This is a genomic window from Sphingomonas glacialis (assembly GCF_006439055.1).
Taxonomy (GTDB): Bacteria; Pseudomonadota; Alphaproteobacteria; order Sphingomonadales; family Sphingomonadaceae; genus Sphingomonas; species Sphingomonas glacialis_A.
This window is the reverse complement of the sequence record NZ_RCZC01000009.1, coordinates 169,636-212,406: the sequence shown is the minus strand read 5'-3', so window position 1 is coordinate 212,406 and position 42,771 is coordinate 169,636. Positions and strand designations below refer to the sequence as shown.

41 protein-coding genes and 1 pseudogene (1 of these 42 only partly in view) are annotated in these 42,771 nt (G+C 67.0%); 17 read left to right on the top strand and 25 right to left on the bottom strand.

Going from position 1 to position 42,771, the window contains the following annotated elements:
- Window positions 1–32 precede the first annotated feature (32 nt).
- The 6 genes from lptB to EAH76_RS21415 all read right to left on the bottom strand — a co-directional run bounded on the left by lptB (window position 33) and on the right by EAH76_RS21415 (window position 4,376).
- Window positions 33–809, bottom strand: a complete 777-nt coding sequence (lptB, locus tag EAH76_RS21440; RefSeq protein ID WP_140852293.1) for an LPS export ABC transporter ATP-binding protein — start codon at window positions 807–809, stop codon at window positions 33–35.
- 128 nt (window positions 810–937) lie between these two features.
- On the bottom strand, window positions 938–1,468 hold the full coding sequence (locus tag EAH76_RS21435; RefSeq protein ID WP_140852292.1) for an LptA/OstA family protein: 531 nt from the start codon (window positions 1,466–1,468) through the stop codon (window positions 938–940).
- Window positions 1,469–1,473: 5 nt separating this feature from the next.
- The gene (gene lptC / locus EAH76_RS21430; protein WP_140852291.1) at window positions 1,474–2,109 is read right to left on the bottom strand and encodes an LPS export ABC transporter periplasmic protein LptC; all 636 of its coding nucleotides are present in this window, start codon (window positions 2,107–2,109) and stop codon (window positions 1,474–1,476) included.
- A 26-nt stretch (window positions 2,110–2,135) separates the two neighbouring features.
- On the bottom strand, window positions 2,136–2,756 hold the full coding sequence (locus tag EAH76_RS21425; protein WP_140852290.1) for a ribonuclease D: 621 nt from the start codon (window positions 2,754–2,756) through the stop codon (window positions 2,136–2,138).
- A 58-nt stretch (window positions 2,757–2,814) separates the two neighbouring features.
- Window positions 2,815–3,387 carry a manganese efflux pump MntP gene (locus tag EAH76_RS21420; protein WP_140852289.1) on the bottom strand — a complete coding sequence of 191 codons (573 nt, stop codon included), beginning with the start codon at window positions 3,385–3,387 and terminating at the stop codon, window positions 2,815–2,817.
- Between the two features lie 218 nt (window positions 3,388–3,605).
- Complete coding sequence (locus EAH76_RS21415) at window positions 3,606–4,376, bottom strand: TerC family protein (protein WP_140852288.1); 771 nt, start codon at window positions 4,374–4,376, stop codon at window positions 3,606–3,608.
- A 203-nt stretch (window positions 4,377–4,579) separates the two neighbouring features.
- Here EAH76_RS21415 and EAH76_RS24750 point away from each other — a divergent pair, with 203 nt between their 5' ends.
- Both EAH76_RS24750 and EAH76_RS21405 read left to right on the top strand, forming a co-directional pair.
- Entirely contained in the window at window positions 4,580–5,392 is an 813-nt protein-coding gene (locus tag EAH76_RS24750) for a cold-shock protein (protein WP_140852287.1), read from the top strand.
- A 221-nt stretch (window positions 5,393–5,613) separates the two neighbouring features.
- A complete protein-coding gene (locus EAH76_RS21405) occupies window positions 5,614–6,120 on the top strand; it encodes a thioredoxin family protein (protein WP_140852286.1) in 507 nt (168 codons plus the stop codon).
- Window positions 6,121–6,239: 119 nt separating this feature from the next.
- Here EAH76_RS21405 and pip read toward each other — a convergent pair whose 3' ends face one another.
- Window positions 6,240–7,193, bottom strand: a complete 954-nt coding sequence (gene pip / locus EAH76_RS21400; RefSeq protein WP_140852285.1) for a prolyl aminopeptidase — start codon at window positions 7,191–7,193, stop codon at window positions 6,240–6,242.
- Between the two features lie 43 nt (window positions 7,194–7,236).
- Window positions 7,237–8,826 (bottom strand): cisplatin damage response ATP-dependent DNA ligase, encoded by a 1,590-nt coding sequence (locus tag EAH76_RS21395; protein ID WP_140852284.1) that lies wholly within the window; start codon window positions 8,824–8,826, stop codon window positions 7,237–7,239.
- Window positions 8,827–8,939: 113 nt separating this feature from the next.
- On the opposite strand from EAH76_RS21395, the gene EAH76_RS21390 reads away from it, so the two are divergent.
- Window positions 8,940–10,136, top strand: coding sequence for an acetyl-CoA C-acyltransferase (locus tag EAH76_RS21390; protein ID WP_140852283.1), 1,197 nt, complete (start codon window positions 8,940–8,942; stop codon window positions 10,134–10,136).
- A 227-nt stretch (window positions 10,137–10,363) separates the two neighbouring features.
- The gene (locus tag EAH76_RS21385; RefSeq protein ID WP_140852282.1) at window positions 10,364–10,636 is read left to right on the top strand and encodes a hypothetical protein; all 273 of its coding nucleotides are present in this window, start codon (window positions 10,364–10,366) and stop codon (window positions 10,634–10,636) included.
- Here the strand turns inward: EAH76_RS21385 and EAH76_RS21380 are convergent.
- The 3 genes from EAH76_RS21380 to EAH76_RS21370 form a co-directional block, all read right to left on the bottom strand.
- Complete coding sequence (locus tag EAH76_RS21380; protein ID WP_140852281.1) at window positions 10,633–12,003, bottom strand: dihydrolipoamide acetyltransferase family protein; 1,371 nt, start codon at window positions 12,001–12,003, stop codon at window positions 10,633–10,635. The two genes, EAH76_RS21385 and EAH76_RS21380, sit on opposite strands and share 4 nt — an antisense overlap.
- Entirely contained in the window at window positions 12,003–13,010 is a 1,008-nt protein-coding gene (locus EAH76_RS21375; RefSeq protein WP_133192184.1) for an alpha-ketoacid dehydrogenase subunit beta, read from the bottom strand. The genes EAH76_RS21380 and EAH76_RS21375 overlap by 1 nt, the downstream gene beginning before the upstream one ends.
- Before the next feature lie 184 nt (window positions 13,011–13,194).
- Complete coding sequence (locus EAH76_RS21370; protein WP_140852280.1) at window positions 13,195–14,493, bottom strand: thiamine pyrophosphate-dependent enzyme; 1,299 nt, start codon at window positions 14,491–14,493, stop codon at window positions 13,195–13,197.
- A gap of 250 nt (window positions 14,494–14,743) precedes the next feature.
- On the opposite strand from EAH76_RS21370, the gene EAH76_RS21365 reads away from it, so the two are divergent.
- Window positions 14,744–15,463 (top strand): ImuA family protein, encoded by a 720-nt coding sequence (locus EAH76_RS21365; RefSeq protein WP_140852312.1) that lies wholly within the window; start codon window positions 14,744–14,746, stop codon window positions 15,461–15,463.
- On the top strand, window positions 15,381–17,555 hold the full coding sequence (locus tag EAH76_RS21355; protein ID WP_241659827.1) for a Y-family DNA polymerase: 2,175 nt from the start codon (window positions 15,381–15,383) through the stop codon (window positions 17,553–17,555). The genes EAH76_RS21365 and EAH76_RS21355 overlap by 83 nt, the downstream gene beginning before the upstream one ends.
- A gap of 8 nt (window positions 17,556–17,563) precedes the next feature.
- Here the strand turns inward: EAH76_RS21355 and EAH76_RS21350 are convergent, their stop codons facing one another.
- Together EAH76_RS21350 and EAH76_RS21345 are read right to left on the bottom strand one after the other, a co-directional pair.
- On the bottom strand, window positions 17,564–17,968 hold the full coding sequence (locus EAH76_RS21350) for a type II toxin-antitoxin system VapC family toxin (RefSeq protein ID WP_140852279.1): 405 nt from the start codon (window positions 17,966–17,968) through the stop codon (window positions 17,564–17,566).
- Window positions 17,968–18,249 carry a type II toxin-antitoxin system Phd/YefM family antitoxin gene (locus EAH76_RS21345; RefSeq protein ID WP_140852278.1) on the bottom strand — a complete coding sequence of 94 codons (282 nt, stop codon included), beginning with the start codon at window positions 18,247–18,249 and terminating at the stop codon, window positions 17,968–17,970. Before EAH76_RS21345 ends, EAH76_RS21350 begins: the two co-directional genes overlap by 1 nt.
- A 57-nt stretch (window positions 18,250–18,306) precedes the next feature.
- On the opposite strand from EAH76_RS21345, the gene EAH76_RS21340 reads away from it, so the two are divergent.
- Entirely contained in the window at window positions 18,307–21,711 is a 3,405-nt protein-coding gene (locus EAH76_RS21340; protein WP_140852277.1) for an error-prone DNA polymerase, read from the top strand.
- Window positions 21,712–21,924: 213 nt separating this feature from the next.
- Here the strand turns inward: EAH76_RS21340 and EAH76_RS21335 are convergent, their stop codons facing one another.
- Window positions 21,925–22,416, bottom strand: a complete 492-nt coding sequence (locus tag EAH76_RS21335) for a Dps family protein (RefSeq protein ID WP_140852276.1) — start codon at window positions 22,414–22,416, stop codon at window positions 21,925–21,927.
- A gap of 100 nt (window positions 22,417–22,516) precedes the next feature.
- Window positions 22,517–23,080: a TMEM165/GDT1 family protein gene (locus EAH76_RS21330; RefSeq protein WP_140852275.1), complete on the bottom strand. Its 564-nt coding sequence runs from the start codon at window positions 23,078–23,080 to the stop codon at window positions 22,517–22,519.
- A 260-nt stretch (window positions 23,081–23,340) separates the two neighbouring features.
- On the opposite strand from EAH76_RS21330, the gene rpmG reads away from it, so the two are divergent.
- Complete coding sequence (rpmG, locus tag EAH76_RS21325; RefSeq protein WP_010162189.1) at window positions 23,341–23,508, top strand: 50S ribosomal protein L33; 168 nt, start codon at window positions 23,341–23,343, stop codon at window positions 23,506–23,508.
- A gap of 189 nt (window positions 23,509–23,697) precedes the next feature.
- Here the strand turns inward: rpmG and EAH76_RS21320 are convergent, their stop codons facing one another.
- Window positions 23,698–24,060: a response regulator gene (locus tag EAH76_RS21320; protein WP_140852274.1), complete on the bottom strand. Its 363-nt coding sequence runs from the start codon at window positions 24,058–24,060 to the stop codon at window positions 23,698–23,700.
- Between the two features lie 36 nt (window positions 24,061–24,096).
- Between EAH76_RS21320 and EAH76_RS21315 the strand changes: the two genes are divergently transcribed.
- Genes EAH76_RS21315 through EAH76_RS21305 form a run of 3 tightly spaced genes read left to right on the top strand, consistent with a single transcriptional unit; the run spans window position 24,097 to window position 25,483 of the window.
- A complete protein-coding gene (locus tag EAH76_RS21315) occupies window positions 24,097–24,378 on the top strand; it encodes a DUF3572 domain-containing protein (RefSeq protein ID WP_140852273.1) in 282 nt (93 codons plus the stop codon).
- The gene (locus EAH76_RS21310; protein WP_140852272.1) at window positions 24,375–25,019 is read left to right on the top strand and encodes an HAD family hydrolase; all 645 of its coding nucleotides are present in this window, start codon (window positions 24,375–24,377) and stop codon (window positions 25,017–25,019) included. Before EAH76_RS21315 ends, EAH76_RS21310 begins: the two co-directional genes overlap by 4 nt.
- Complete coding sequence (locus tag EAH76_RS21305; RefSeq protein WP_140852271.1) at window positions 25,016–25,483, top strand: RidA family protein; 468 nt, start codon at window positions 25,016–25,018, stop codon at window positions 25,481–25,483. Before EAH76_RS21310 ends, EAH76_RS21305 begins: the two co-directional genes overlap by 4 nt.
- A 144-nt stretch (window positions 25,484–25,627) precedes the next feature.
- Here the strand turns inward: EAH76_RS21305 and EAH76_RS21300 are convergent, their stop codons facing one another.
- A complete protein-coding gene (locus EAH76_RS21300; RefSeq protein ID WP_140852270.1) occupies window positions 25,628–26,416 on the bottom strand; it encodes a glycoside hydrolase family 75 protein in 789 nt (262 codons plus the stop codon).
- Window positions 26,417–26,426: 10 nt separating this feature from the next.
- Window positions 26,427–27,434: a polysaccharide deacetylase family protein gene (locus EAH76_RS21295; RefSeq protein WP_140852269.1), complete on the bottom strand. Its 1,008-nt coding sequence runs from the start codon at window positions 27,432–27,434 to the stop codon at window positions 26,427–26,429.
- A gap of 141 nt (window positions 27,435–27,575) precedes the next feature.
- Between EAH76_RS21295 and EAH76_RS21290 the strand changes: the two genes are divergently transcribed.
- Window positions 27,576–29,069, top strand: coding sequence for a DUF4403 family protein (locus tag EAH76_RS21290; protein WP_140852268.1), 1,494 nt, complete (start codon window positions 27,576–27,578; stop codon window positions 29,067–29,069).
- Here the strand turns inward: EAH76_RS21290 and EAH76_RS24630 are convergent.
- The 3 genes and pseudogenes from EAH76_RS24630 to EAH76_RS24745 form a co-directional block, all read right to left on the bottom strand.
- Window positions 29,054–29,356 carry a hypothetical protein gene (locus EAH76_RS24630; RefSeq protein WP_241659826.1) on the bottom strand — a complete coding sequence of 101 codons (303 nt, stop codon included), beginning with the start codon at window positions 29,354–29,356 and terminating at the stop codon, window positions 29,054–29,056. The two genes, EAH76_RS21290 and EAH76_RS24630, sit on opposite strands and share 16 nt — an antisense overlap.
- Before the next feature lie 59 nt (window positions 29,357–29,415).
- Window positions 29,416–29,541 (bottom strand): annotated as a pseudogene (locus tag EAH76_RS24895) (hypothetical protein); the annotation flags it as partial.
- Between the two features lie 265 nt (window positions 29,542–29,806).
- Complete coding sequence (locus tag EAH76_RS24745; protein WP_277754309.1) at window positions 29,807–29,941, bottom strand: hypothetical protein; 135 nt, start codon at window positions 29,939–29,941, stop codon at window positions 29,807–29,809.
- Window positions 29,942–30,325: 384 nt separating this feature from the next.
- Between EAH76_RS24745 and EAH76_RS21280 the strand changes: the two genes are divergently transcribed.
- Together EAH76_RS21280 and EAH76_RS21275 are read left to right on the top strand one after the other, a co-directional pair.
- Window positions 30,326–30,652 (top strand): methyl-accepting chemotaxis protein, encoded by a 327-nt coding sequence (locus tag EAH76_RS21280; protein WP_140852267.1) that lies wholly within the window; start codon window positions 30,326–30,328, stop codon window positions 30,650–30,652.
- Window positions 30,653–30,658: 6 nt separating this feature from the next.
- Window positions 30,659–31,282: a methyl-accepting chemotaxis protein gene (locus EAH76_RS21275; RefSeq protein ID WP_277754311.1), complete on the top strand. Its 624-nt coding sequence runs from the start codon at window positions 30,659–30,661 to the stop codon at window positions 31,280–31,282.
- 35 nt (window positions 31,283–31,317) lie between these two features.
- Here the strand turns inward: EAH76_RS21275 and EAH76_RS21270 are convergent, their stop codons facing one another.
- Window positions 31,318–32,961: a hypothetical protein gene (locus EAH76_RS21270; RefSeq protein WP_140852265.1), complete on the bottom strand. Its 1,644-nt coding sequence runs from the start codon at window positions 32,959–32,961 to the stop codon at window positions 31,318–31,320.
- A gap of 116 nt (window positions 32,962–33,077) precedes the next feature.
- Complete coding sequence (locus EAH76_RS21265; protein ID WP_140852264.1) at window positions 33,078–34,583, bottom strand: NAD(P)/FAD-dependent oxidoreductase; 1,506 nt, start codon at window positions 34,581–34,583, stop codon at window positions 33,078–33,080.
- Window positions 34,584–34,855: 272 nt separating this feature from the next.
- Between EAH76_RS21265 and mgrA the strand changes: the two genes are divergently transcribed.
- The 3 genes from mgrA (at window position 34,856) to EAH76_RS21250 (ending at window position 39,863) form a co-directional block, all read left to right on the top strand.
- Window positions 34,856–35,902 carry an L-glyceraldehyde 3-phosphate reductase gene (mgrA, locus tag EAH76_RS21260; protein WP_140852263.1) on the top strand — a complete coding sequence of 349 codons (1,047 nt, stop codon included), beginning with the start codon at window positions 34,856–34,858 and terminating at the stop codon, window positions 35,900–35,902.
- Between the two features lie 467 nt (window positions 35,903–36,369).
- A complete protein-coding gene (locus EAH76_RS21255; protein ID WP_140852262.1) occupies window positions 36,370–38,424 on the top strand; it encodes a phosphocholine-specific phospholipase C in 2,055 nt (684 codons plus the stop codon).
- A 59-nt stretch (window positions 38,425–38,483) separates the two neighbouring features.
- Window positions 38,484–39,863 carry an MFS transporter gene (locus EAH76_RS21250; protein WP_241659825.1) on the top strand — a complete coding sequence of 460 codons (1,380 nt, stop codon included), beginning with the start codon at window positions 38,484–38,486 and terminating at the stop codon, window positions 39,861–39,863.
- Here the strand turns inward: EAH76_RS21250 and EAH76_RS21245 are convergent.
- The gene (locus EAH76_RS21245; RefSeq protein WP_431358004.1) at window positions 39,839–40,657 is read right to left on the bottom strand and encodes a DeoR/GlpR family DNA-binding transcription regulator; all 819 of its coding nucleotides are present in this window, start codon (window positions 40,655–40,657) and stop codon (window positions 39,839–39,841) included. The genes EAH76_RS21250 and EAH76_RS21245 overlap by 25 nt on opposite strands.
- A gap of 26 nt (window positions 40,658–40,683) precedes the next feature.
- Window positions 40,684–42,771 carry the 3' portion of a TonB-dependent receptor gene (locus EAH76_RS21240; protein ID WP_140852261.1) on the bottom strand. The gene runs 918 nt beyond the window's last position, so the window shows 2,088 of its 3,006 coding nt (coding positions 919–3,006); its start codon lies beyond the right edge, outside the window — the gene reads right to left on this strand; its stop codon occupies window positions 40,684–40,686.

Genomic DNA, 42,771 nt, shown 5'->3' with positions numbered 1-42,771 from the left:
CGGGGCGACGAGGCGGGTGGCGTCCAGCATGATCAGAGCGAGAAGCCCTCGCCGAGATACAGCCGCCGCACGTTCGCATCCGCCACCAGTTCGGCGGGCGAGCCGGTGAACAGCACGCGGCCGTCATAGATGATGTACGCGCGGTCGACGATCTCGAGCGTCTCGCGCACGTTGTGATCGGTGATCAGCACGCCGATCCCGCGATTCTTGAGCTCGCAGATCAGATCGCGAATGTCGGCGATCGACAGCGGATCGATGCCCGCGAAGGGCTCGTCGAGCAGCATGATCGACGGATCGGCGGCGAGGGCGCGCGCGATCTCGGCGCGGCGGCGCTCGCCGCCCGACAGTGCCATCGATGGGGAATCGCGCAGGCGCGTGAGGCCGAACTCGTCGAGCAGCGTATCGAGCCGGAGCGCGCGCTGCGCCTTGTCGGGCACGGCGAGCTCGAGCACGCTGAGGATGTTCTGCTCGACCGTCATCCCGCGGAAGATCGAGGTCTCCTGCGGCAGATAGCCGAGCCCCAGGATCGCGCGCCGGTACATCGGCAGGCCGGTGATGTCGTTGCCGTCGAGCATGATGCGGCCCGAATCGGGCTTCACCAGCCCCATCACCGAATAGAAGCACGTCGTCTTGCCGGCGCCGTTGGGCCCGAGCAGCCCGACCACTTCGCCCTTGGCGACCGACACCGACACATCGGTCAGCACGCTGCGCTTGTCATAGGATTTGGCGATCGACACGACCGACAGACCGTCATTGACCGGCAGCTCGGCGATCGGCGGCGCGGTGTCGAGGGTCATAGTGTCGCTCATCGGGGCGTGCTCGCAGTTTAGAGTTACCGAAGGGTTAACCGAACGGCATCTGGCAGGCTTCGTGCATGCCTATACGCCGATCGCGACATCCGCGAAAGACGCGGGCGCCGAAGAGCCCCGCTTTCGCGTCAGTTACGCTTGGGGACCGAGAAGGTCCCGCTGACGCGACCGCCGCTGCTCGTCGTGGTGCCGGCCTTGCCGCCGCCGACCGACGAGCCGTCGATCACCGCGCGACCGGTGTCGAGGTTGATCGTGAGGCGCCCGCCATTGACGGTGTTGCCCGCCTGGATCAGCGTCACCGCGCCGAGCATCGTCACGACGCGCTTGTTGAGATCATAGACCGCGAAATTGCTGCGCGCGGTCTGGTCGGGCCGCGTCACGACGACATTGCCCGCAGCATCGAGGCGCGAGACCTGCGGGCTGCCATCGACGACCTGCCCGGTATAGGCGACCGTCATCCGCGCCGAATTGAGCGTCATCTCGGCCTGCTTCACCACGACGTTGCCCGACAGCAGGGCGCGATTGGCCTTGTCCTGCAATTCGATATGATCGGCCCCGAAATTGATCGGCGCGGCCGAATTGTGCGCCGTCTGCGCGCTCGCGATGCCCGCCCCTGACAGAGCGAGCGAAACGGCGAGAAAGGCGGGAAGGCGCTGCATCGGGACTATCTCTTCTTTCGCGGGATGATCTGCAAGTGCGCATTGCCATCGAGCCGCACGATATGATTGACCAGATCGGCGTTGAGCTGGTTGCCGCTGAACGTGCCCTGCGGCACCGACCCGGTCACCGCGCCGCCGCTCTTCATCGTCCGGGTCTTGAGATCGACCGTCGAATCCTGCGTGATCAGCCGATAGCCGCCGCTGCCGTTCACCCGCACCGGGCCGTCGATCGTCACCTGCTGCTTGTCCATGTCGTAATGGCCATGCTCGCCGACGATGTTGGCGGGGCCGTCCTTGAGCCCGATCTGCGCGGTGAGTTGCTCGAGCTTGACGATCGGTTCGGCCGAACTCTTCTGCACCGCCGACCCGGCGGTCAGCGCGAAGGGCTGGCCCTTGTCGTCCTCGCCCTTGTAGCTGGCAGACTGAACGCGCAGCCGCTCCTTGGCGACGTCGACCTTCTTCTTGTCGAGCAGGAAGCTGACGTCTCCGCCCGAATAGAGCGGCAACACCACCACGAACGCGGCGAGCACGCCGATCAGGATCGGCAGCACTACGCGCAGCGTGCCGATGACGCGGTCATGGCTGCTGCCGGGCGCAGCCCAGATCTTGCGCGAGTCGCGGATTGCGCGCGCGTCAGACATCGGGCTGCTCCCCGCCGCGGCTGGCATCACATGTGCGCAAAGATGTCGACTTCCGGCCAGCCGGCGATGTCGAGCTCGGCGCGCCACGGCAGGAACTGGAAGCACGCCTGCGCCAGTTCGGTGCGGCCCTCGCGGGCGAGGCGACGATCGAGCTCTTCGCGCATCGCGTGCAGATAGCGCACGTCGGACGCGGCATAATCCTTCTGCGCCTCGCTCAGCACCGGACCGCCCCAATCGGATGATTGCTGCGCCTTGGAGATATCCTGGCCGAGCAATTCGCGCACCAGCTCCTTGAGGCCATGGCGGTCGGTATAGGTGCGCACCAGCTTCGACGCGATCTTGGTGCAATAGACCGGCGCCGCGGTCACTTCGAGATAATGGCTGATCGCCGCGAGATCGAACCGCCCGAAGTGGAACAGCTTGACGCGCGACGGGTCCGACAAGAGCGCGCGCAAATTGGGCGCGGCGTAATCGCTGTCGGGCGCGAAGCGCACGAGATGCTCGTCGGGGCCACCGTCGGACAGCTGCACCAGGCACAGCCGGTCGCGCGGCGTGATCAGCCCCATCGTTTCGGTATCGACCGCGATGTCGGCGCCGGGCGCGAACAGGTCGGCGGGAATGTCTTCTTCATAAAGATGTACAGTCATCGCCCGGCCCTAGCGGCGATTCGGGGCGCGCTCAATGGCGCCGTTATGCGGGCGGCGCTCATGCCGTGAGGTGCTGGTAGAGAATCATGCTGCCGATCGCGATCAGCGCGACCCCGCCGAGCATTTCGGCATAGCGGCCGAGATACGGTCCGGCATGCTTGCCGATCAGCACGCCGGCGGTCGCGACGACCGTCGTCACGCCGCCGATGATGAGGCAGGCGAGCAGGATATTGACGTGCAGGAACGCCAGGCTGACGCCGACCGCGGTCGCATCGATGCTGGTGGCGAGCGCGGTGAGCACCAGGCGGCCGATCCCGCCCTTCGCTGCCGGCGCTTCGTCCGCCGTCGCGTCCGAATGCTTGAAGGCTTGCCACAGCATGTTGAGCCCGACCCCGCCGAGCAGCCCGAAGGCGACCCAATGATCGACCTTTGCGATCCAGCTGGCGAGCGCGAGCCCGACCGCCCAGCCGATCGCCGGCGTCACCGCCTCGAACGCGCCGAACACCACGCCGACGCGCAGCGCGTCGCGGAAGCGGTTCGATTGGCCATCGGCACCCTTGCCGACAGCCGCCGCAAACGCATCGACCGAGAGGCTGAGCCCGAGCCCGCCAAGAGTTATAATACCCGTCATGTGAAACTATCCCGAGGCCGCGACCGAAACGACCGGATCCACCGCTGGCCCGAAATGCGGTGTCCTGTCGTTGGTCTGGCCGGGCTGGCACATCGTGCCGCTGCCATCGCCACGAACCGACCTCAACGGCGATTCGACTATGTTGACGAAGGCCCCGCTCGAAGCGGGTGGCTACTCCCCAAAAGAGGCTTGCTCCCTAGGGGTCGCGGCCGTGGCGGTCAATGCGCGGAGCGCCGCCGCGCCGCGATGTTGAGCGCCTCGACCACGCCCGAGAACGCCATCGCGGCATAGATATAGCCCTTGGGGACGTGGACGCCGAAGCCATCGGCGATCAGCACCGCGCCGATCATCAGCAGGAAGCCCAAAGCGAGCATCACCACGCTCGGATTGGCGGCGATGAAATTGGCGAGCGGCGTCGCGGCGAGCAGCATCACCCCGACCGCGACGATCACCGCGACGATCATCACCGGCAGATCGTCGGTCATCCCGATCGCGGTGAGGATCGAATCGATCGAGAACACCATGTCGAGCGCGAGGATCTGGACGATCGCCATCCCGAACGACAATGCCGCGCCGGTCTTGCCGCTCGTCTCTTCGGTCGCCGCGTCGCGGTCGATCGTATGGTGGATCTCGGTGGTCGCCTTCCACAGCAGGAACACGCCGCCTGCGATCAGGATCAGGTCGCGTACCGAAAACGCGGTTTCGAACGATGGCGCGCCGCGCGCATCGAGTGCGCCGGTCAGGCCGAGATCGAACACCGGCTGCACCAGCCCGGCAATCCAGGCGATGATCGACAGCAGCCCGAGTCGCAGCACCAGCGCCAGCCCGATGCCGACTCGGCGGACCTTCTCGCGCTGCTCGGGCGGCAATTTGTTCGAAAGCAGCGAAATGAAAACGAGATTGTCGATGCCGAGCACAATCTCCATCACGATCAGCGTGGCCAAAGCGGCCCAAGCGGCGGGATCGGCGAGCAGAGCGGGGATCGACATGCCCGAGTCTGTGCCGTGCTTGCCACATCCGCGCAAGAAGCGTGTGATTCGTGCCGTATTTTGGACGAATTCATTCGCAGCCTCTGCCAATTTGCGTTACACGATTCGATGGCACGATTGGTTTGGTGCCGAAACCCTGCGTCTTTCGTCCGACGCAACGGTTGCGATATCGATGTCGGACGAACCGGGAAGACGAACAGGGCATGAGTTTCGATAAAGGACGCCGCGGCGATCGTGGCGGGCGCGGGCGCGACAAGCGCGACGGTTTCGGCGATAGCGGCGGCTTCGACGGCGGCTTCGGCGGCGGTGGCGATCGTTTCGGCGGCGGCGGTGATCGCTTCGGTGGCGGTGGCGATCGCTTCGGCGGTGGCGGCGGCGATCGCTTCGGCGGCGGCGGCGGCGGCGGTGGTTTCCGCAGCGGCGGTGGCGGCGGCTTCGGCGGTGGTGGCGCAGGCGGCGGTGGCCGTGGCATGCCCCCGCAGGTTGTCGGTGAAGGCACTGGCGTCGTAAAATTCTTCAACGGCCAGAAGGGCTTCGGCTTCGTCGTTCGCGACGATGGCGGCGAGGACGTGTTCGTGCACATCTCGGCCGTCGAGCAGGCCGGCCTGACCGGTCTCGCAGAGGGCCAGCCGCTCGGCTTCACCCTCGTCGATCGTGGCGGCCGCATCTCGGCGACCGACCTCAAGATCGACGGCGAGCCGATGGCCGTCACCGACCGCGGTCCGCCGCGCGAGCGTGACGCTGCTCCGGGTGGCCCGCGTGGCGCCGCTCCTGGTGGTGCGCCGCAGCGTCAGCTGACCGGCGAGAAGGCAACCGGCACAGTCAAGTTCTTCAACGCGATGAAGGGCTTCGGCTTCATTCAGCGCGACGATGGCCAGCCCGATGCTTTCGTGCACATCTCGGCTGTCGAGCGTGGCGGCATGACCTCGCTCAACGAGGGCGACCGTCTCGAGTTCGAGTTGGAAGTCGATCGTCGCGGCAAGATGGCTGCTGTGAATCTGACGTCGATCGCCTAACCGCTTTCGTCTGATGCAAACGAGATAGACCCGGTGGGCCTTTAGGCCTGCCGGGTTTTTCTTTGTGTGCGGCACGGGGTGTGTGCCGTACTTTCGTAAGCTTCCCGGCGAAGGCCGGGGCCCAGTCGCGCTGCCAGGCGTTAGCTGGGTGTGACCTTTCACCTACCCACCCACGCCTGGGCCCCGGCCTTCGCCGGGGAACGGAAAAAGAAGGACTTCAGATGCGCTTAGCCCTTGCCGCGATCGCCCTCACCCTCGCCGGCCCCGCGCTCGCCGCGCCCGGCCCGAAGGTCGCCGCCGCGAGCTTCGCGCAGCTCAAGACCCCGTTGCCGCTGCCGTATAACGAGACCGCCGACGCGAAGGCACAGGTCGCCGCAGCGCGCGCCCGCGCCAAGGCGCAGCACAAGCTGCTGCTGATCGACCTTGGCGGGAACTGGTGCCTCGACTGCCGCCTGCTTGCAGGCACGATGGAATTGCCGGGCCTGCGCGAATTCCTCGCCAGGAAGTACGAGATCGTCACGGTCGATGTCGGCCGCTTCGACAAGAATCTCGATGTGGCGGCGAAATACGGCCTCAAGGACCATTTCGGCGGCGGCGTGCCGAGCGTGCTGATCGTCGATCCCAAGACCGACGCGCTCAAGAACCCCGGCCGCACCGCCGCGCTCGCCGATGCACGCTCGCTCAGCCCGCAGGCGCTGTCGGACTGGCTGGCGAGCTGGGTGGGATGAACATCTGACCGCTCCTCCTCCCGTCACCCCCGCGAAAGCGGGGGTCCCGCTTCTTCTGCTCGCCGCGGGCCAGACAGCGGGATCCCCGTTTTCGCTGGGATGACGGCGGAGAGCCCCGGTCAGCCTCGCGCAAACCGATCGGTCGCACGGATCAACTGGTCGAGGATGCCGGGCTCGCTATAGGCGTGCCCTGCCCCCTCAATCAGGTGAAAATCGGCTTCGGGCCAGGCCTTGTGCAACGCATAGGCATAGCGCGCGGGGCACGGCATGTCGTAGCGGCCGTGGACGATCGTCCCCGGAATCCCCGCCAGCCGCCCGGCATCGCGCAACAACTGCCCGTCCTCCAGCCAGGCATCGTCCGCGAAGAAGTGGTTCTCGATCCGCGCGAAGGCCAGCGCGAAATGCCCGTCCTGGAACGCGGCGCTCATCGCCGGGTCGGGCAGCAGCGTGATCGTCTCGCCCTCCCAGATCGTCCACGCCTTGGCGGCCTCGAGCTTGGCCGGCTCGTCGTCGCCGGTCAGCAGACGGCGATAGGCCTGGATCATGTCGCCGCGCTCTGCCGGCGGGATCGGTGCGACGAATCCCGCCCATTTGTCGGGGAACATCTCCGACACGCCGAACTGATAATACCAGGCGAGCTCGGCCGGCGTCGCGGTGTAGACGCCGCGGAGGATTAGCGCGCTGACGCGGATCGGATGCGTTTCGGTATAGGCCAATGCGAGCGTCGAACCCCAAGACCCGCCGAACACCAGCCAGCGCTCGACCCCGACCACCGCGCGTAACCGCTCGATATCATCGACCAGATGCCAGGTCGTGTTCGCCTCGAGCGAAGCGTGCGGCGTCGAACGCCCGCAGCCGCGCTGGTCGAACAGCAGCACGTCGTAGCGCGCCGGATCGAACAGTCGGCGATGGCTCGGCGAAATGCCGCCACCGGGGCCGCCATGGAGGAACACAGCGGGGGTCGCGCCGGGCGTGCCGCAACGCTCGTAATAGAGCGTGTGGCCGTCGCCGACGTCGAGCATGCCGGTCTCGTAAGGGTCGATTTCGGGGTACAGCGTGCGGAGTTCGGTCATGCGCGCAACCCTAGGCCGCACCACGCGCGCTGTCACCGCCGGGTCAGGTGATCAGCCGCTCGAGCGCCGCCACCGTATCGGCTTCCGCCGCAGGCTTGTCGGTACGGATGCGCGATATGCGCGGAAAACGCATCGCGACGCCCGATTTGTGGCGCTTGGACTGGTGGATCGAATCGAACGCGATTTCGAGCACGAGCGTCTTCTCGACCTCGCGCACCGGGCCGAACCGCCCGGTGGTATGGTTGCGGACGAACTGGTCGAGCCGCTTGAGCTCCTCGTCGGTGATCCCCGAATAGGCCTTCCCGACGGGCAACAAGGTGCCGTCCTCGGTCCAGCAGCCGAAGGTGTAATCGCTGTAGAAGGACGAGCGGCGCCCCGACCCGCGCTGCGCGTACATCATCACGCAATCGGCGGTGAGCGGGTCGCGCTTCCATTTGTACCACAGCCCGGTCTTGCGCCCGCCGACATACGGCGAATCGCGGCGCTTGAGCATCACGCCCTCGATCGCCGCGTCGCGCGCGCCGGCGCGGATGCCTTCGAGCGCGGTGAAGTCCTCGGCGGCGATTACGGTGCTGAGATCGAACCGATCCGGATCGAGCCGCGTGGCGAACGCCTCGAGCCGGACGCGGCGCTGCTCCCACGACAGCACGCGCAGATCCTCGTCGCCATCGAAGAGGATGTCGTAGAGCCGCACGAACGCCGGTGCCTCGGCGAGCATCTTGGCCGAGACGATCTTGCGCCCCAACCGCTGCTGCAACGCGTTGAAGCTGGCCGCGCCACCTTCCTCGGTCGCCGAGCCTTGCGCGTCGCCTTTGACCATCAGTTCGCCGTCGAGCACGCCGGGGGTGGTGAAATCGCGCGCGACTTCGGGGAAGCTCGCGGTGACGTCGTCGCCAGTGCGGCTGTAGAGCCGCGTCGTGCCAGCGACATGGACGATCTGGACGCGGATGCCGTCCCATTTCCACTCGGCGGCATAATCCTTGAGATCGACGCGCAGCTCCTCGAGCGGATGCGCGAGCATGAACGGGCGAAACACTGGCACGTCGGCCGCAGTCGGCTGGGCGCCGCGCCCCTCGGCCCAGTCGAACAGTGCCGTGTAAGGCGGCGCGATGCCGTGCCACACTTCCTCGACAGCCTCGACATCGAGATCGAAGCCGTTCGCAAGCGCGGTCTTGGCGAGCCGCGACGACACACCGATGCGCAGCGCCCCGGTCGCCATCTTGAGCAGCGCGAAACGCTCGTCCGAATCGAGCCGGTCGAGCATTCCTGCCAGCGCCGCCGGCGCATCCGAGCGCGACAAAGACGAGAGACGATCGACCGCCTGTGCGATGCTCAGCGGTTCGGGGTCGGGTGCGATCGGCGGGGTCGGCCACAGCAAGGCGACGGTCTCGGCGGTGTCGCCGACATAGTCGCGGCTCATGCGGAACAGCACGGGATCGACGCGCTGCTCGATCAGCGTGCGGATCAGCGCCGGCTTGACGCCGGGCAGGTCGAGTTCGCCGGTCAGCGCCGCCATCGCCCAGCCGCGATCGGGATCGGGCGTGACACGCAGATAATCGGTGATCAGCTTGAGCTTCGCATTGCGCGAGCGGGTGTAGATCAGCCGGTCGAGAAGGTCGGCGAAAGCGCGCATCGTCCCTCAACATGCGCGCGGCGCAGGGGTTCCGCAAGCGCCATCCCGGCCTTGCCCCGCGCGGCGCGCGATCCTAGGCTGGACGCCATACCCGATCCTCGAAAGGTCCTGTCATGCGTGAAGCTGCGATCGTCTCCACCGCCCGTACCCCGATCGGCAAGGCCTATCGCGGCGCGTTCAACGCGACCGAGGCGCCGGTGCTCGCGGCGCATGTGATGAACGCCGCGGTCGCGCGTGCGGGCATCGACCCCGCGCGAATCGACGAAATCTTCTGGGGGGTCGGCAATCAATGGGGCAGTCAGGGCGGCAATGCCGGGCGGATGGCGACCTTCGCCGCCGGCCTGCCCGAAACGGTGCCGGCCTTCACGCTCGACCGCAAATGCGGCTCGGGGCTTACCGCGATCGCGCTCGCCGCGCGGTCGATCCTCTGCGACGAGATCGACGTCGCGCTGGCCGGCGGGATGGAGTCGGTGAGCCTCACGGTGACCAAGGACGCGCCGCGCTTCGTCAACGAATCGGTGATCGCGCAGCAACCCGCCGCCTATATCCCGATGATCGAAACCGCCGAGATCGTTGCCGAGCGCTATGGCATCAGCCGCGAATTGCAGGACGCCTATGCCGCGATGAGCCAGCAACGCGCGGTGCGCGGGCTCGAAACGGGCGCATTCGTCGAGGAAATTGCGCCGATCACGGTCGAGAAGGCGCTGTTCGACAAGAGCGGCGCGCGTACCGGCAGCGAGACGGTCACGCTGTCGCAGGACGAGGGCATTCGCGCGGGCACGACCGCCGAAGCACTTGCCGGCCTCAAGACCGTCTGGCCGGGCGGCGATTTCTCGGGCCCCGGCGCGAACGTCACCGCGGGCAATGCCAGCCAATTGTCCGACGGCGCCTCGGCGCAGATCGTGATGGATCATGCCACCGCCAAGGCCGAGGGGCGCGACGTGCTCGGCCTCTATCGCGGCTTCCAGGCGGCGGGGTGCGCGCCCGACGAGATGGGGATCGGCCCGGTCTTCGCGATCCCCAAGCTGCTCGCGCGCGCCGGCCTGACGGTCGACGATATCGGGCTATGGGAATTGAACGAGGCGTTCGCGTCGCAATGTCTCTATTGCCGCGACACGCTCGGGATCGATCCCGAGCGCTATAATGTGAATGGCGGGGCGATCGCGATCGGACATCCCTTCGGCATGACCGGCAGCCGCCTCGTCGGGCACGCATTGATCGAAGGCCGCAAGCGCGGCGTGCGCTGGGTGGTGGTGTCAATGTGCACCGCGGGCGGAATGGGTGCGGCTGGGCTGTTCGAAATCGTCTAGGGGCGCTAGGGGCGCTTCGAACACGGCCGCTTTTCAATTCCTTGGGAAGATTAAGGCGGCACAGCGAGGTGGCATCGAAGACAATGTTACAGTTTTTCGCACGCCCTTATCTGTTTGATGTATGTTAGAATGGCTCGGATTGCGGAACAGCCCCTTGCGTGACCCGTTCTGAAGATATGTCCAACACCGCACGCTATGAGGTTATTCTGGTTCCTTCGGAAATGTCTTTGACGTCTTCCGAATGGACTTGGCGCCGGTTCGAGAGCGACTCGGATGTCTCGGCGCAGGGGTCGCGCCATCCGACGTTGCCCGCCTGCTTCGCCGAGGTCCGCGACCATGCCAAGCAGTTCGGCCCGGGCACGGTCGCGGTCAATCTGCGCGGCGACGACGCCCCGCCCGCGCCCACGGCGGAAGCGCTCGTGCCGAACCGGGAGGGCGCGCGTTCGAACCGGCTCGCTCCGAAGGCGCTGCTTCGGAGACGATCGGCACTCCGCGGTTAATCGGCGAAGAGCAATACCGGGGTTTCGAGATAGCGCTTGAGCGCCTGGACGAAGCTCGCCGCATCCCAGCCATCGACGACGCGGTGATCGCAGCTGATCGACAGGTTCATCAGCTTCGCGCGGACGATCTCGTCGCCGACGAAGACCGGGCGTTCCACGATCTTGTTGGGCCCGATGATCGCGACTTCGGGGCGATTGATGACCGGCGTCGTTGCGATCCCGCCGAGCGGGCCGAGCGAGGTCACGGTCAGCGTGCCGCCGCCCATTTCCTGCGGGGTGAGCTTGTTGGCGCGCGCGGCTTCGGCGAGGCGCAGGATTTCGCTGGCGAGCTGCCAGACGTTGCGGTCCTGCGCGTCGCGGATGACGGGGACGGTGAGGCCCGCATCGGTCTGCGTCGCCATGCCGAGATGGACCGCGCCGTGGCGCGTTACCACGCCCGCCTCATCGTCATAGCGCGCGTTGATCATCGGGAAGGCGGGGATCGTCTTGCAGATCGCGGCGATCAGCAGCGGGAGCATTGTCAGCTTGGGGCGGTTGCCGCGGGCGCCGTTGAGATCGGCGCGCATCGCTTCGAGCGCGGTGACGTCGATCTCGTCGACATAGGTGAAGTGCGGGATCGCGCGCTTCGACGCGGCCATGTTTTCGGCGATGCGGCGGCGCATGCCGATGACCTTGATGGCTTCGTCGGGACGGGCGTTGCTGGCGTGGGGGGCGTGATAGCCCTGGCCCTGGCCGTAGCGGAGGAAGGCGTCGAGATCGCTGTGGCGGACGCGGTCGGACTCGGTCTTTACCTGGGCGAGGTCGATCCCGAGATCGGCCGCACGGGCGCGGACCGCGGGGGATGCGAGCGCCTTTTCAGCCCCCCTCCCGCTTGCGGGAGGGGTTGGGGGAGGGGACGCAGCCACGGGCGGAGCGCTGGCGGGGGCGTCCTGCCCTCCCCCAGCCCCTCCCGCAAGCGGGAGGGGAGTCGGTTGCTCCTCGCTTGAGACCACCTCCTCGACGCCGGGGTTTTCCGCTTCATATTGCTGCGCGACCTCGACCTGCTCGGCCGAAGCGGGCGCCGCCTTCAGCTCCGCCGGCGTATCATCACGCAAAGCCAGCGCTTCCTCAGCCCCGAATTCCGCCGCATCGGTCTCGATTACCACCAGCGCCGCGCCGATCGACACCTGGTCGCCGACCTCGCCCGCGAGCTCGACCACCACGCCCGACACCGGCGACTCCATCTCGACCGTCGCCTTGTCGGTCATCATGTCGGCGACCTGCTGGTCTTCCTCGATCCGGTCCCCGACCGCGACGTGCCATGCCACGATCTCGGCTTCGGAAATGCCTTCGCCAATGTCGGGCAGCTTGAACGTAAAACGCGCCATTATGCGTCCTTCATGATCTTCTTGAGCGCCTCGCCGATGCGGACGGGGCCCGGGAAATAGGCCCATTCGAGGCTGTGCGGGTACGGCGTGTCGAAGCCCGTCACGCGTTCGATCGGGGCTTCGAGATGGTAGAAGCAGCGCTCCTGCACCAGCGCCGACAGTTCGGCGCCGAAGCCGCTCGTGCGCGTCGCTTCGTGGACGATCATGCAGCGCCCGGTCTTCTTGACCGACGCCTCGATCGTCTCGATGTCGAGCGGCACGAGCGTGCGCAGGTCGATCACCTCGGCATCGACGCCCGCCTCTTCCATCACCGCGAGCGCGACATGCACCATCGTGCCGTAGACGAGTACCGTCAGCGCCTCGCCGGGCCGCACGACCTTCGCCTTGCCGAGCTCGATCTTGTAATAGCCGGTCGGCACCTCGCCCGCGGGATGCTGCGACCAGTTCTGCGTCGGCTTGTCCCAATGGCCGTCGAACGGGCCGTTGTAGATGCGCTTGGGCTCGAAGAAGATCGTCGGATCATTGTCCTCGATCGCGGCGATCAGCAGGCCCTTGGCGTCGTACGGGGTCGAGGGGATCACCGTCTTGACGCCCGAGATGTGCGTGAAGATGCCCTCGGGGCTCTGGCTGTGCGTCTGCCCGCCGAAGATGCCGCCGCCGAAGGGCGAGCGCACCGTGATCGGCGCGGTGAACTCCCCCGCCGAGCGATAGCGCAGCCGCGCCGCCTCGGACACGAGCTGGTCGAGCGCGGGGTAGATGTAATCGGCGAACTGGATTTCGGGCACCGGGCGCAGGCCGTACGCGCCCATGCCGACCGCGACGCCGATGATGCCGCATTCGCTGATCGGCGTGTCGAACACGCGGGTCTTGCCGTATTTGGACTGGAGTCCCGCGGTCGCGCGGAAGACGCCGCCGAAATAGCCGACATCCTCGCCCATCACGATCACGTCGGGGTCGCGGCCCATCATCACGTCCATGGCGGAGTTGATCGCCTGGATCATGTTCATGCGGGTGGAGGGTTCGGATTCTGGATCTGACATGGGTTCGCTCAATGTCCCTCTCCCTGTGGGAGAGGGAGGGAGCCGCGAAGCGGCGGAAGGGTGAGGACAGAGTGAAGGCACAAGCTGCCCTCGCCCTCCCACTCGGCTGCGCCGAGCGGGCCCCTCCCTCTCCCGATGGGAGAGGGGATTTTCACTTGCGCGCCCATGGACGGCCGCTCGCGGTTTCCTCGGCGATCATCTGCGCCTGCTGCTCGCGCAAATGCCACGGCATTTCCTCGAACACGCCGTCGAACAGCGTATCTAGCGGCTGATGCAGCCCATGGCCGAGCACGCCGTTGGTTTCGGCCTGCTTCTGCGCGGCCTTGACCTGCTCGGCGAGCTCCTTGTCCTGCGCGGCATGGCGCTCGTCGTCCCATTCGCCGAGCGCGACGAGATGGTCCTTGAGGCGCTTGATCGGATCGCCGAGCGGCCAGGCGGTCGGCTCGCCCGCCGAGCGATACTGGCCCGGATCGTCGGAGGTCGAATGACCTTCGGCGCGATAGGTGAAATGCTCGATCAGCGTCGGCCCCTGGTTGGTCCGCGCGCGCTCGGCTGCCCACAAGGTCGCGGCATAGACAGCGAGCGCATCGTTACCGTCGACGCGCAGGCCGGCAATGCCATAGCCGACCGCGCGCGCCGCGAAGGTCGTCGATTCGGCGCCGGCGAAGCCCGAGAAGCTCGAGATCGCCCACTGATTGTTGACGACGTTGAAGATCACCGGCGCGCGGTAGACGCTGGCGAAGGTGCAGGCCGAGTGGAAATCGCCCTCGGCGGTCGATCCGTCGCCGCACCATGTCGCCGCGATCCGCGTGTCGCCCTTGGCCGCACTCGCCATCGCCCAGCCGACGGCCTGCGGATATTGCGTGGTGAGGTTGCCCGAGATCGAGAAGAAGCCGGCCTCTTTCACCGAATACATGATCGGCAGCTGCTTGCCCTGTAGCCGGTCGGCGGTGTTCGAATAGATCTGGTTCATCATGTCGACCATCGACCAGCCGCGCGCGATCAGCAGGCCCTGCTGGCGGTACGACGGGAAGCACATGTCTTCATAATCGAGCGCATGCGCGGCGGCGACCGAGACCGCCTCCTCGCCGGTGCACTTCATGTAGAAGCTCGTCTTGCCCTGGCGCTGCGCACGGAACATGCGCTCGTCGAACGCGCGCACCAGCGCCATGCTGCGCAGCATCGCGCGCAGCGTATCGGGCGACAGCCGCGGATTCCACGGGCCGACCGCCTGGCCTTCGTCGTCGAGCACGCGGACCAGATCGAACGCCAGATCGATGAAGCTGTCGGCCGCATCGGCGGGATCGGGGCGGCGCGCTTGCCCGGCGGGCGGGATCGGCACCTGCGTGAAATCGACCGCATCGCCCGGCCGGAACTTGGGTTCGGGGACGTAGAGCGACAGCGGCGCAAGATTGGGCTTCAGATGATCGGGGACTCGGTCGGTCGCCATATACTCTCCACAACGGCATGCCCGGCACGTGACCGACAGGCGGATTCGCTTCTTTTTTCCTTGTTATAAAATTTCAACGGACTTGGCGAGGGGGCGTTTCGCACCGAATGCGACGACCTGCCGTACGAGGATGACGGACCAGCTTGACTCAGCAGCGGCAAAGAGAACAAAATAGGAACGATGCTTCATGTGAGTCGTGCCCGTGTCCTGTCCTGCCATCATCGCCGAGCTTCGCGAAAGCCTCAAGAAGGTGGAAAGCGACGGGCTGCGCCGTCGACCGGTGCTGCCGTTCGGGATCGCGCCGATCGACGAGCGGCTCGCGCCGGGAGGATTGCGGCTCGATTCGCTCCACGAGATTTCCGCGGCGAGCCCTGCCCCGTCGGACGATGCCGCAGCGACCTTGTTCATGGCGGGGATCGCCGCGCGCGCTTGGGGGCCGGTGCTGTGGGTGGTGCGGCGGCGCGATCTGTTCGCGCCGGGGCTCTACCAGGCGGGGCTCGCGCCGGGGCGGCTGATCTATGCAGAGGCGGCCGACGATGCCGAACTGCTCGCGCTGATGGAGGAGGGCCTGCGGCATCGCGGGCTCGGCGCGGTGGTCGGCGAGGTCAAGCGCGCGGCAATGCCCAATACGCGGCGGCTGCAGCTCGCGGCCGAGGGCGGGAAGACGATCGCGCTGCTGATGAAGCGGCATGCGCGCGCGGCAAACGACAAGGGTGGCGGCAATCCGCTCGCGGTGCCGTCGGCGGCGATGACGCGCTGGCGGATCGCGTCGGCGCCATCGGGGCCGCTGCCGGTCGGCGATGCGGGCGTCGGGCGGGCGCGCTGGCAGGTGGAGCTGGTCCGCCAACGCGGCGGCGAATCCGCCGAATGGATAATGGAGGCATGCGATGAAACGGGTCGCCTCGCTCTACCTGCCCGACTGGTCGATCGAACGGCTGGCGCAGGCCGAGCGCTCAGCCGCGCCGCTTGAGGGCGCCGCGGTAGATCCGCAGGATCTCGCCGAGATCGCAGCGCGCGAGCAGGCGGTGGCGTGCTCGGTGCCGCGCGGTGGCGGCTGGCGGCCGGGTGCGCGCTGGGCGCGGACCGGGGAACTCGACGCGAACGCGCGCCATCGCAGCGCCGGACGCGTGAGCGAGGCTGCGCCGCATCCGTTCAAGGCGATGCCGCCGGATGAGGGGCGGACGCCGCTGCGGGATGCGCGGGCTGCCGTTTCTGACTCCCCTCCCTGGAAGGGAGGGGCTGGGGGTGGGTCGGCCCGTGGAGAGGTCGGCGCCCGCCCTAGGCCGACCCACCCCCTACCCCTCCCTTCCAGGGAGGGGAGGAAAGTAGCAGCGTATGTCCCTTCTCCCCCCCTCCGTCACCCCGGCCCTGTGCCGGGGTCCACGCCTCCGCTCGGGCGGCAGAGTGCGGTGACGGGCGGCCAACGAAACAAGGCGGGGGTGACGAAAGACAGTGTGGCAGAACCCGCCCCCCTGCACCGCATCACCTCGCTCCAATCCGGCAACCAGATCGTCATCGCCGCCGCCTGCCCCGCTGCGCGCGCGCTCGGGCTCGCGCCCGGCATGGCGGTGACGCAGGCGCGCGCGCTGGTGCCCGAGCTCGACATCCGCCCGGCCGATCCCGCGGGCGACCGCGCCGCGCTGCTGCGGCTCGCGACGCTCGCCGCGCGGCGCTGGTGCCCGGTGGTGATGCTGTCTGGCGAGGACGGTCTGTTCCTCGACATCAGCGGCACCGCGCATCTGTTCGGCGGCGAGGCACGGATGGCGCGGCGGATGGTGCGGATCCTCGCGCGGCTCGGCTTTACTGCGCGCGTCGCGGTGGCGGATACGCCGGGGGCGGCCTGGGCGCTGGCGCGGTTTGCGGTCTCGCCTGCACCAGCTCCCCGTCACCCCCGCGAACGCGGGGGCCCCGCTTCTTCCGCGGCGGTGGGAAAGAAGCGGGATCCCCGCGTTCGCGGGGATGACGGGGTTTTGATCTGCCCGCCCGCCGCGCAGATCGACGCGATGGCAGAGCTCCCCACCCGCGCGCTCCGCCTCGAACCGCGCGCGATCGAGCTGCTCAAGCGGCTCGGCATCGAGACGATCGGCCAGCTCGCCGCCCTCCCGCGCGCGCCGCTCGCGCGCCGCTTCGGCGGTGCGCTCGTCGCGCGGCTCGATCAGGCGAGCGGCCGCCTGCCCGAACCGCTCGACCCCGTCCCCGTGCCCGAACCGATCGCCGTGGTGCAGCGCTTCGCCGAACCGATCGCCACCGCCGAGGCGATCGAACATTGGCTCGGCCAGCTGATGCCGCGGCTCGTCACCGCGCTCGGCGCGGCTGGCCTGGGCGCGCGCGCGGTCGAGCTCGTCGCCGACCGGATCGACGGCGTGCCGCAGCGGCTGCGCATCGGCCTCGCCCGCCCGACGCGCGACGGCGCGCATCTGCTGCGCCTGACGCTCCGGCGGATCGAGGAGATCGCGCCGGGCTACGGCATCGATGCGCTCGCGCTCCACGTCCGCCGCGCCGATCCGCTCGGCGCCGAGGCGTTTGCCGAGACGCTCGAGGACCAGGCGCCCGATCTCGCGCCGCTGATCGACACGCTCGCCAACCGGATCGGAAGCCACGCGCTGTGGCGCACGATCCCGGTCGAGAGCGACGTACCCGAACGCTCGATCGCCGCCGCCCCCCCGCTCGACCCGCCCGAGCGCGCAGCGGCCAAACTCAAGCCCGACGATGTCCGCCAGCTCGATCGCTCGGTCGCGCTCCATCCGTGGGACCCGCGCTGGCCGCGGCCGGTGCGGCTGCTGCATCGCCCCGAACTGCTCGACCATGTGCTGGCGGAACTCCCCGACCAGCCGCCCAAGCGCTTCACCTGGCGCGGCATGGCCCACCGCGTCGTGCGCGCCGACGGGCCCGAGCGGATCCTCGGCGAATGGTGGAAGCGCGGGACCGAGCGCCACAGCGTGCGCGATTATTTCCAGGTCGAGGACGAGGCCGGCCACCGCTTCTGGCTGTTCCGCCGCGGCGACGGCGAGCGCGACGAGACGGGCGATCTCGCCTGGTTCATGCACGGATCGTTCGGATGAGCGGCCGATCAGCGCCGCGCGTCGATCGCCTTGACGTGGCCCGCCGCCGCATAGCGCAGGATCGCGGCATCGGATGTGACAAGCGGACACGCCAGCGCGCGCGCCGTCGCGATCATGATCCGGTCGCACGGGTCGCCGTGGATATCGCCCTGCAAGCTCCCGGCGTCGCGACCGATTGCGGCGGTGACCGGAACTTCGATCAGGTCCATTCTGGTCTCGACAGTGCGCATCCAGATGTCGAGCGGTTGCTCAAGCGTCAGACGCCCCTTGTCCAGCAGCATGGCCAGCTCCCACCCAACCATCGCCGACATGCGACGTTCGCTTGTCCGGGCGATCGTGTCTCTTGCCACTGTGCCCAGCCGGTCGATCCCAAACGCCAGCCAGACCAGAACTTGGGTATCGAGCAGGACCATCAGCGCACCGTGTCGCGCAGCTTTTCATCCCATTTCGCTTCCCATTTCGTTTCCCAATCCGGGTCGAGGGGCGCGTCGAGATCGCCAACGATCATGCCGCTTCCCCGCATCGCCCCGAAGATCGGTGGACGCGGTTCCGCTTCACCAGTCGCCACCGCCGACACCGTCGCGACCGGCTTGCCGCGCTTGGTGATGGTGATCGATTCGCCGCTCGCCTGGACCTCGTCGAGGATCGCCAGGCATTTGGCCTTGAATTCCGCCGCGCCGATCATCTTGGTCATCTGCGTCGCTCCCGCCGAACTGGTCACGTGTTATAGTCACTTCGCCGGATTCGGGCAATGAGCTGGTGCGAGCTTCAGGTGACGACGCATTACAGCTTCCTGCGTGGAGCATCGTCACCCGAGGATCTGTTCACCGCGGCTGCGCTGATGGGTATGCCCGCGCTCGGCATAACCGACCGCAATTCGGTCGGCGGCGTAGTGCGCGGCCTCTATGCCTGCGACGAACTCGCCAAGGACTTCGACCTGCACATCCGTCCCGTTGTCGGCTGCCGGCTCGATCTGGTCGATGGTACTTCGCTGCTCGTCTGGCCCGAGGACCGGCCGGCGTGGAGCCGGCTGACGCAGCTGCTCACGCTCGGCAAGGGCCGCGCGAACCCGCAAAAGGGCGAGAAGGGGCAGTGCTTCCTGCACTGGGAAGACGTCGCCGAGCATGCCGAAGGGCTGGTTGCGGCACTGGTCCCGGGGCTTGCTGATCATGGCGACCCGCTCGCTTTGCGCTGGATGGCCGATGCGTTCGGGCCGCGCGGCCATGTCTGCCTGACGCAACACCGCCGCCCCGGCGATGCGCAGCGGCTGCACGATCTATCCGAACTGACGCAGCATTATGGCCTTACCCCGCTCGCCACCGGCGACGTGCTGTACGACACGCCGGCGCGGCGGATGCTGCAGGACGTCGTCACCGCAATCCGCAACCGCTGCACGATCGACGAGCTCGGCTTCCGGCGCGAGCGCAGCGCCGACCGTCATCTGAAGCCGGCGCAGGAGATGCTGCGCCGCTTCCGGCATTTCCCGGAGGCGCTCGCAGCGTCTGCGGCGATCGTCGAGCGCTGCACCTTCTCGCTGCGCGAACTGCGCCACCAATATCCCGACGAACGCGTGATGAGCGCCCACACTCCGCAAAAGTCGCTCGAGAAGATGGCGTGGCGCGCGCTCAACAGCTGGTTCGGCGGGAAACGGCCGAGCGAGCGCTATCGCCGCCTGCTGACCAAGGAGCTCAAGCTCGTCCACCACTGGCGCTACGCCGCCTATTTCCTGACGGTCCATTCGATCGTGCAATATGCCCGCAGCCAGGAAATAATGTGCCAAGGGCGCGGATCCGCGGCGAATTCGGTGATCTGCTTCGTGCTCGGCATCACCTCGATCGACCCGGTGAAGCATCAATTGCTGTTCGAGCGCTTCCTGTCCGAGGATCGCGACGAGCCGCCCGACATCGACGTCGATTTCGAACATGAACGCCGCGAAGACGTGATCCAGTGGATCTACCAGACCTATGGCCATCAACACGCCGCGTTGACAGCGGTGGTAAGCCGCTATCGGTCGCGTGGGAGCATCCGCGAGGTCGGCAAGGCGCTCGGCTTGCCCGAGGACATGACTGCGGCGCTCGCCTCGCAAGTGTGGGGCTGGTCGAACGACGGCGTGCCCGAAGAGCATGTCGCAGCCCTCAACCTCGACGCGCGCGAGCCGCGGCTTGCGCTGGCGCTCGAGCTCGCGACGCAATTGATCAATACGCCGCGCCATCTCTCGCAGCATCCCGGCGGCTTCGTGCTGACGCGCGACCGGCTCGATACGCTGATCCCGATCGAACCCGCCGCGATGATCGACCGCCGCGTGATCGAATGGGAAAAGGCCGATATCGAATATCTGAGCTTCATGAAGGTCGATATCCTCGGGCTCGGCATGCTGGGATGCCTGCGCCGCGCGTTCAGCCTGCTCGCCGAGCATAAGGGGCTGGCCGTCACGATGGCGGCCGACGTGCTGCAGGGCGAGGACCCGGCGACCTATCGGATGATCCAGCAGGCCGACACGCTCGGCACCTTTCAGATCGAGAGCCGCGCGCAGATGTCGATGTTGCCGCGGATGCTGCCGGTCAATTTCTACGACCTGGCGATCCAGATCGCGATCGTGCGGCCCGGGCCGATCCAGGGCGACATGGTGCATCCCTATCTGCAGCGGCGCGAGCAAGCGCGGCGCAACGCGGTCGAGATCGAATATCCCAGCCCCAAGCTGAAGAGCGTGCTCAAGAAGACGCTCGGCGTTCCCTTGTTCCAGGAACAGGCGATGCAGGTGGCGATCCTCGGCGCGGGGTTTTCCCCGACCCAGGCCGATCAATTGCGCAAGGCGATGGCAACCTTCAAGATGACCGGTGGGGTCGGCGAATTTCGCGACAAATTGGTCAAGGGAATGCTGGGCAACGGCATCACCCCCGATTTCGCCGAGCGGCTGGTCAAGCAGATCGAGGGGTTCGGCAGCTATGGTTTCCCGGAGAGCCATGCGGCGAGTTTCGCCAAGATCGCCTATGCCTCGTGCTGGATGAAGTGCCACCATCCGGACGTGTTCTGCGCGGCGTTGCTCAATGCGCAGCCGATGGGGTTCTACGCGCCGGCGCAGATCGTGCGCGATGCGCGCGAGCATGGGGTGCGGATCGCGCCGGTGTGCGTCAACCGCAGCGAGTGGGATACGATTTTACTCCCTCTCCCCGCTTGCGGGGAAAGGGTCGGGGAGAGGGGCAGTGCTGCATTGCAGAGCACATCGCTCGTTGAAGCGTCCCCCTCTCCCCGGCCCTCTCCCCGGAGGGGAGAGGGAGAAGTGCTTCCCCTCCGCCTCGGGCTGCGCATCATCCTCGGCATCTCCGGCGCCGAAGCCGGGCGCATCCTCATCGCACGCGGCGATCGGCCGTTCGCGTCGATCGAGGATGTCTGGCGTCGCGCCGGCGTGTCGCTGCTGACGCTAGAGAAAATCGCGCAAGCCGATGGCTTTCACGGCTTCGGCATCGATCGCCGCAAGGCGCTGTGGGAGGTGAAGGCGCTCGGGCAGAAGCCGCTGCCGCTGTTCGCCGCGATCGAATCGCCGACCGAGCCGAGCGTCACGCTCAAAGCGCTCACCGCCGGGCGCGAAGTGGTCGAGGATTATCGCGCGACGCAGATGTCGCTGCGCGCGCATCCGCTGAGCTTCCTGCGCAGCGAGCTAAATCGGCGGCGCGTCACGCGCTGCGGCGATCTGCGCGGGATGAAGGATGGCAGCCGCGTCGAGGTCGCCGGGCTAATTCTGGTGCGGCAGCGTCCGGGGAGCGCCAAGGGCGTGGTGTTCGTGACGCTCGAGGACGAGACCGGCATCGCCAATGCGATTCTGTGGCCCGACCGGTTCGAGGCGCAGCGCCGCGTCGTGATGGGCGCGGCGATGCTCGGTATCAGCGGGCGCGTGCAGAGCGAGAGCGGGACGATCCACGTCATCGCCGATCGCATCATCGATTTGACCGGGATGCTCCGCCAGATCGGCGATATCGACCTGCCGCGGCTGACGATGCCGGGCGACGGCGCAACGCATGGCGGGACGATCGACCCGCGCGACCGCAAACCCGACTGGAAACCGCCGGCGCAGCGCGCGCTGGAGAGCTGGCCGCCGCGGTCGGGCGGGAAGGAGGATGCGGACCTTATTCCGGTCCGCAGCCACGATTTCCACTAGCGCGCGGTATTTGCCCTCCCATCCCTGGAAGAGCGTCGGGTGAACAGCGCCCCGCGCTGTTCAGGTCATGCCGGGGGCATGACCGACCCGACGCTGGGTCGGGGGTGGGTCGGCCCGTGGAGAGATCGACGTCAGCCCTAGGCCGACCCACCCCCAGCCCCTCCCTTCCAGGGAGGGGAGTCATTGACGTGGGCCGCCAACGGAAACCGAACGTCAGGCCGCGCGGCCGGTCTCGAACAGGAACCACGCACGACGCTCGGCATCGTCGGTCCAATTGTCGATCATCGCGCTGGTCGCATTGTCCTTCGCCTCGTCGGCGATGTCCTTCGCCTCGCGCAGCGCCTCGACTAGCTTGAGATTGTCGTCGCGCAGTTCGGTCAGCATCGCGGCTGGCGCGACGAACTCGGCATCATTGTCCGTGATCGTCTGGTGGCGCGCGATGTCGCCGATCGAGCGCAGCGTGGTCTTGCCGATCTTGCGGACGCGCTCGGCGATATCGTCGGTGCCGGCGAAGATCTGCGCGGCCTGCTCGTCGAGCAACAGGTGATAGTCGCGGAAGTGCGGGCCCGACATGTGCCAGTGGAAATTCTTGGTCTTGAAGAACAGGGCAAACGAGTCGGCGAGGATGCCGTTGAGCGCCTCGGCGACGGTCTTGGTCGCGTTGCTCTGCAGGTCGGTCGGGGTGTTCAATGCCTTGGCAGCCATGGGGTGGACTCCTGGTAAGTTGATTCGATGCAGCAACGATCGTCTAGCGCAATGGCTCCCTCGCCGCGCGGGCAAAAATACGATCACATCGAACGCCGCGCTAGATCAGCCGCAGCGCGCCAAGCCCTTGAACCGCGCCAAAAATCAACAACACGACCGAAGCGCCGAGGCGGAGCGCGGTGGTCGGGATTTTGCGCAAACCGCGCGTGCCCAGCAGGATCGCCGGGACCAGCACGACCATCGCCCCGATCGTCGCGCCCACTGCGGCGAGCGCAGGCGTCGTGCTGCGCGCGGCGAGCGCTGCAGTGATGAACTGCGTGCGGTCGCCGAAACCGAGCATCCCGACCGCGACCAGGCTCGTCCCGAACGCGCCGAGCCGCCAGTCGCGCAGCTTGGGCGGCTTGATCGACCAGCAGCCCGATGCACCCGCCGAGACCAGCGCGAACGCGAGCAAAAGGTCGCGCGCATTGGGCGAGAGCAACGGCGCGACGATCACCCCGCCGACCACGCCGAGCGCATTGCCGAGCGCGATCGCCAGCGCGGTCGCGGCGATCACGGCGGCCTTGCTGGCATGGCGATCGCCGAGCAGCGCCGCGGTCCACGGCGTGCGATCGCTCGCCTGGGTAAACAGCGCCGCGACGAGCGCGGCCATCAGCGCGTCCATGTGCTCAGCCGTTCCGCCGGGCGAATCGCACGACTCGCCCACCGCGCCCTTGCTCGCTCCGATCGATTCCCCCACATGCCGCGTGCATACGCTCTTGCCCCTTCGCCGCACAGGCTAAGCGGCAACGCATAAAGACCAGCTTAACCGCGCACGAATCGCTGCGCGCGCTTGACATCCATGGCCTGTTCCGCCATCGGGCAACGCTTCAAGCGGCGGCTCGTTCGCCGCTTTTGCATTTTCAGATCACAGGAATTCAGGTCATGGCAAAGCCGACCACGGTCAAGATCAAGCTCGTCAGCACGGCGGACACCGGCTTCTTCTATACCACGAAGAAGAACCCGCGCACCAAGACCGAGAAGCTGAGCTTCAGCAAGTATGACCCCGTCGTGCGCAAGCATGTCGAGTTCAAGGAAGCCAAGATCAAGTAAGCCGCTGGCCGCAAGGCCGGTTGCGTCGATCAGGGCCGCGGGCATTCGCCCGGCGGCCTTTTCGCGTTCCTAAAAAGCCCCTCCCCTTCAGGGGAGGGGTTGGGGGTGGGGAAGTGCCTCGCAGAGAGCGCCCACGAGATCATACGTCCCCACCCCAACCCCTCCCCTGAAGGGGAGGGGCTTAGAAGATCACAGCAGCGCCGCGACCGAATCGACGAAGCGCATCAGCGAGATCGGCTTTGACACGTAAGCGTCCGCCCCGACCGCGCGAATCCGCTCCTCATCCTCGCGTCCGGCATAGGCGGTCACCGCCATGATCGGGATCGCGCGGAGCGCCGCATCGGCCTTCAACTGCTGGATCAACTCATAGCCGCTGACATGCGGCAGCTGGATATCCATCACGATCAGGTCGGGCGCGAAGGCGCGTGCGCGGACCACCGCCTCGCGGCCGTCGCGCACGCCTTCGGTCGCATATTCATGCGCGCGCAGAAGGTCGCAGAAAAGTTTCAGGTTGAGTTCGTTGTCCTCGACAACGAGCACCCTTTTTGCCACGCCCGCCATTCCTTGGTCCATGGGACGTCCTACCCAATGCGCAGCGCAGTGACAAACCCCGACCCGATGCAGATCGCACTCAACGCCCTCGTCTGGACGCTCGGCGAGGAGGATCGTGCGCAGCGCCTGCTCGACACGACGGGCCTCACCCCCGACGATCTGCGTGCGCGGGCGAGCGAACCCGCTGTCCTGTCGGCTGTGCTCGGCTTTCTCGAGAATTACGAACCCGATCTGCTCGCCTGCTCCGAGGGGATCGGTGAGCGGCCCGAAGCCATCGTTGCCGCGCGCGCCGCGCTCGATCCGGAGTATTACGAATGAAGGGCCTGTTGATCTGCGATTGCGACGAGGTGCTGCTGCACATGGTGCGGCACTTCGGCGTATGGCTGCGCGAGACGCACGATATCGACTTCGCGCATGAGAGCGGTGATTTCTCGGCGATGACGCGCCGCGGCGGCGGCCCCAAGCCGACGCAAGAGGAAATGTGGGAGCTGCTCCACGGCTTCTTCCCCGCCGAAATGGGCCGCCAGACGCTCGTGCCGCACGCGCGCGAAGCGCTCGCGGCTTTGTCGCAAGTCGCCGACGTGGTGATCCTCACCAACCTCACCGACACCAACCGCGAGCCCCGCATCGCGCAATTGCTCGGCCACGACATGCCGTACCGCGTCGAGACCAATCAGGGCGGCAAGGGCGACCCCGTCGCGCGGCTGGTCGCCGAATTCGGCGATCCCGTGACGGTGTTCGTCGATGATCTCGCCGTGCATCACGCCTCGGTCGCCAAGCATGCGCCTGGCGTGTTCCGGCTCCACATGGTGTCGGAGCCTGATCTCGCCCCCCAGGTTGCGCCCGCGCCCGACGCGCATGTCCGCATCGACGACTGGCAGGCGGCGCAGGCCTGGATCGCCGACCGTTTCACCGCCGGCGTGCCGGCCACCGCCACCCCCGAAAGGACCTCCGCATGACCGACCGTATCGACCGCAAGCTCGCCGACCTCGGCCTGACGCTCCCCGCCCCCGCCGCGCCGGTCGCGTCCTATGTGCCCGCGGTCGATGCGCATGGGCTGCTCCACATCTCGGGGCAGCTGCCGTTCATCGACGGCGCGCTGGTCAAGGGGCGGCTCGGCGATGGGGTCGATCTCGAGGCCGGGCAGAAAGCGGCGCAGGCGTGCGGCCTGATGCTCGTCGCGCAGATCAAGGCGGCGCTCGGCGGGCTCCACCGCGTCGAGCGGATCGTCAAGCTCGGCGTGTTCGTCAACTCGACCGCCGATTTCACCGACCAGCCCAAGGTCGCCAATGGCGCGTCGGACCTGATGGTCGAGCTGTTCGGCGAGGCCGGCAAGCATGCCCGCAGCGCGGTCGGCGTCAGCGCGCTCCCGCTCGGCGCGGCGGTCGAGGTCGATGCGATCGTGCAGATCTCGACGCTGTAATTAGATCCTCCCCCGCCAGGGGGAGGTGGCACGCGCAGCGTGACGGAGGGGGCGGAACCGCAGCGCCCTGTTGGAGCGGTCCCGCTTCCCTCCCCCTCCGTCGCCTTTGGCGCCACCTCCCCCTAGCGGGGGAGGATTTGCGCGTTAGCCGTTCGCGTGGTGCGGTCCCCGCCGCGCCGCCTGCGCGCGCAGGAGGGCGACTTCGACCGGGATCGTCCGCGCGATCGTCGCCGGCGTGAGATCGTCGCGCGCGCTGCCGGGGAAGAGCACCGTCACGACATCGCCCTGGATGCTTTCCATCGGATCGACCACGCGGACGCAGACGCCAGCCTTGTCGCGCCTGGCGCACAGTTCGCGGCCGAGCGCGCGGTGCAGCGCGATCGACCCCTCGCCCAGCTTCTCGAACGGCCCGGTATCGGCGACGATGACCGGCACGGTCACGCCGTCATGGACGACATAGCCGAAATCGCCCGCCTTGACGCCGGTCAGCGCGGTGAACTGGCCCTCGACATCCGACGGCCCTTCCCACGGAATCACGACATAGGGGATGCGGTCGGCATCGACCGGGACTTCGCCGCCGCGCCCGTCGGGGAGCATCAGCGCGGTCGGGCATTGATCCATCGACCCGTGCTCCGGGCTGCACGCGAAGGGCGACCCGTCGAGATCGACCGCGAGCTTCGAGACATAGGCGATCGTCCCGTCGGGCAGCCGCCGCAACGCGGTGACGGCATTGGGATCGTTGCGGCAGCCATGGACGCGGTGCCCGCGAAAGCGGTCCTTCGCGTCGCACAGCCCGAATTCGTGGCGATAGGTTTCGTCGAGCGACCGGCCGGCGGAGAGATCGACCGTCGCGGGCGCGGGCGCGGGCGCGGCATAGGCCGTGGCAGGCGGCACGATCGCCAACAGGCTGAGAAGGAGCGTACGCAACACCATCACGGGCCTCCTACGGATGCGCCGGAACAACGCCCGTCGGCGCGCGCGGATCCGGGATCGCCTCGAGCCGGGCATCGCCCGTGACTACCGCCTTGGGCACGCTCGGCATGGTCTCGAACGGCAGGCGCTTGTGGAGCGTCTGCGACCAGCGTTCGAGCCATTCATTGCCGTCGGCCCCAACATAATGATCGGCGGTGCGATACGCCGGGTCGCGCATCGCCGCGTCGAGCGTGATCGGCCGCAACTTCGCCTCGCGAAAAATCGCGGCGAGCGCGTCGATACTCGCGGCGTTGAGGCGGCTGGCGTGGAGCAGGAAGACGAAGCTCGGCTCGCGCCCGAGCAGGCCAATCGCCACCTGCTTGTACCAGGCGACGATCTTGCGCGTGAAGACCAGATACTCCTGCCGGATCCGCGCCGCCCCCGCGGTGTCGCCGCGCGCGACGGCGTCGTCGTACAGCGTGGCGAACTGCCAGTCGCTATTCTCCATCGTCACCGGCGCGACGCGATAGCCATGCGCGCCGAGCCAGCCCTCGAAGCGCATCCGCACCGCCTGTGTCGTGCCCGTCTCGAGAAAGGGATAGCGAAACCAGCGCTCGCGCCGCCCGCGTGCGGCGAGCAACGGCGCGGTCACCGTCTCGTCGCGCGCGACATCGGCGATATAGGTCTCGACCGGCGTCTTGGTCAGCGAGGGGTGCGAATAGGTGTGGTTGCCCAGATCCATCCCGGCATCGAGCCAGGCTTCGAGCAAGGCGATCCGCGCGGGCCGGTCGGCGGCATCGAGCTGGATCTCGTTGACGAAGCCGATCGCCTTCCAATGGTTGCGCTTCAGTCCGGCGAGCAGCTGATCGGTGACCTGCCGGCCCTCGGCGGCGGTCCAGAACCGGCCATAGACCGGCAGATCGTCGAAGGTGATCGCGACGCCCTTGGCGTGGAGCGGCGTTGCCACCGCGGCGACAAGTGAGGCGAGCGCCAGGCCGGCGGCGCGCGCGCGGACGCCAAGGAAACGAGAGTCGAACATGCGGGTCCTGCTACGGCGAGGGGCATAACGCCGTATCGGAGGAAGCGATCAGCGTGGCGACGGATGCGCATGTGGCACGCGCGCCGCACGAAACAAGCCCTGCGCGAATGAACCGAACGCGAGCGGGTGCGTAATGACCGAATGAGCAGCAGACAGCAGCAGCGCAGGACACGGTCGATTCGCTGGACCGCCGCGATGTCGCTGCTGCTCGCGGCAGGCTGCAGCCATTCGGTGCGATCCCCTGCCCCGCCGCGCGTCGATTCGGCGCCCGACTTTCCGTTGCAGACCTCGTCGATCGTCGTACCGATCTCGGGCTCGCTCGACGATTTGCAGCGCGCGCTCGAGACGCAGATTCCGCAACAATTGTGGAGCATCGACCGGCAGCTCGACTCATGCGTCGCGGCCAAGCGCGTCGATCTCGGCATCGCCAGGGTCAAAGTGCTGCCCAAGCTCGGCTGCCGGATCATCGGCGATGTGCGGCGCGGCAAGCTCGTGCTCGGCGGACGCGGCGACCGGCTGACGATCACGATGCCGATCCATGCGACGATCGCGGCGAAGAAGGTCGGCGGCATCGCGTCGAAGACCGCGACCGGCGATGCGATCGTCCACGCGGTCGCGCGGCTCTCGGTCGTCGGCAATTGGACGCCGAGCGCGAAGGTCTCGATCGACTACGACTGGACGACCCCGCCCGGGATCGATTTCCTCGGCCAGCGGATCGAATTCGCGAGCAAGGCCGATGCGCGGCTCAAGCCGGTGATCGCCAAGCTCGAACAGACGCTGCCGAAGGAACTCAACAAGCTCCAGCTGCGCGCGAAACTTGCCAGCGCGTGGAAACAGGGGTTCACCGCGATCCAGCTCAACCGCGAGCGGCCGCCGGCCTGGATGCGGATCACGCCCAAGCAGCTCGGCGTCGGCGGCTACAGTATCGACCGGCGGACGCTCACGCTGACGCTGGCCGCCGATGCGTTGACCGAGACCTTTGTCGGCGACCGTCCGGCCGATCCGGTCGCGACCCCGCTGCCCCCGCCTGCACGGAAGATCGGGCAGCGCGGGCTCAACTTCTTCATCCCGGTACTCGCCGATTATGCGCAGCTCGAGCCGGTAGTGCGGCGTGCCTTGCTCAAGCGTGCGCAGAAGGGGATCACGCTTGCAGGGGTCGGCCCGGTCGATGTCGAGTTCGGCAAGGTCACCGTCTATGCCACGACCGGCGGCCATCTCGCGGTCGGCGTGGTCGCCAAGGCCAAGACGCGGCAGAATGCGCTGCTCGCGACCAAGGGCGAGGTGTGGCTGACCGCGATCCCGTACAACGTGCCGGGCTCGCAGCTGGTGCGCGTGGGCGACGTGGCGATCGCCACCGATACCGATAGCGAGATCACCAATCTGCTGATCGCGCTGTTCAAGGACGGGTCGATCCGCGCGAGCATCGCGCAAGGCCTGAGCCACGATTTCGCACCCGATTACGCCAAGGTGCTGACCGCCGCGCGCAAAGCGATCGGTTCACGGCGCGAAGGCGATTTCGTGCTGTCGGCCGATGTCACGCGGGTCGAGAACGGCACGCTGGCGGTGACGGGCAAGGGGCTGTTCATGCCGGTCCATGCGGTCGGCCAGGCGACGATCGCCTACCGCCCGCGCTGATCGGCCACGCTAGCGGGCGCCTCCGGCATCTGCGCGATGGGCGCCTTCGGCGTGGCGAGCGCCGAATCCGCCGCCGAGACTATCGTGTACAGCCCGAGCACGGCGATGACGCTCAGCCCCGCCCACCGCCCGGCGCGCGCGAGGCGCTGGCTGGCCATCGCGATGTCGCTATAGCGTCCGCGCGGCTGCAGGCGGCGATCGCCGTCGCCCGGCTGCCAGGTGGCGCGCGCACGGACCATCGCGACGAACTCGGCGATGTCGATCGCATCCTCTGCGCGCACCCCCACGGACCGTCGCGCACCCAGGTCACCTGGCCGATCACCACGATCTGTCCGCGCCGCAGCTCGATCATGGTGCCGCTCGCCGGAGGATTTTTGAGCTCGAGCATAAAGCCGCGGCGCGAAACGTTGCGCACCAGCACGTCCGACCAGCAGAGCCCGTGCCTGAGCCGGGCGGGGGCCCGCGTCGTTATGCGATATTCGCGCTGTTGTATGCCGTCCCGTCCTCACCCGACACCCGCTCGATCGAATCGTCGCCGTCCCGAATGCCAGCCCCGGGCGGCGCGCAGGGGTGGGCACGCGCCGCCGGGGCTGGTCTTCGCCGCCTGGGCGGGATCAAGGGGCGTCCCGCAGCGGATCGGTCGGGGGACCGGCGTTAGCCTTCACCGATCCCTCATCCATTGTAGCAAGCCACCGCTGGCATCGGCCGCGGGGCCCGGTATTTTTGACGCGCGGCGTTCAGACGAGCCGGTCGAACGCCGCCGCTGCGGTCGCGGCCGCGGGGGTCGGGACGACCAGCGCGGTCGGCACGACAGTCTGTGGCGTGTCCGAACCGGTATTGGTGCCGGTGTCGGGGGAAGTGCCCGTGGGCATGCCGGCGGGCGTGGCTGTGGGGGGTGGCTCCCGGCACCTTCGCCGCCGCGGCGATCACGCCGCGCAGCTGCCCGAGGGCGCGGCCCGCCTGCGCCGTCTCGCCATTGCGGAGCGCGGCGCCGACCGGGGCGATCAGGCTGCCGAGATGCGGCTGGAGCGACGTCTGGAGATCGCCATAGGCTTCGCGCGCGGCGGCAAGGTTGTCCGAGCCAACGCCGTCATCAGCGTGGCGAAGGTCAAGGGCAGCCGGGGCCAGGCGGCCTGCTCGGCAGATTCCACGCGTCCCAAGCTGATCGTCCTCCACCGTCCTCCAGAAGCACCCCCTGCAAGACTCTGGTGTTCCGCACGCGGGTCTGCACGCCCTAGGTCAACACTGTTGGGCGGATGGAAACGCTCGCGAAAGGCGATCTCGATTCAGCGGTTGCTTACACCGACGATGAGGATTGCGTCGGCCGAATGACCAAGGCGATGTTCAAATTCCGCGCGCTGACCTTGGCCCGCATGGAAGAGCGCGAGGCCGTGCAACGCATCGTACAGCTATTGAACGAATATCTGCATCGCCTCACCAACGGCGACCTCACCGTGTTCATCGAAGAAGAGGTCGGTGACGACTACGCCTCGTTAAAAGAGAATTTCAACGGCGCGTCGCGGGCGCTCGGAGCACCGATCGGGCGCGTCGGCGAGGCGACCGTCACGATCATGTCGGGCTAGGTCAAAATCGCCGGCGCGGCCGAATCGCTCGCGCATCGCACGCAAAGCAGTGCAGCAGCGATGGAGCAGACCACCGCATCGCTGACCTCGATCGACGGCGTGATCGAGGGGCTCGACAAGATCGCATTCCAGACGCGCGTGCTAGCGATGAACGCCGCGGTCGAATCGGGCCGCGCGGGCGAGGCGGGGCGCGGTTTCGATGTCGTCGCCGATCTGGTCAGCCAGCTCGCCAGCCGCTCCGAGGAAGAAGCGCGGCGCGCGCGCGGGCAGATCCAGGAAACGCAGGACCGCATTTCGAGCAGCGTCGGCCAAGTCCAGGGCATGAACGGCGCGCTCGACCTGATCCTTTCGTCGGTCGCCGATGTCGAGGCGCTGGTCAATCGGATTGCCAACGACAATGCGACCCAGGCAACCGCGGTGACGCAGATCTTGGTCGCGGTCGGCGATATGGACCGCTCGATCAAGCCGAATGCGGCCATGGTCGAGGAGACGTCGGCGGCCGCCAAATCCTTGTCGAACGAAGTCAGCGATCTCCAGCAGAACGCCAGTGCGTTCACGGTCGATGCGCCGCGGAACGCGCCGGCTGCCTCCGTGCAGCGCGCCAAACAGCCGCGTTTGGTCGCGGCGTGAGGTAAAGAGCGACCGTGGGGCGGCTGCCGCGCCTGTCAGGGCCGCGTTGGTTCCCGCATGACTTTCCACACCAGAACCGGCGAATGTGACAGCGGCACAGGCTGCAACCATGCGAAGCGATCGCCTCGTTCGAGGCGCGACCAGAAACCGTTCGGCGCAGCCTGCTTGTACATTTCCGTCTCATTCTCGCCGGGGCATCCGACGACATACGCCGCCCCGCTGGCCAGCACCCGGCGATGCGCATCCTGCGGAGTGCCGATGAACGTGGCGATCACCGTGTGGATCGAAGCAACGTTCCGGTGATAGCCGGCGCCGATCGCGCTATGCTTGGTCCGCGCCAGGATATCGGGCGTTACGTCGAGCGGCGCGAACACCCGCGACGGCGGCAACTGCCCCAGGTCGACAATCTCATGCCCATGCTCGCACGATGGCCGATGGAGCTTTGGCGCCGCTGGCCTGGCGTCAATTCCGAACGCATTTCCCACGCCCAAGATCGCAACCGCCATTAGGCCCGGTGTCGCCGCGGTCAATGACCCTGCGGTCGCCAGAGTTCGGATCGCCACCGATGTGACCGCGCGCGCGCGCGTCAGCATGGCTTGGAGCGCCCACGCCCCACCCGGCAGCGCCAGCGCATTCGCTGTCGCCCCCGAGCGAACGACCAGCAGCGACAAGGCAAACGATCCAACGGCCAATGCCAGCACCATGGCCCACTGCACGCGTTCCCGACCCTCGCTCGCGCGCCACGCAAAGAGGCCGCCGATGAGCCCGACGATCGGGAAGCCGATGGTCATCAGCGCCCAGACCCGCACCTGATCCCAGATCGGCAGCCCCTCCGAAACCTTATCATACCAGAAGGTGCGTACCAGCGGATCAAGCCCGGCAAACGGGCCGCCGAAGCATTTCGGGGCAAGAGCGCCAAGCATCGCCAGAGCGGCCGCGCCGGCAACCCCCAACATCCCCAAGCGTATCGCAAGCGGAGCGCGTCGCACGATCATCGCAAGCGTGACGCCGAGCGTTGCGGTGCTGAGCCCGGCGATCCAGGCGGGGGAGATCGCGTCGCACGCCGCTGTCAGGATTGCCGGACCGCGCGTCGCGACGTGCAGCACGATGACCGCGCCGGTCAACGTCCACGACGCGGCGAGCGCCTGCGCGCGGCGCGTCGGATCGAACGCCCAAGCAAGCAAAGCGACGCCGAGGATCGCAACGGTGATCGGCATGCCCTCGAGCGAAATGGTCAAAAGCGCGGCGAGAGCAAGCCCGATCAGCGACCCAGAGCGCGCATCCGGCTTGGCCAATAACGCGTTGGCCGCGATCAACGCGAGCACGATCTGCCACCCATGATGGTCGATCCGCAACGGGCGCAGCTGATACAGCAGCGGTATAGAGAGCGGCACGAGTAGCACGGCCATTTTCGCGCGCTCCAGCCCCGCCACACGCCGCGTCAATTCGGCTCCGAGTGCCATCACCGCGAGCAACGTGACGAGCGGCAGCGCAACCAGAGCAACCCGCGTCGCGGCGGCCGGGCCGAAGATCGGGTCGAACACCGCCATCATCAGCGCGAGCGGTAAATCCACAAGCCGCGACCAATGCATCGCAAAATGCCCGTCCCAGAGGCGGTGTTGGCTGACATCCCACCAGCTTTGCCCATTCAGCCAATCCCGTACCTCCAACAGACGCATGGCATCGTCCGGATCGGGAAACCAAAGCCCGAGAATCTGCTGGGTCGACACGAGTATCAGCACGACAGCGGCAATGCCCCAGCCGGCCAAGACCGCTGGCCAAAGCCGCTCGCGCTTCATGCAGCGAGCCGCTTGGGCACATGCCGCACGCTGGAAAGGGCAGCCTGTTCGCCGTCGTGACCGGCCTCGTGATATTCGGCGTCCTCGTTGACCGCCCAAATATCGTAGATCCGCGCGCCGGCGACGATGTTGCGCACCGTCAGCATCGCCGTCATCATCGCATGATCCTGGTTGTTGTAGCGGTGCATGCCATTGCGGCCGACCAGATGCAGCGTGTCGTAGCGCGCCTCGAGCTCCTCGCGCATCGCATCGACATTGGCGCGATAGGCATCGTCATAGACGGGATAGGCTTTTTCCTGCCGCACGACTTCGCCACCGACCACCGACGCCGGATCGCACAGGCCCAGCGTAGCGAGTTCTGCGGTCGCGAGCGCCACAAGGTCGGAGTCGCTCGACGACCAGATACCGTCGCCTTCAAAACAAAAATATTCAAGCCCGACGCAGGCGAGCGTCGGATCGGGCACCATCTCGGGCGACCAGCTCCGGAAATTCTGCACCCGGCCGACCTTCACGCGCGGATCATGCACGTAGATCCAATTGTCGGGGAACAGATCGTCCGCGCGGATCATCAGCGCCACCGTCAGGAAGTCGCGGTAGCGCAGGTCGAGCGCGAGCGGCAGCGTCTCGGGCAGCGGATGGATCCGCCCGGCGAGTTCGCGCATCGGCGCCGAGGAGATGACGTGTCCGGCGTTGAGCGTCCGTATCTCGCCGTCGCGCTGGACCGCGACCCGCCAGCGGCCCGTGACGGCGTCATGGCTGAGCTGATGCAGCGAGGTCGCCATTTCGACGCGGTTGCCGCCCTCGACGACGCGGTCGCGCGCGGCATCCCACATCATGCCGGGGCCCTGCCGCGGATAGCGGAAGGTCTCGAGCAACGACTTCACCGCCATGCCGTCGTTGCGGCGCTTGTTGAGGCCGAGCGAGCGCTTGATCCCGTCGAGCACCGCACCGCCGAGGCTCAGCCCCTTGATTCGCTGCGCCGCCCAGTCGGCCGACATCTCGCCGCACGGCATGCCCCACACCTTCTCTGTGTATGTCTTGAAGAAGATCGAATAGAGTTTGTGGCCGAACTGGTTGACCACCCATTGCTCGAACGACTTCACGTCCTTGTGCGGCCGCATCTTCCAGCGAGCATAGCTCGCCATGCACAGCGTCGAGCGCCAGATGCCGAGGTTGCGCAGCGCCTCGAACGCGCGCAGCGGATAGCTGTAGAATTTGCCTTCATAATAGATGCGGCTCATCCGCGGCCGCTCGATGAAATCGTCGGGGAGCAGCTCGTTCCACAGATCGACCACTTCCTTCGACTTCGAAAAGAAGCGGTGCCCGCCAATATCGAAGCGAAAGCCGTCTTTCTCGACCGTCCGGCTGATCCCGCCGACATAGACCGGGTCCTTTTCGATCACCGTCACCGAATAGCCGAGCTTGGTCAGCTGATACGCGGCGGTCAGGCCGGCCGGGCCCGCGCCGATGATGGCGACATCGACAGGCTGGTCGCGGTGCATGAAACAATTCCTTCGCCGGTATCTTTGCCCGCCCGGTCTGGCTCTGAATGCCTAAGGTATGGTTAAAATCCGGTAAGGCCGCGTGCGGGCGGTCTTGGCGTTGGGGAAATCGGGGGAGGAACAATCCCACACCTTGCGATGCGCGAGATGAGACGCAGCGTCCCTAAGACCGACGCATAAAAATCCGACGAACCCGGCACTCCCGCCGCCTCCCTGTGTTTATGAAGCGTTTGCTGCGCCCGAAGCGACGCCCGTCCGACAGGAGTTTCCCGATGCCCTACGCCATGCCCTACACCGCCGACCCTGACCGCTACGACGGTCGCATGCCGTATCGCCGGTGCGGCCGCAGCGGGCTCGACCTGCCGGCGATCTCGCTCGGGCTGTGGCAGAATTTCGGCGGCGCCGACGTGTTCGAGACCGGTCGCGCAACCCTGCGCCGTGCGTTCGACCGCGGCGTCACGCATTTCGATCTCGCCAACAATTACGGCCCGCCCTACGGCTCGGCCGAGGAGAATTTCGGGCGCGTGCTGGCGACCGATTTCGCCGGCCACCGCGACGAGCTGGTGATCTCGAGCAAGGCCGGCTGGGACATGTGGCCCGGGCCATACGGCGACGTCGGCGGATCGCGCAAATATCTGATCGCCAGCTGCGACCAGAGCCTCAAGCGAATGGGGCTCGACTATGTCGATATCTTCTATTCGCACCGCGTCGATCCCAAGACGCCGCTCCAAGAGACGATGGGCGCGCTCGTGCAGCTCCACCGGCAGGGCAAGGCGCTGTATGTCGGCATCTCGTCCTACTCGCCCGAACTGACGCGCAAGGCGGCGGAGATCCTGCGTGCGGAGCGCGTACCGCTGCTGATCCACCAGCCGAGCTATTCGATGCTCAATCGCTGGATCGAAGCGGCGCTGCTCGACACGCTGGCCGATCTCGGGACGGGCTGCATCGCCTTCTCCGCGCTCGCGCAGGGGCTGCTCAGCAATAAATATCTCGGCGGCGTGCCGGCGGACGCGCGCGCCGCGAAGGGCGGATCGCTGCAGGAGACGATGCTGTCGCCCGAGACGCTCGACCGCATTCGCGCGCTCAATGCGATCGCCGAACGGCGCGGACAGACGCTCGCGCAGATGGCGATCGCCTGGGTCTTGCGCGATCCGCGCGTAACCTCGGCGCTGATCGGCGCACGCACGATGGCACAGCTCGACGATTCGCTCGATGCGCTGCAGCGCCTCGACTTCGACGAGGCCGAGTTGCGCGAGATCGACCAGTATGCGGGCGAAGCGGATATCGATCTCTGGAAGGTCTCTTCGACGCTGGCGTGATGCCGGCGCTTGCACGGGCGTCGTCGGGTTGCGGTGGGGTCGGGCACGAACAGCCCGACCACGCAGCCGTGGCGACGCCCCGTGGCGAAGATCGTGCCGATCGCGTCGAGCCGGTCCAGAACGTGCAGCAGACGTAGCCCCGGTGACGCGCGAGTTCTGACCGGCACCGAGCGGGTCTTCCGTCACGCTCGGCCATGGCATCGCGCGGCACCTTACCAAAATCTCGAAATGCCCATCACGTTTCGGAAATGCGCTAGGCACGCTCCGGCTATCGTGACCGAAATCGCTGCCCGCGCTCATGCTGGCGGCCATGATCGCCCCCCGTGCGACAAATGTGCACCGAACGACTGGAACCAACAATAGTCGGTCATTTCCCGCAGGCTGTCACAAGTCGTCCATATGCGGGTGTTACGCTCTGGTGATTCCGAGCCCCCGCCCCTGCAATGCCTGCTGCAAAGTCCCTTCCTATGTTGATCGATCGGCGCACCTTCCTCAATGGCGCCTCCAGCCTTGCCGGTATGGCCAGTATCCCCGGCTCGGCGAGCACGCCGCGTGTAGGACACGGGTCGATCGCGGATATCGAGCATGTCGTGATCCTGATGCAGGAGAACCGCTCATTCGACCATTATTTCGGGACGCTGCGCGGCGTGCGCGGGTTCGCGGATCCGCGGCCGGTGACGCTGCCGAGCGGCCAGCCGGTCTGGGCGCAGCGCCGCGCCGACCGCGATGGCGGGCGGATCGCCTGGCCGTTCCGGCTAGATTACACCGCGACCAACGCGCGCTGCTTCACCGGGCTCGATCATAGCTGGAAGGACAGCCAGAACCGCTGGCGCAACTGGGACGTATGGGCCGAGCAGAAGGGCCCGCTGACGATGGCGCACCTGACGCGGCAGGACATTCCCTATTATTACGCGCTCGCCGACGCCTTCACGCTTTGCGACGGCTATCATTGCTCGCTGCAGGGGCCGACCGGACCCAACCGCTTGTATCATTTCAGCGGCACCAACGGGCTGAGCGTCGGGCAGGAGGGCGTGTATTGCGTCACCAATGGCGGCACCGACGATAACCCCGGTGCCGACATGGCGAAGGACGATCCCAAGCTCGCCGGGCTGCCGTGGCGCACTTATGCCGGGCGGCTCGAGGATGCGGGCGTTTCCTGGCGCTTGTATCAGGAGCTGGCCAATTATTCGGACAATCCGCTCGGCTATTTCAGCGAATTCCGGAAGCTCGATCCGAACTCGTCGCGCTATCGCCGGGGCCGGGCGTTCGTCGACTGGATCGACGGCAAGGCGCCGGCCGACCCGGAGAAAACGCGCGCCGCGCATCTGATCGCGGCCTTCACCGCCGATGTCGCCGCCGACCGGCTGCCGGCGGCGTCGTGGATCGTACCGATGATGGAGATGAGCGAGCATCCCGATGCGCCGGTGCCCTATGGCGAGGTGCTCGTCGGCAGCATCGTCGCAGCACTCGCCGCCAATCCGAAGGTCTGGGCCAAGACCGCGCTGATCGTCAATTATGACGAGAATGACGGCTTCTTCGACCATATCCCCGCACCGGTACCCGCGATCGACGCGCGCTATGGTGCGAGCAATGTCGATGTGCGCAGCGAAACCTATCAGGGGCAGCCGGTCGGGCTTGGCCCGCGCGTCCCGATGACGGTGATTTCGCCCTGGACGCGCGGCGGCTGGGTCAATTCGCAGCTGTTCGATCATACATCGGTGCTGCGCTTTCTCGAAAAGCGCTTCGGCGTGGCCGAGCCCAACATCTCGCCGTGGCGCCGATCGGTGTGCGGCGACCTGACCTCAATCTTCGACTTCGACGTGACGCCCGAAGCGCGCGCCGATGTCGGCTGGTTCACGGCGCTGCCGTCGGTCGCCGACTATGTCGCGCAGACGCAGCAGCTCTGCCACACCGCGCCACCGCCGCCGATCGCGACCGCCACCAGCGTGCCCGTGCAGGAGCCGGGGACGCGACCCGCGCGCGCGCTGCCGTATCGCTTCGCGGTCGAGCCGCATTGGAGCGCGGCCGGGCTGGCGTTGCGCTTCGTGAATAGCGGCGGGGATGGCGTGGTGTTCGGCGTGCAGGACGAACTGCGCTTTCCGGGCTGGCGCTATTTCACCGTCGCCGCGCAGTCGACGCTCGAAGAGACGTGGCCGATCGCGAGCGAAGGCTTCGCGCTCGTGGTGCGCGGGCCCAACGGGTTCTTCCGGGAGTATCGCGGTCGGCACGACAGCGCGCTGCTCGAGACCGAAGTGGCAGCGTCGGGAGCCGTGCTCGTCCGCAACCGCGCCGAGGTGGTGCAGGCCGTGACATGCCATTGCGCGCATACCGGCGTGACCCAGCATCTCGCGCTCGCGCCGCAAGCGAGCAGCGCGTTCGCGGCGCCAGCGCAGCGCGAGCATCGCTGGTACGACCTGTCGATCGCGTCGGACCACGGCGCGCGCCAGCGTCTCGCCGGCCATGTCGAAACCGGCGGCGCTGACATCAGCGAGCCGGCGCCACGCTTCGCGCATCCGGCCTGACGCGCCCGCTTTCGCGCTTGTCATAATCGTGTTGTCAGCCGCGCGTAGGCGCAGCGGCTATGGCGACCACGATTCGAGGAATGGAAACAGAGGGTTCGGCGGGCGCCCCGTCGCCGATCCGCGACCGGCGCTTCGTCGGGCTGGCGATGCTCGAATTCTGGGAACGCTTCGCCATGACCGGGGTGAAGTCGCTGCTCGTCCTCATCCTCGCGGATCAGATCTTCGCAGGCGACCTGCCGCGCGCGTTCGGAGCGGGGGTGCTGCGCGACGCGCTCGGCCAGTGGTTCGGCCCGCTGTCAACGACCGGCCTCGCCTCGCAGGTTTATGGCTATGCTGGGGCGTTGCTCTATCTCTCGGTCCCGCTTGGCGGGCTGATCGGGGACTATGTCGGTAACCGCCGCGCGCTGCTCTATCTCGCAGCGGGCGCGATGCTCGTCGGCCTGTTGCTGATGCTCCAGGTCACCGGCTTCCTGCCGGGGCTCGCGCTGTTCATGGCCGCCACCGGGACGCTCAAGGGCAACCTATCGGTCCAGGTCGGCCAACTCTTCGCCAGCGAGCTCGAGCGGCAGCGCGGCTATGCGATCTATCTCGGTTTTCTCAACGCCGGCGCGATTTGTGGGCCGCTGGTGTGCGGAACACTCGCCGCACTCGCTGGCTGGACATATGCGATCGCCGCCGCGGCGCTGGCGGTACTGATCGGGATCCTTGGCTATGCCGTCACCACCGCAGGATCGGCGCGCCTCATTGGCGACGTGACCCCCGACGCGCGCCAGAACGGCTCGCACGGGCGAGCAGTGCTGCCGTCCAGCGCGATCCTGGTCGCGGCGATCCTCAGCATCTATTTCTGCTGGGCGGCGTATGAGCAGGTCAGCGACATCTTCCTGCTCTGGGCGCGCGCGCGGGTCGAGCTGCATATCGCGGGCTGGTTGATGCCGGTCGCCTGGTTCGTCTCGCTCGACGGGATCTTCACGCTGCTGCTGATCGTCGGCGCACAGGCGTTGTTTCCGTGGCTCGCGCGGCGCGGCATCGCGCTCGGCGCGCAGGACCATATCCTGCTCGGCGGGTTGGCCTGTGCCGGCGGCTATCTCGTCCTGGCGCTGGCGGCATCGCAGGACGGTGCGCTGTCGATCGGGTGGGCGCTGGCGTATCTGGTGCTGGTCGACTTGGCGGTCGTGCTGGTCTGGCCGAGCGGGCTCAGCCTGATCGCCGCGGTCGCGCCGCCGCGCTTCGTCGGCTTATGGACCGGAATCTTCTACCTCCACGGCTTCTTCGCAAGCCTGTGGGTCGGCATCAGCGGCGGCTATTACGGGCGGATTCCCGATAGCTGGTTCTGGGCGATCCAGGCCGGGGTGGCGGGGATCGGCGTCCTGCTCGCGGTGGCTGCGGCCGCTTTGCGCCACCGCAGCCGGAGGCTTCAGGCGACCACCACTTCGGCGTGAGCGAAAGCGCGCGCAAAGCCGTCGTCGAGCGGTGCGTCGGTCACGAGAATGTCGACATCGGCGCATTGCGCGGTCTGCAGCAGCGCGTAGCGCCCGAACTTCGACGCATCGACGCCGAGCAGCACGCGCTCCGACGTGGCATAGGCGATCCGGCTCATCTGCGCCTCGCCCGGGTGGAAATCCATTAGCCCGCGGTCGAGGCTGATCCCGCCGACCGACAGGATCGCGAGATGCGGCGTGAAGCCGCCGACATAGGCCTGCGCCTGATGGTCCGAGAAGGCGCGATAATCATAGTCCATCTCGCCACCCGCGAGAAACAGCCGGTTGCCGTTAATCGCGCCCAGATCGCTCGCGACCTGGAGCGAGTTGGTCACCACCGTCAGCGCACGCCGCTCGACGAGTTGCCGCGCGATGAAGATGCTCGTCGTACCCGAATCGATGAACAGGATCGCGCCGTCGGGCACCAATGCCGCCGCCGCGCGCGCGATGCGGACCTTGGCATCGGCATTCTCCTCCATGCGCTGGTTGAGCGGCCCCTCGAGCACGGGTACGGCAAGCCGCGCGCCGCCATGTTCGCGGATGATGACGCCCTGCTCCTCGAGCGTGCGCAGCTCGCGGCGGATCGTCTCGTCCGACACGTCGAGGGCCGAGGCGAGGCTGAGGACCGACAGCGTGCGGCCGCTGCGCAACCGCGTGACGATTTCCTTCTGACGGTCTGTTCGCTTGTGAATCGCACCCTCCCTGGGCGGTATCGCCGCCGGTCGTTGTTTTGGGGGCCGCGCGACGCCTGTCAACGTCGCGCGGCCCCTCCAAGCCGTCCTCAGAAGCCCAGGCGGAACTGCAATCGCGCATAGAGTGGCGACTGATAGGCGAGCGGCTTCTGATAGTTGGGGTTGGCCGCATCGTTGCTGAGCTGCCCGGCCTGGTCATAGGCCGTCACTGACTTGGTGTTGAGCAGGTTGAACACGTCGAGCCGGAGCGAGGCGTCGAACTGCTTGGGCACGGGCAGATGGACGATCGCGCTGACGTCGAGCTGCGTCAGCCACTGCCCGTCGAACGCGGTGCCGCGCGGGACGAGCGTGCCGTTGCAGTAATAGCTATAGCCATGATAGCCGTTCGCCGCCGCATCGATGCTCGCCGGGACGGTGCCGATGCAGCTGTTATGCTGCGGCGACTGCAGCACCAGATTGCTGCCGAGATCGAGGAAATCGAACGGGCGATAGCTGCCATAGGCCTTGATCGTATGGCGCCGATCGTTGGGCAGATAGCCGTACGCGCCGTTGGTGAAGGCCGGCGTGTCGAAATCGGCACTCCGGTTGACCGCGAGCTGACCGTTTTCGGAGCGGACGCCGCCCTCGTAATTCCCCTTGTCGATCGCCCAGGTGTAGGACGCCGACAGGCTCCACACCTTGTCGAAGCTGCGGTCGAAGGTCAGCGTCAGCGCGTTATAATGGCGGCTCGGCTTGGGGTAGCCCAGGTCGCCGGCCTTGAGCGTCGCCACCGGGGTGGTGCCGTCGGGCAAAGCGTTGATCTGCGTCGTGATGTCCTTGCCTGGATTGGCGATCACGAAATGCCGCCCGCCGGGATACGCCGCGAGACACGCCGCGGCGGAGAAGCCCTTGGTCGCGCAATACGCGCGCTCGCCCATGTCGACCGAGACGTCGTCGATGACGTTGGTCAGCTCGCGATGCGTGAAGCTCGCGCCGATGCGGATGTGATCGCTGATCTGGCGGGTCGCGCCGAAGATCAGCTCATTGTCGGATTGTGCGGTTAGATTGGCGGCGATCTGCCCGGCCGGGCTCGAGGCCTGGCCGGTCGCGGTGACGATGCAATTGGCGATCTTGGTATCGGGGCAGGCGGTGAAGCTCGCGTTGAGGATCGGCGTGCCGGCATTGGGCACGTTGCCGGTGGCGCTCAGCCCGTTGAGCAGATTGTAGCGCGTGTAGGTCAGCAGCTGGCCAGCGACGTTGAGGTTGATGTCGCCCGCGAGCGGCAGGTAATATTTGCCGAAATAGCCGAACGCCTTGGTCTTCCCGTCGCCGAACACGTCGTACGACGCCCCGAGCCGCGGCGCCCATTGGTCGCCCGAATTGTAGAAGGATTTGCCGCTGACGCCCTGGTTGCTGAAGCGATCGTCGCGCACGCCGAGCTGGAGCCGCAGGCGGTCGTTGAGCAGCGACCATTCGTCCTGCAGGTAGAGTGCCTGGTTGCGCACCGTGCCGACGCCGTTCTGCGAATAGACGCGCGTCGTGTAATAATCGGTCCCGATCGGAACGCCGTAATTGGTCGCGCCGGCGGCTGCCGTGAAGATCTTGTAGAAGCCGCTGCCGATCGTCTCATAGGTCTGCGTCTGGGTGTCGCGCTCATGGTCGTAACCGATGCGGACGTGATGCGCGCCGAGCAGCTTGAACTGCAGATCGGCATCGACGCGGTAGAACTGCCGCTCGTCGTCGGTGTGGCTATAGGCGTCGGTCACCTTGTTGAGCCCGATATCGGTGCCCGCGCTGTTGGTACGATAATCGAGGACACGCGAATTGACCGTATCGAGCGGCACGTTGCCCGAACGCAATTTGTTGACGCCGTACGCCGCCGACATCGTCAGCCACGGTGTGAAGGTGCCGGTATAGCGCCCGACATAGTTGATACCGCCCGCCCGGCTGTCGGTGCCGCCGGTCTTCGCGCCGAGCGTGTTGGTCGCGCGGTCGTACGCATAGCTGCGGGTATGCGTGTCGTTGGTGGTGTCGAAATAGGTGAATTCGAAATGATGCGCGCCGCTGATGTAGCCGTCGATCTTGCCGCCCCAGAAGGGGCTGGTGTTGGTGACGCCGGTCGCGTTGTTCTGGTCGGACGCGGGCGTCATCGAGCGGATGTTGCGCAGATTGTAGAGGCCGTAGACGAACAGATGGTC

Coding starts and splice junctions, on each gene's coding strand:
- lptB (WP_140852293.1), bottom strand. CDS start 809: ATGAGCGACACTATGACCCTCGACACCGCGCCGCCGATCGCCGAGCTG.
- EAH76_RS21435 (WP_140852292.1), bottom strand. CDS start 1,468: ATGCAGCGCCTTCCCGCCTTTCTCGCCGTTTCGCTCGCTCTGTCAGGG.
- lptC (WP_140852291.1), bottom strand. CDS start 2,109: ATGTCTGACGCGCGCGCAATCCGCGACTCGCGCAAGATCTGGGCTGCG.
- EAH76_RS21425 (WP_140852290.1), bottom strand. CDS start 2,756: ATGACTGTACATCTTTATGAAGAAGACATTCCCGCCGACCTGTTCGCG.
- EAH76_RS21420 (WP_140852289.1), bottom strand. CDS start 3,387: ATGACGGGTATTATAACTCTTGGCGGGCTCGGGCTCAGCCTCTCGGTC.
- EAH76_RS21415 (WP_140852288.1), bottom strand. CDS start 4,376: ATGTCGATCCCCGCTCTGCTCGCCGATCCCGCCGCTTGGGCCGCTTTG.
- EAH76_RS24750 (WP_140852287.1), top strand. CDS start 4,580: ATGAGTTTCGATAAAGGACGCCGCGGCGATCGTGGCGGGCGCGGGCGC.
- EAH76_RS21405 (WP_140852286.1), top strand. CDS start 5,614: ATGCGCTTAGCCCTTGCCGCGATCGCCCTCACCCTCGCCGGCCCCGCG.
- pip (WP_140852285.1), bottom strand. CDS start 7,193: ATGACCGAACTCCGCACGCTGTACCCCGAAATCGACCCTTACGAGACC.
- EAH76_RS21395 (WP_140852284.1), bottom strand. CDS start 8,826: ATGCGCGCTTTCGCCGACCTTCTCGACCGGCTGATCTACACCCGCTCG.
- EAH76_RS21390 (WP_140852283.1), top strand. CDS start 8,940: ATGCGTGAAGCTGCGATCGTCTCCACCGCCCGTACCCCGATCGGCAAG.
- EAH76_RS21380 (WP_140852281.1), bottom strand. CDS start 12,003: ATGGCGCGTTTTACGTTCAAGCTGCCCGACATTGGCGAAGGCATTTCC.
- EAH76_RS21375 (WP_133192184.1), bottom strand. CDS start 13,010: ATGAACATGATCCAGGCGATCAACTCCGCCATGGACGTGATGATGGGC.
- EAH76_RS21370 (WP_140852280.1), bottom strand. CDS start 14,493: ATGGCGACCGACCGAGTCCCCGATCATCTGAAGCCCAATCTTGCGCCG.
- EAH76_RS21355 (WP_241659827.1), top strand. CDS start 15,381: ATGAAACGGGTCGCCTCGCTCTACCTGCCCGACTGGTCGATCGAACGG.
- EAH76_RS21350 (WP_140852279.1), bottom strand. CDS start 17,968: ATGGTCCTGCTCGATACCCAAGTTCTGGTCTGGCTGGCGTTTGGGATC.
- EAH76_RS21345 (WP_140852278.1), bottom strand. CDS start 18,249: ATGACCAAGATGATCGGCGCGGCGGAATTCAAGGCCAAATGCCTGGCG.
- EAH76_RS21340 (WP_140852277.1), top strand. CDS start 18,307: ATGAGCTGGTGCGAGCTTCAGGTGACGACGCATTACAGCTTCCTGCGT.
- EAH76_RS21335 (WP_140852276.1), bottom strand. CDS start 22,416: ATGGCTGCCAAGGCATTGAACACCCCGACCGACCTGCAGAGCAACGCG.
- EAH76_RS21330 (WP_140852275.1), bottom strand. CDS start 23,080: ATGGACGCGCTGATGGCCGCGCTCGTCGCGGCGCTGTTTACCCAGGCG.
- rpmG (WP_010162189.1), top strand. CDS start 23,341: ATGGCAAAGCCGACCACGGTCAAGATCAAGCTCGTCAGCACGGCGGAC.
- EAH76_RS21315 (WP_140852273.1), top strand. CDS start 24,097: ATGCGCAGCGCAGTGACAAACCCCGACCCGATGCAGATCGCACTCAAC.
- EAH76_RS21310 (WP_140852272.1), top strand. CDS start 24,375: ATGAAGGGCCTGTTGATCTGCGATTGCGACGAGGTGCTGCTGCACATG.
- EAH76_RS21305 (WP_140852271.1), top strand. CDS start 25,016: ATGACCGACCGTATCGACCGCAAGCTCGCCGACCTCGGCCTGACGCTC.
- EAH76_RS21300 (WP_140852270.1), bottom strand. CDS start 26,416: ATGGTGTTGCGTACGCTCCTTCTCAGCCTGTTGGCGATCGTGCCGCCT.
- EAH76_RS21295 (WP_140852269.1), bottom strand. CDS start 27,434: ATGTTCGACTCTCGTTTCCTTGGCGTCCGCGCGCGCGCCGCCGGCCTG.
- EAH76_RS21290 (WP_140852268.1), top strand. CDS start 27,576: ATGAGCAGCAGACAGCAGCAGCGCAGGACACGGTCGATTCGCTGGACC.
- EAH76_RS24745 (WP_277754309.1), bottom strand. CDS start 29,941: ATGCCCACGGGCACTTCCCCCGACACCGGCACCAATACCGGTTCGGAC.
- EAH76_RS21280 (WP_140852267.1), top strand. CDS start 30,326: ATGGAAACGCTCGCGAAAGGCGATCTCGATTCAGCGGTTGCTTACACC.
- EAH76_RS21270 (WP_140852265.1), bottom strand. CDS start 32,961: ATGCGTCTGTTGGAGGTACGGGATTGGCTGAATGGGCAAAGCTGGTGG.
- EAH76_RS21265 (WP_140852264.1), bottom strand. CDS start 34,583: ATGCACCGCGACCAGCCTGTCGATGTCGCCATCATCGGCGCGGGCCCG.
- mgrA (WP_140852263.1), top strand. CDS start 34,856: ATGCCCTACGCCATGCCCTACACCGCCGACCCTGACCGCTACGACGGT.
- EAH76_RS21255 (WP_140852262.1), top strand. CDS start 36,370: ATGTTGATCGATCGGCGCACCTTCCTCAATGGCGCCTCCAGCCTTGCC.
- EAH76_RS21250 (WP_241659825.1), top strand. CDS start 38,484: ATGGCGACCACGATTCGAGGAATGGAAACAGAGGGTTCGGCGGGCGCC.